This is a genomic window from Oceanospirillum sp. (genome assembly GCF_048265165.1).
In the GTDB taxonomy this organism is placed as follows: domain Bacteria; phylum Pseudomonadota; class Gammaproteobacteria; order Pseudomonadales; family Halomonadaceae; genus Oceanospirillum.
This window is the reverse complement of the sequence record NZ_JBLXCD010000011.1, coordinates 1-57,671: the sequence shown is the minus strand read 5'-3', so window position 1 is coordinate 57,671 and position 57,671 is coordinate 1. Positions and strand designations below refer to the sequence as shown.

46 protein-coding genes (1 of these 46 running past the window's edge) are annotated in these 57,671 nt (G+C 49.1%); 26 read left to right on the top strand and 20 right to left on the bottom strand.

Annotation, left to right across the window (positions count from 1 at the left end; translation table 11 throughout):
* The 6 genes from yrfG to gshA all read left to right on the top strand — a co-directional run.
* Positions 1-490, top strand: the 3' portion of a protein-coding gene (gene yrfG, locus ACN0R8_RS15675) for a GMP/IMP nucleotidase (protein ID WP_417599065.1). Its footprint begins 188 nt before the window's first position; 490 of the gene's 678 nt are visible here — the last part of the coding sequence; its start codon lies off the left edge, out of view; it ends in the stop codon at positions 488-490.
* 67 nt (positions 491-557) lie between these two features.
* Positions 558-959, top strand: a complete 402-nt coding sequence (gene hslR / locus ACN0R8_RS15670) for a ribosome-associated heat shock protein Hsp15 (protein ID WP_417599063.1) — start codon at positions 558-560, stop codon at positions 957-959.
* Between the two features lie 188 nt (positions 960-1,147).
* Complete coding sequence (hslO, locus tag ACN0R8_RS15665) at positions 1,148-2,020, top strand: Hsp33 family molecular chaperone HslO (protein WP_417599061.1); 873 nt, start codon at positions 1,148-1,150, stop codon at positions 2,018-2,020.
* Positions 2,021-2,683: 663 nt separating this feature from the next.
* Entirely contained in the window at positions 2,684-4,240 is a 1,557-nt protein-coding gene (locus ACN0R8_RS15660; RefSeq protein WP_417599060.1) for a phosphoenolpyruvate carboxykinase, read from the top strand.
* 274 nt (positions 4,241-4,514) lie between these two features.
* The gene (locus tag ACN0R8_RS15655; RefSeq protein WP_417599059.1) at positions 4,515-6,875 is read left to right on the top strand and encodes a Tex family protein; all 2,361 of its coding nucleotides are present in this window, start codon (positions 4,515-4,517) and stop codon (positions 6,873-6,875) included.
* A 252-nt stretch (positions 6,876-7,127) separates the two neighbouring features.
* Positions 7,128-8,717 carry a glutamate--cysteine ligase gene (gene gshA, locus ACN0R8_RS15650; RefSeq protein ID WP_417599057.1) on the top strand — a complete coding sequence of 530 codons (1,590 nt, stop codon included), beginning with the start codon at positions 7,128-7,130 and terminating at the stop codon, positions 8,715-8,717.
* A gap of 112 nt (positions 8,718-8,829) precedes the next feature.
* Here gshA and ACN0R8_RS15645 read toward each other — a convergent pair whose 3' ends face one another.
* Entirely contained in the window at positions 8,830-9,243 is a 414-nt protein-coding gene (locus ACN0R8_RS15645; protein ID WP_417599055.1) for a flagellar basal body-associated FliL family protein, read from the bottom strand.
* A gap of 250 nt (positions 9,244-9,493) precedes the next feature.
* Here ACN0R8_RS15645 and ACN0R8_RS15640 point away from each other — a divergent pair, with 250 nt between their 5' ends.
* The 3 genes from ACN0R8_RS15640 (at position 9,494) to ACN0R8_RS15630 (ending at position 11,599) form a co-directional block, all read left to right on the top strand.
* Positions 9,494-10,003 carry a disulfide bond formation protein B gene (locus tag ACN0R8_RS15640; protein ID WP_417599053.1) on the top strand — a complete coding sequence of 170 codons (510 nt, stop codon included), beginning with the start codon at positions 9,494-9,496 and terminating at the stop codon, positions 10,001-10,003.
* 130 nt (positions 10,004-10,133) lie between these two features.
* Entirely contained in the window at positions 10,134-10,610 is a 477-nt protein-coding gene (gene rsd / locus ACN0R8_RS15635; protein ID WP_417599051.1) for a sigma D regulator, read from the top strand.
* A gap of 44 nt (positions 10,611-10,654) precedes the next feature.
* Positions 10,655-11,599 carry a WD40 repeat domain-containing protein gene (locus ACN0R8_RS15630; RefSeq protein ID WP_417599049.1) on the top strand — a complete coding sequence of 315 codons (945 nt, stop codon included), beginning with the start codon at positions 10,655-10,657 and terminating at the stop codon, positions 11,597-11,599.
* Between the two features lie 86 nt (positions 11,600-11,685).
* Here the strand turns inward: ACN0R8_RS15630 and ftnA are convergent, their stop codons facing one another.
* Together ftnA and ACN0R8_RS15620 are read right to left on the bottom strand one after the other, a co-directional pair.
* On the bottom strand, positions 11,686-12,219 hold the full coding sequence (gene ftnA / locus ACN0R8_RS15625; protein ID WP_417599047.1) for a non-heme ferritin: 534 nt from the start codon (positions 12,217-12,219) through the stop codon (positions 11,686-11,688).
* Positions 12,220-12,679: 460 nt separating this feature from the next.
* Positions 12,680-13,810 (bottom strand): GGDEF domain-containing protein, encoded by a 1,131-nt coding sequence (locus ACN0R8_RS15620; protein ID WP_417599046.1) that lies wholly within the window; start codon positions 13,808-13,810, stop codon positions 12,680-12,682.
* A 272-nt stretch (positions 13,811-14,082) separates the two neighbouring features.
* Here ACN0R8_RS15620 and ACN0R8_RS15615 point away from each other — a divergent pair, with 272 nt between their 5' ends.
* The gene (locus ACN0R8_RS15615; RefSeq protein WP_417599044.1) at positions 14,083-15,009 is read left to right on the top strand and encodes a LysR family transcriptional regulator; all 927 of its coding nucleotides are present in this window, start codon (positions 14,083-14,085) and stop codon (positions 15,007-15,009) included.
* Positions 15,010-15,299: 290 nt separating this feature from the next.
* On the opposite strand, the gene ACN0R8_RS15610 is transcribed toward ACN0R8_RS15615, so the two are convergent.
* A complete protein-coding gene (locus ACN0R8_RS15610) occupies positions 15,300-16,931 on the bottom strand; it encodes an ATP-binding protein (RefSeq protein WP_417599042.1) in 1,632 nt (543 codons plus the stop codon).
* Between the two features lie 142 nt (positions 16,932-17,073).
* Positions 17,074-17,793, bottom strand: coding sequence for a response regulator (locus ACN0R8_RS15605; protein WP_417599040.1), 720 nt, complete (start codon positions 17,791-17,793; stop codon positions 17,074-17,076).
* Between the two features lie 706 nt (positions 17,794-18,499).
* On the opposite strand from ACN0R8_RS15605, the gene ACN0R8_RS15600 reads away from it, so the two are divergent.
* Positions 18,500-21,397, top strand: coding sequence for a ribonucleoside-diphosphate reductase subunit alpha (locus ACN0R8_RS15600; protein ID WP_417599038.1), 2,898 nt, complete (start codon positions 18,500-18,502; stop codon positions 21,395-21,397).
* Positions 21,398-21,653: 256 nt separating this feature from the next.
* On the top strand, positions 21,654-22,901 hold the full coding sequence (locus ACN0R8_RS15595) for a ribonucleotide-diphosphate reductase subunit beta (RefSeq protein ID WP_417599036.1): 1,248 nt from the start codon (positions 21,654-21,656) through the stop codon (positions 22,899-22,901).
* A 41-nt stretch (positions 22,902-22,942) separates the two neighbouring features.
* Here the strand turns inward: ACN0R8_RS15595 and ACN0R8_RS15590 are convergent, their stop codons facing one another.
* A complete protein-coding gene (locus ACN0R8_RS15590) occupies positions 22,943-23,572 on the bottom strand; it encodes a nucleoside deaminase (protein ID WP_417599034.1) in 630 nt (209 codons plus the stop codon).
* 337 nt (positions 23,573-23,909) lie between these two features.
* Between ACN0R8_RS15590 and ACN0R8_RS15585 the strand changes: the two genes are divergently transcribed.
* The 3 genes from ACN0R8_RS15585 to ACN0R8_RS15575 all read left to right on the top strand — a co-directional run bounded on the left by ACN0R8_RS15585 (position 23,910) and on the right by ACN0R8_RS15575 (position 27,189).
* The gene (locus ACN0R8_RS15585) at positions 23,910-25,532 is read left to right on the top strand and encodes a methyl-accepting chemotaxis protein (protein WP_417599032.1); all 1,623 of its coding nucleotides are present in this window, start codon (positions 23,910-23,912) and stop codon (positions 25,530-25,532) included.
* 176 nt (positions 25,533-25,708) lie between these two features.
* Positions 25,709-26,113 (top strand): hypothetical protein, encoded by a 405-nt coding sequence (locus ACN0R8_RS15580; protein WP_417599030.1) that lies wholly within the window; start codon positions 25,709-25,711, stop codon positions 26,111-26,113.
* Between the two features lie 113 nt (positions 26,114-26,226).
* On the top strand, positions 26,227-27,189 hold the full coding sequence (locus ACN0R8_RS15575) for a hypothetical protein (RefSeq protein WP_417599028.1): 963 nt from the start codon (positions 26,227-26,229) through the stop codon (positions 27,187-27,189).
* 16 nt (positions 27,190-27,205) lie between these two features.
* Here ACN0R8_RS15575 and ACN0R8_RS15570 read toward each other — a convergent pair whose 3' ends face one another.
* Complete coding sequence (locus tag ACN0R8_RS15570; protein ID WP_417599026.1) at positions 27,206-28,390, bottom strand: MalY/PatB family protein; 1,185 nt, start codon at positions 28,388-28,390, stop codon at positions 27,206-27,208.
* Between the two features lie 215 nt (positions 28,391-28,605).
* On the opposite strand from ACN0R8_RS15570, the gene ACN0R8_RS15565 reads away from it, so the two are divergent.
* Positions 28,606-29,049 (top strand): hypothetical protein, encoded by a 444-nt coding sequence (locus ACN0R8_RS15565; protein WP_417599025.1) that lies wholly within the window; start codon positions 28,606-28,608, stop codon positions 29,047-29,049.
* Here ACN0R8_RS15565 and nrtS read toward each other — a convergent pair whose 3' ends face one another.
* The 5 genes from nrtS to ACN0R8_RS15540 all read right to left on the bottom strand — a co-directional run bounded on the left by nrtS (position 29,050) and on the right by ACN0R8_RS15540 (position 39,136).
* Complete coding sequence (nrtS, locus tag ACN0R8_RS15560) at positions 29,050-30,147, bottom strand: nitrate/nitrite transporter NrtS (RefSeq protein ID WP_417599023.1); 1,098 nt, start codon at positions 30,145-30,147, stop codon at positions 29,050-29,052.
* A 205-nt stretch (positions 30,148-30,352) separates the two neighbouring features.
* Positions 30,353-31,090 (bottom strand): tRNA (guanosine(18)-2'-O)-methyltransferase TrmH, encoded by a 738-nt coding sequence (trmH, locus tag ACN0R8_RS15555; RefSeq protein ID WP_417599021.1) that lies wholly within the window; start codon positions 31,088-31,090, stop codon positions 30,353-30,355.
* A gap of 81 nt (positions 31,091-31,171) precedes the next feature.
* Entirely contained in the window at positions 31,172-31,618 is a 447-nt protein-coding gene (locus ACN0R8_RS15550; RefSeq protein WP_417599019.1) for a hypothetical protein, read from the bottom strand.
* Positions 31,619-31,761: 143 nt separating this feature from the next.
* Positions 31,762-34,218, bottom strand: a complete 2,457-nt coding sequence (pbpC, locus tag ACN0R8_RS15545) for a penicillin-binding protein 1C (RefSeq protein WP_417599017.1) — start codon at positions 34,216-34,218, stop codon at positions 31,762-31,764.
* A 34-nt stretch (positions 34,219-34,252) separates the two neighbouring features.
* Positions 34,253-39,136 (bottom strand): MG2 domain-containing protein, encoded by a 4,884-nt coding sequence (locus tag ACN0R8_RS15540; RefSeq protein WP_417599015.1) that lies wholly within the window; start codon positions 39,134-39,136, stop codon positions 34,253-34,255.
* A 445-nt stretch (positions 39,137-39,581) separates the two neighbouring features.
* On the opposite strand from ACN0R8_RS15540, the gene ACN0R8_RS15535 reads away from it, so the two are divergent.
* Positions 39,582-41,549 (top strand): methyl-accepting chemotaxis protein, encoded by a 1,968-nt coding sequence (locus ACN0R8_RS15535; RefSeq protein WP_417599013.1) that lies wholly within the window; start codon positions 39,582-39,584, stop codon positions 41,547-41,549.
* Positions 41,550-41,894: 345 nt separating this feature from the next.
* A complete protein-coding gene (locus tag ACN0R8_RS15530) occupies positions 41,895-43,082 on the top strand; it encodes an MFS transporter (RefSeq protein ID WP_417599011.1) in 1,188 nt (395 codons plus the stop codon).
* 110 nt (positions 43,083-43,192) lie between these two features.
* On the opposite strand, the gene ACN0R8_RS15525 is transcribed toward ACN0R8_RS15530, so the two are convergent.
* Both ACN0R8_RS15525 and ACN0R8_RS15520 read right to left on the bottom strand, forming a co-directional pair.
* Positions 43,193-44,827 (bottom strand): methyl-accepting chemotaxis protein, encoded by a 1,635-nt coding sequence (locus tag ACN0R8_RS15525; RefSeq protein ID WP_417599009.1) that lies wholly within the window; start codon positions 44,825-44,827, stop codon positions 43,193-43,195.
* Positions 44,828-45,070: 243 nt separating this feature from the next.
* Positions 45,071-46,654 (bottom strand): methyl-accepting chemotaxis protein, encoded by a 1,584-nt coding sequence (locus ACN0R8_RS15520; protein WP_417599007.1) that lies wholly within the window; start codon positions 46,652-46,654, stop codon positions 45,071-45,073.
* Positions 46,655-47,077: 423 nt separating this feature from the next.
* Here ACN0R8_RS15520 and ACN0R8_RS15515 point away from each other — a divergent pair, with 423 nt between their 5' ends.
* The 4 genes from ACN0R8_RS15515 (at position 47,078) to ybaK (ending at position 49,885) form a co-directional block, all read left to right on the top strand.
* The gene (locus tag ACN0R8_RS15515) at positions 47,078-48,064 is read left to right on the top strand and encodes a zinc-dependent alcohol dehydrogenase family protein (protein WP_417599005.1); all 987 of its coding nucleotides are present in this window, start codon (positions 47,078-47,080) and stop codon (positions 48,062-48,064) included.
* Positions 48,064-48,915: a hypothetical protein gene (locus ACN0R8_RS15510; protein WP_417599003.1), complete on the top strand. Its 852-nt coding sequence runs from the start codon at positions 48,064-48,066 to the stop codon at positions 48,913-48,915. The genes ACN0R8_RS15515 and ACN0R8_RS15510 overlap by 1 nt, the downstream gene beginning before the upstream one ends.
* A 66-nt stretch (positions 48,916-48,981) precedes the next feature.
* Positions 48,982-49,374: an acyl-CoA thioesterase gene (locus ACN0R8_RS15505; RefSeq protein ID WP_417599001.1), complete on the top strand. Its 393-nt coding sequence runs from the start codon at positions 48,982-48,984 to the stop codon at positions 49,372-49,374.
* A 37-nt stretch (positions 49,375-49,411) separates the two neighbouring features.
* Complete coding sequence (gene ybaK / locus ACN0R8_RS15500) at positions 49,412-49,885, top strand: Cys-tRNA(Pro) deacylase (RefSeq protein ID WP_417598999.1); 474 nt, start codon at positions 49,412-49,414, stop codon at positions 49,883-49,885.
* Positions 49,886-49,979: 94 nt separating this feature from the next.
* On the opposite strand, the gene ACN0R8_RS15495 is transcribed toward ybaK, so the two are convergent.
* A complete protein-coding gene (locus ACN0R8_RS15495) occupies positions 49,980-50,444 on the bottom strand; it encodes a hypothetical protein (protein ID WP_077243308.1) in 465 nt (154 codons plus the stop codon).
* A gap of 158 nt (positions 50,445-50,602) precedes the next feature.
* Between ACN0R8_RS15495 and ACN0R8_RS15490 the strand changes: the two genes are divergently transcribed.
* Positions 50,603-51,124 carry a DUF501 domain-containing protein gene (locus ACN0R8_RS15490; RefSeq protein WP_417598997.1) on the top strand — a complete coding sequence of 174 codons (522 nt, stop codon included), beginning with the start codon at positions 50,603-50,605 and terminating at the stop codon, positions 51,122-51,124.
* A gap of 51 nt (positions 51,125-51,175) precedes the next feature.
* Here ACN0R8_RS15490 and ACN0R8_RS15485 read toward each other — a convergent pair whose 3' ends face one another.
* The 3 genes from ACN0R8_RS15485 to ACN0R8_RS15475 form a co-directional block, all read right to left on the bottom strand.
* On the bottom strand, positions 51,176-51,526 hold the full coding sequence (locus tag ACN0R8_RS15485; protein ID WP_417598995.1) for a hypothetical protein: 351 nt from the start codon (positions 51,524-51,526) through the stop codon (positions 51,176-51,178).
* A 444-nt stretch (positions 51,527-51,970) separates the two neighbouring features.
* Complete coding sequence (locus tag ACN0R8_RS15480) at positions 51,971-52,450, bottom strand: hypothetical protein (protein WP_417598993.1); 480 nt, start codon at positions 52,448-52,450, stop codon at positions 51,971-51,973.
* Positions 52,451-52,596: 146 nt separating this feature from the next.
* Positions 52,597-53,103, bottom strand: a complete 507-nt coding sequence (locus tag ACN0R8_RS15475) for a tetratricopeptide repeat protein (RefSeq protein ID WP_417598991.1) — start codon at positions 53,101-53,103, stop codon at positions 52,597-52,599.
* A gap of 404 nt (positions 53,104-53,507) precedes the next feature.
* Here ACN0R8_RS15475 and ACN0R8_RS15470 point away from each other — a divergent pair, with 404 nt between their 5' ends.
* Positions 53,508-53,951, top strand: a complete 444-nt coding sequence (locus tag ACN0R8_RS15470; RefSeq protein WP_417598989.1) for a DMT family transporter — start codon at positions 53,508-53,510, stop codon at positions 53,949-53,951.
* 85 nt (positions 53,952-54,036) lie between these two features.
* Here the strand turns inward: ACN0R8_RS15470 and ACN0R8_RS15465 are convergent, their stop codons facing one another.
* Positions 54,037-54,945 (bottom strand): DMT family transporter, encoded by a 909-nt coding sequence (locus ACN0R8_RS15465; RefSeq protein ID WP_417598987.1) that lies wholly within the window; start codon positions 54,943-54,945, stop codon positions 54,037-54,039.
* A gap of 283 nt (positions 54,946-55,228) precedes the next feature.
* On the opposite strand from ACN0R8_RS15465, the gene yaaA reads away from it, so the two are divergent.
* Positions 55,229-56,005, top strand: a complete 777-nt coding sequence (gene yaaA, locus ACN0R8_RS15460; RefSeq protein WP_417598985.1) for a peroxide stress protein YaaA — start codon at positions 55,229-55,231, stop codon at positions 56,003-56,005.
* A 59-nt stretch (positions 56,006-56,064) separates the two neighbouring features.
* Here yaaA and ACN0R8_RS15455 read toward each other — a convergent pair whose 3' ends face one another.
* Positions 56,065-56,901, bottom strand: coding sequence for a Tim44 domain-containing protein (locus ACN0R8_RS15455; RefSeq protein ID WP_417598983.1), 837 nt, complete (start codon positions 56,899-56,901; stop codon positions 56,065-56,067).
* A gap of 100 nt (positions 56,902-57,001) precedes the next feature.
* Here ACN0R8_RS15455 and ACN0R8_RS15450 point away from each other — a divergent pair, with 100 nt between their 5' ends.
* A complete protein-coding gene (locus tag ACN0R8_RS15450) occupies positions 57,002-57,547 on the top strand; it encodes a hydrolase (RefSeq protein ID WP_417598981.1) in 546 nt (181 codons plus the stop codon).
* Positions 57,548-57,671: the final 124 nt, after the last annotated feature.

Here is a 57,671-nt window from a genome sequence, read left to right as displayed (position 1 = left end):
AATCACCAAGGAACAAGGCACGCTTAACTGGTATAGCCTCGATTATTGGGCCAATCACTTTAAAGTCGATATCGTTGCGCTTAAAAAAGAAGTTCAGCACCTTATTGGCTTTAGAAGTGACGCCATAGAGCTACTGAAGTTTCTCGAAACACATCAGGCACAGGTTATTCTCGCAACCAATGCTGACCATCATAGCCTTGAGATCAAACTTCCGGTGACAGGCCTTGACCAGTATGTAGACCACATTGTTAGTTCCGCTGAGCTTAAAATAGCGAAAGAAGATCCTGCATTCTGGAAAGCCTTATCAGAAAAGCTCCATTACGATCCTGCCAGCACTCTGTTGATTGATGACAACGAGGCAGTACTCGACTCCGCCCACGCATTTGGTATTCAGTACCTGTACACCATTATGCAGCCGGATATGCGCTCACCGGAGCGAACACTGACCCGCTATCCCGGTGTCAGCAAATTCTCAACCATTATCAGCTGATAGCAGCACTAAAAAGTTGCTGGCTCAAAACTTAATAGATCAGCACAAAATATTTGAAGGTAACGGCATGAATACACCCCATACCAAAGTGCGCCTGGATAAATGGCTCTGGGCTGCTCGTTTTTTTAAAACACGAGCCTTAGCCAAAAAAGCAATTGAAGGTGGTAAGGTTCATTACAACGGTGAACGCTGTAAAAGCAGTAAAATGGCTGAAATTGGAGCCATGCTGACACTGCCCCAGGGCTGGGATGAAAAGCGGATCGAGATTATCGAACTCTCAGATCAACGCCGAGGGGCTCCTGAAGCCGCCCTTCTCTATAAAGAAACCGACGCCAGTATCAAAAAACGTGAAGAGGAGGCCGAGAAACGTAAGCTTCTGAAAACCGCAATGGGCGCTCCGGAAAACCGCCCGAACAAGAAAGACCGCCGAATGATCCATCGCTTTAAACGGGTTGATAGTGAACTATAATAAAAGGACGTCTTATGGCATAGCCATATACAGGCACCATTGTTATACCGATGACCTATAAATAATGTGAGCCTTAGACTGTTTTAGGTCGCCCCATGAAAGCTACGCCCAAAATACCGTAATCAGCAGTACCACGATCAAAAATATCACGATCAAGAGTACTCAGACCGACAATACAGAAGAGATTTATGAGCCAATACGACTTGATTCAGCGCTTTGTGATTGCCAACACGCCCGTCCGAGGTGAGGTCGTTCGACTGAAAGATAGCTTCCGGGAAGTGCTGGATAAACACAGCTACCCACCTGCTATTGAAAAACAACTGGGTGAAATGCTCTCCGCAGCAGCTCTGCTGACAGCCATTGTTAAAGTAGACGGCATCCTGTCTCTCCAGGCAAGAGGCCCAGGCCCTTGCAGCCTGCTGATGGCCGAGTCCAACCCGGGAGGAGATCTGAGAGCGATTGCCCGCTGGGATGGAGAGCTAGGCGACGCCAACACACTGAGGGATTTAATGGGTAAGGGCCAACTTATCATCACGATTGAACCCACCAACGGCAAACGCTATCAGGGCATTATCTCTCTGGAGCGTGAAACTCTGGCCCACTGCCTGGAGCAGTACTTCGAACAATCCGAACAGTTACCAAGTCGCCTATGGCTCAATGTTACAGGTCAAGTCGCGTCTGGCTTTATGCTTCAGGCCCTGCCATCAGAACGGACAGAAGCAGACCTGAACGCATGGGAGCATGCGGTGAGCCTCGCAGAAACAATTAAAGATGAAGAGCTTGCCGAATTACCTTTTGAAGAGCTGCTGCATCGCCTCTATCACCAGGAAGAGGTACGCATTTTTGCAGCAAGTCCGTTACGCTTTAACTGCACCTGCTCCGAGGAGCGTGTTAAAAACGCACTGGTCAGCATGGGAAAAGAAGAGCTGAACGAGGTAATCAGAGAGCAAGGGGCAGTTGAGAGCAAGTGCCAGTTTTGCAACACACTTTATCGCTTCAGTGCAGCCGACATTGAAACCCTTTTTGATAACCCGGATGCGCCATCCCCGGTTCTTCACTGACCGGGCATATACTGATTAATCCTGGGTGTATAGCACCAATACTTCAGGTCACGACTATAACCCCAGGTACCTTTCTATAAAAAAGTATCGTTGCAGCCTGATTGAGTTGCAGCGATACCGACAAGCTCATCTCTTTATTTTGGTAAAATACCTCTTTTCCGTTAAATAATTCTTGTAGTAAAACTACAAAAAGAAAGTTATCACCTGATATTCCCCCTAAAAACAGTGAATATCCGGTCACGAAAAGTGAGCCTGATACCTTTTTTATAAATTTTTTCGCATTTCGTGAACGCCTATTACGCTTAGTAAGAACATCTATCATTTAGAGTGTAAACCATCTTTAACACTGAAATTTCAGCGAAATACTCTAAAAACCTCTGCTTTTTTGTGTGCAACTGCATCAAGATTTTTGTTTTGTAACTGTTTTTCAGAATTTTCTTCCTGTTGGGGCTTCGCACAGACCTGCTTTTTTTGACATAATACGCGCCTAAAAACTGCGTCTTAAGACAAGCTGTTTTGAGATTAATACTCGGAAACAGTCCCCCTAAAGAGTCGGTTTTTTTAGTACCCGCTTGGTAATTTGCCCGCTTTGGTAAGCTTGCCTCTTTTAAGCTTGCCCGGTTTGATAGTAGTTGATCGGCTGGAGCCGAAGGACACAAGTAAATGACGACATCGATTGACGATAGCTCTGTAATGACGTTCACCAACCTCAGCACCGCTGAATTGGTTCAAATGGCTGTTCAACGCAAAGAAGGCGAACTGGCCAGCAACGGAGCTTTGGTAGTTTCTACTGGCCACCGCACCGGCCGCTCTCCAATGGATCGCTTCATTGTTGAAGAGCCCAGTACTGCAGATCTGATCGAATGGGGCGCAATCAACCGTCCGTTTGACGCTGCCAAGTTTGATGCTCTTTGGGATCGCGTTGAAGAGTATCTGACTCAGAAAGATACGTTCGTTTCCGAACTGCACGTTGGTGCTGATCCGGAACACTACCTGCCGATTCGTGTTACCACCGAAACAGCATGGCACAACCTCTTTGGCCGCACCTTGTTTGTTCGTCCTGACGAGTTCAACCCGAAAAACAAGGGCGAGTGGCAGATTATTAATGCGCCTCAGTTTGTTTGCGAGCCTGAGCGCGATGGCACCAACTCTGACGGCACCGTCATTATCAACTTTGCCAAGCGCAAAGTGCTTCTGGCTGGTATGCAGTATGCCGGCGAGATGAAAAAAGCGATGTTCTCCGTACAGAACTTCCTGCTGCCAGAAAAAGACGTTCTGCCAATGCACTGCTCTGCAAACGTTGGCGAAGATGGCGAAACAACTCTGTTCTTCGGCCTGTCCGGTACAGGTAAGACCACTCTGTCTGCAGACCCTGAGCGTTATCTTATCGGCGATGACGAGCACGGCTGGGGCAAGGGCGTTGTCTTCAACATTGAAGGTGGCTGCTATGCAAAATGTATTGACCTGTCTCAGAAAAATGAGCCGGTTATCTGGGACGCGATCAAGTTTGGTTCCGTACTGGAGAATGTCGTTCTGGATGGCGAACGAGCGCCGGATTACACTGATGTAAGCCTGACCCAGAATACCCGGGCGGCATACCCGCTGGAGCACATCGAGAAGCGTGTTCTGGAAAACCGTGCCGGTGAGCCAAAAGCGATTGTTTTCCTGACCTGCGACCTGACTGGCGTACTGCCTCCTGTTTCTGTTCTGTCGAAAGAAGCCGCAGCGTACCACTTTCTGTCCGGCTACACGGCTCTTGTAGGTTCAACTGAAATGGGTTCCGGCGACGGCATCAAGTCCACCTTCTCAACCTGCTTTGGTGCACCTTTCTTCCCTCGCCCTGCCGCTGAGTATGCAGAGTTGCTGATCAAACGTATCGAGGAGTTCGGCTCTAAAGTTTACCTGGTTAACACAGGCTGGACTGGCGGCTCATACGGTGAAGGCCAGCGTTTCAGCATTCCAACGACCCGTGGCATCATCTCTGCAATCCAGAATGGTGCACTGGAAGATGTTGAAACCGTACATCTGGAAGGCATCAACCTGGCGGTACCTGCTGAAGTACCGGGTGTTGATACCAGCTTGTTACAACCTCGCAGCACCTGGGCCAACCCAGAGAACTACGATGCGACAGCGAAAGAGCTGGCAGCTAAATTCGTTGAAAACTTCAAGAAGTTCAATGATGTGGACGAAGCGATCATCGCGGCAGGTCCTCAGCTGTAAGATCCGGCAGCGGATTCAGAAAAAGGCGAACACCGAGGTGTTCGCCTTTTTTGATTCTGCCGATTAATTAGCTGCACCAACAAGCGCTAATCAGCATTTGCATTCGGTTACGGGGTTTCAACAAATTTCTGCCATAAAAATTTTGCCCCAAACCCACAGTTACTGTATAAAATCACAGCTTATTTAATTCAACCCATTAACGAAACACTTGAGTTGTCAGGCCGTTATCGCTTGTCCAGCTTATGCCTCAGCCAGAAAAAAGAGAGTCATCTTCATGGAACAGATCTCCCACCGTATTGCCGAAGAACTAAGCGTTAAACAGGCTCAGGTCAGTGCCGCTGTTACCCTGCTGGACGAAGGTGCGACCGTTCCTTTTATCGCGCGATACCGTAAGGAGATCACCGGAGGCCTGGATGATACTCAACTGCGTAATCTGGAAGAACGTCTGCGCTACCTGCGCGAGTTGGAAGATCGTCGCAACACTGTCCTAAAAAGTATTGATGATCAGGGCAAACTAACCGACGGACTAAAAGCTGATATTATGGGTGCTGAGACAAAAAACCGCCTAGAAGACCTGTACCTGCCCTATAAGCCAAAACGTCGCACCAAGGCACAGATCGCTCGAGAAGCTGGCCTGGAACCTTTGGCAGACCTGTTATTTAACTCACCCGAAACCGATCCACAAACCGCTGCTGAAGCCTATATCAATGCTGATACCGGTATTGCCGATACAAAAGCAGCACTGGATGGTGCCAAACAGATCCTGATGGAACGCTTCAGCGAAGATGCCAGCTTACTGGATATACTCCGTACCAGGCTCTGGCAGCAGGGTGAACTTCAGTCCCGGGTTGTTCCCGGTCAGGAGCAAGCAGGTGAGAAATTCAGTGATTACTTTGAGCACAATGAGCCGATCAATAAAACCCCGTCCCACCGGGCGCTGGCCATGTACCGCGGCCGCAATGAAGGCGCCTTACAGCTCGCCATCATTTTACCAGAGGCGGAAGAACTGAAAGTACATCCCTGCGAGGAGATGGTCACCCGTCATTTCGGTATTGAAGATCAAGGGCGCCCGGCAGACACCTGGTTAAAAGAAGTTGTACGCTGGACCTGGCGGGTTAAGCTGCTGACTCATATCGAAACTGAACTCATGACTCGCCTGCGTGAGTCCGCAGAGATGGAAGCAATAAAGGTCTTCGCTGGCAACCTGAAGGACCTGCTGCTGGCTGCTCCTGCTGGCCCCCGGGCCACACTGGGTCTCGACCCGGGCTTACGTACAGGTGTTAAAGTCGCCGTGGTTGACCACACAGGTAAGCTGCTCGATTATGCGACGATCTATCCCCACGTACCAAAAAACCAGTGGCGCGAGTCCCTAGCAGTTTTAGCGGCATTGGTTGAGAAACACAATGTCGATCTGATCAGTATCGGCAACGGCACAGCCTCCCGCGAAACGGACAAGCTGGCGGGCGACCTGGTAAAACTGATTAAGGGTCGCAAGGTCAGCAAAATCATGGTCAGTGAAGCAGGTGCATCTGTTTACTCAGCCTCAGAGCTGGCGGCAAAAGAGTTCCCGGACTTAGATGTCAGCATCCGGGGCGCTGTTTCTATCGCCCGTCGCCTGCAGGACCCTCTGGCAGAGCTGGTTAAAATTGACCCAAAATCCATTGGCGTTGGCCAGTATCAGCATGACGTTTCACAAACTCAACTGGCTCGCAGTCTGGAAGCGGTGGTGGAAGACTGCGTTAACGCCGTAGGTGTCGATGTTAATACCGCCTCCGTTGCCTTGCTGAACCGGGTATCCGGCCTGAACGCAACTCTGGCCCAGAACATCATCAGCTATCGTGACGAAAACGGCACATTTAACAGCCGAACCGACCTGAAAAAAGTCGCTCGCCTTGGGCCAAAAGCCTTTGAACAGTGTGCAGGTTTCCTACGTATTATGAATGGCAAAAACCCTTTGGACGGCTCCGCAGTTCACCCGGAAGCCTACCCTGTCGTGAAAAAAATTGCAGAAAACAATGGGCGCAAAGTAGATACTCTGATCGGTGACTCCAGCTTTCTGAAAGGCATTAATCCAATCGAGTACATCGACGATAATTTTGGCCTGCCCACAGTGACTGATATTTTACAGGAACTGGATAAACCCGGCCGCGACCCACGGCCTGAGTTTAAAGCTGCAGAGTTTATGGAAGGCGTTGAAGAGATCAGCGATCTTAAACCCGGAATGGTCCTTGAAGGTGCCGTTACAAACGTTACCAACTTCGGTGCGTTTGTTGATATAGGCGTGCATCAGGACGGTCTGGTACATATTTCTGCCCTATCCAACCGCTTTGTCGAAGATCCCCGCAGCGTCGTAAAAGCCGGTGATATTGTGCAGGTTAAAATTATGGATGTAGATCAGCAGCGCCGGCGTATCGCCCTGTCAATGCGCCTGAATGATGAGCCTGAAACAAAAAGCAATAGCTCAACAGGTAATGACAAAGGCCGGGGCAGAAACTACTCTTCGGAGAGTCGTGATCATGCCAAAGACAAGAGTCGCCGTGGACAGCAGAGCGGAAGCCATAAAAACGGTCAACCAGAAAACATGGGGACATTAGGAATGTTGCTTGCTCAAGCACAGAAAAAACAGCGAAAATAGCGACATCACCATATTCTGACCGAACCCATCGGAATTATTGTGGCTGAATAATTTAAGCAATCCAATTTTTGACAGCATAGCTTGAAGCCTGACACTGCGCCCCCATATTGCCAGATCAGGCTTTTTTCGACTGGCGTAGGCCGGTTTTTTTGTAGATAAATCCGCTGGGCGCAAGCACTCCTACCCGAGTGATACTCAGCGACTGAAACGCTATATGCGCCGGTAAAGCCGGTTGGTATTAGGGGAAGCACCTTGACCAAAACCATCAAAGATCGTATCGAGTTTTTACGCCCTGTCGCCCAACGCGGCCTATTCAATCAGATCAAGCGCGGACTCGAAAAAGAAGGTTTACGCACCACACCCACAAGCAACCTAGCCCAAACCGATCATCCAAAGGCTCTAGGTTCAACGCTGACTCACCCTTATATCACTACCGACTACTCAGAAGCTCTGCTGGAATTTATCACTCCAGTATCCAGCAAACTGACGGAAACACTGGGGTTTCTCAAAGACCTGCACGCTTTCAGCTATCGTCACTTGGGTGATGAGGTGATCTGGCCTGCCAGCATGCCCTGCAAACTTCAGGGTAATGAAAGCATCCCCATTGCTCAGTACGGCAGCTCAAACTCCGGCACCATGAAAACCGTTTATCGTCACGGCCTTTCCTGGCGTTATGGCCGCATCATGCAATCCATTGCGGGTCTGCACTATAATTTTTCACTGCCAGAGCAACTATGGCCCGCGCTGCTGCACCTGAAATACCCAGAGCGTGATGCAAAAGATCCACAGGTTCTGCAGGACTTTATTTCAGAGCAGTACTTCGCACTGATCCGGAATTTCCGCCGCTATAGCTGGTTACTGCTTTATTTATTTGGTGCCTCACCGGCGGTAGATAAAAGTTTTGTTGAGGATAAGCCTCATCAGCTGGACGAGCTGGATACCGACACCCTATTCCTGCCCTATGCTACGTCTCTGCGTATGAGCGACCTGGGCTATCAGAACAATGTGCAATCCAGCCTTAAGATCTGCTTTAACTCACTGGAAAACTATGTCAACACGCTGAATCATGCGATCAGAACACCTTACGCACCCTATGAGTCACTAGGCGTTAAAGTGGATGGCCTGTATCGCCAGTTGAATACTAATATTCTGCAAATTGAAAATGAGTATTACAGCGATATTCGCCCGAAACGCGTGACAGAGAGCGGCGAGCGCCCCTCAGAAGCACTGATCGAACGCGGTGTGGAATATATCGAAGTACGCTGTATCGACCTGAATCCCTTTGAAGCGATCGGCATCACGGAAACACAGGCACGCTTTGTCGATATATTTCTATTGTTCTGCCTACTGGAGAACAGCGCTCAGATATCTGATGATGAATGTAAAATGCTGGATGAAAATCACAGCGATATCGTTAACCGAGGTCGTCTTCCAGGGCTAATGCTACAAACGCCAAAAGGCACGATATCGCGTGAGGAATGGAGTCATCAGCTGTTTGACCGCCTGCAACCAATTGCCGAGTTACTGGATAGTGGTAATGATAATGCCATCCATCAAGCGGCGATGGATACTTTCCGCACCTTGATCGACCAGCCCGAGTTAACGCCGTCTGCACAGGTTCTGAAGGCTATTCGTAAGGCGGGTAGTTTCACTGCATTTGCTCAGCAACAAGCCCACCAACAAGCCGACCTGCTACGCACCACGCCTATTAACAAAGCAAGGGAAGCTCTGTTTACTCAGCTTTCTGAAAGCTCGATCCGCCAACAAGCGGATCAGGAAGAAGCCGACCAGGTCGATTTTGACACTTTTCTGGCCGACTATATGGCCAGACAGAGCGCCTGATGGTGATTACTGAAATTGCCCCTAGCAACGAGGGGAAGATTGGCCAGAACTGGCTGTGATACCCCTCCTTGTGGCTGGATCCAACCACAGGGAGGTGTTTCAACGCAGAAGCTTACTTTTGGTAGATAAAGTTCAACACAAGAAGGTCATCAATGACCGGGTGCCCAACCTCTTTCAGCATCAGATCTTTTACCGATTGAGTCGCCTCCATACGAATCTGCTCCTGACCCACAGGTGTCGTTACAGCTTCATCTGTTTGACGGCTCAGCAGTGACACTAACTCATTGCGGATCAGAGGCATGTGATGAGCAACCGTCTTTTCTGCCAGCGGAGAACTGGTAACCAGAGTAATATCCGCCTTGAGGTATTTCAGACGACCGGGGCCACCATAGTTAAGCACAAAAGAAGGTTTCATCTCGGTATATACAATCGGCGAACCACTTTCTTCCTCTGCAGCCCAGCCTTGCGCCACCATCCCAAACATAATCAGTACAGCTAACACGCTATGTTTCACTAATTTAATCACTCAGCATTCTCCAGTTTTATCATTGTCCGCTTTTATGGCGCCCTTCCGCAGTTATGGGGAACCTGCCGGAATGAAAACACTCTATGGCTGCAACCAGGTTACATTTTCAGTCACTCTGGCTATCACCTGAGTCAAAGATCTTTCTATTGTAGGGCTGCAACGGATTTTTTCCAATGAGCAAGCCACATATAATAGAATCCTGGCATCCACAAAACGATGCCTTGCCCTAACCGATTTATAAGGACAGAGAATGCCTCTTAATTACCGCACAATTAACCTGGCTGGCTTTATTGCCTGTTTTCTGCTGATTGCCAGCGCTCTGGTGATGCAGCATGCCTTTGAGCTGGAGCCATGCCCACTTTGTATTTTTCAGCGGGTCAGCTTTATGGCCGCAGGTGTTCTGTTTTTAGCTGGGGCTCTTTTTAACCCAGCGAGCTCAGGCTTACGTCGGTCCATCAGCGGACTGAACCTGATCGCTCTGGCAACAGGTGTCGGGCTAGCTCTTCGACATATTTGGCTACAAAATCTACCGCCGTCTGAAGTCCCTTCCTGTGGACCCGGCCTTGATTATATGCTGGAGGTACTGCCCTTTACATCAGTCATTAATCAGGTGCTCAGTGGCAGTGGTGAGTGTGCCGAAGTGTCATGGCTATTCCTTGGCTTATCAATCCCTTGGTGGACGATGTTCGCTTATTTAGGTCTTTCAGGCCTGATTTTTCTTGCTCACTATAAGATCAAAGACAAAAAAGGCATCCAGTAAATCTACTAATATGTTTGCTGATGAACACAGGTGACATTGCCGAATCGCTACCGTATGCTTGGATATGACTGCATACTTGATACGCGATTTTTGATGGCCTTTAGGCCCATACAAATGCTGGAGGTCTGCCATGCTTGAAGGTTGTAAAAATGCACGTGAACGCTGGAGCGGTGTTCACGAAATGATCGACAAATGGCTTCAGGAACGTCAGGAGCTGATCGTGAATTATACTGAGGTTGCTCATCAGATAAACAAGGACATTCCGGTGACGCACAGCCAGGTGCAGGCACTTTGTGATGTGATGGTTGACTACACCTCCGCAGGCCACTTTGAGATATTTGAACAGCTGTGTCGTGAGGCAGAAGCATTTTCGGACCAGGATGCCATTAACCTGAGTCACAAAATCTTCCCTCTGATCCAGAAAAGCACTGATGTTATCCTGGACTTTAATGAAGCCTATGGTGCTGAAATATCAACGGCAGATACTACAAGCTCACTTCCTGACAGGCTCTCTACCTTAGGAGAATATCTGGCAGATCGCTTCCAGCATGAAGATACTCTAATAGAAACATTACACACGGCACATCGGGAGCTTGTAGGTTCATGATCCATGCGGGCAAAGCAGTCACTGCTGCCATAGTGACGTCTTTCATGTTGGCTGTATCTGGCTGCTCGGATTTGACACCGCCAGAGCAAACATGGTCACTGGCGACTAAAGGGCACTACGATGCGGCTCTATCAGATAACGGCAGCTTAGCTATTGCAGCCTCAATCCATCACGGCGGCAGTCTATGGCAACTGCCCCAGCATGAGCGCATCTTTAACTGGAACCATAAAGCTGACACTTTCTCACTATTAGATCATGTGGCTATTGCAGGCAATGGCCGTTATGGCGCGACCTCAGAACAGAAAAAACTGACGCTCTGGGATGTGACATCCGGTAAGGCTATTAACTTCTGGGCGCTACCTGCAGATGTACGCAGCCTGGATATTTCTGCCGATGGTCAATTCCTTCTGGCTGGCCTAGATAATAGTACAGCTGTCTTAATCAGCACCTCCCAAGGTAAAGGAGTCAGAACCTTCATTACCGACGACCCGATTTCCGCCGTTCGTCTGAGCGATGATAACTCTCTGGCTATGGCCGGTACGCGAACCGGAGTGGTTTATCTGTGGAATACAGAAAATGGCGAGATCCGAGGTCAGTGGTCTCACGATAATCAAGTGCGTTCGATGGCAATCTCACCGGATAACCGCTTTGCTTTCAGTGGAGCTCAGGCTGGTTCAGGACTTATAGTCGACCTTATCAGCGGCAAGATTGCTATGAATATTGATATAAACCGAGGCGGAGAGATCGCTGCAGCAACTTATACTGCCGCCACGTTCAGCCAAAACCAATCGCTTTTGGCTACAGGAACCAGTACAGGTAAATTAAAACTCTGGGACCTGTCCAGTCAGCAAGCTATTGCCGACTGGGAAGCAAGCAAGCGCAATGCATGGAAGCCATCCGGTGTCGTTATTCAGGATATCGCTTTCGTCAGCAACAGCTCTATCAGAGCAATAGCCAGCAATGGGCTGGCCTATCAGTTTGCCCGTTAACTCTGGTTTCCGGGCAGAAAAAAACCGGTAAGGAGATAATGTTCCCCACCGGTTTTTTTATGTCCTGCCAAATCTTGCAGATAAAATCAGAATTCTGGCTCTGAAGAATCCATCACACTGCCGGCCTCTTTACCCACCAGCTTGCCAATCTCTTTATCAATAAAAAACAGCCCTTTGCCATCTTCACCGATAATCTCAATTTTATCCAGAATGCCCTTGAACAGCTTCTCTTCTTCATGCTGCTCGGCAACATACCATTGTAAAAAGCTGAATGTTGAATAATCCAGTTCCGTAAAAGCCGTATGAGCCAGTTCATTAATTTTCTGAGTAATCAGGCACTCATGCTCGAACACCTTCTCAAAAAGGTCCTTGATGGAAGAGAACTCCGTTGGCGGCGCATCAATCGCACCCAGCTTTGCCATCGCACCTGTCTCATTGACGTAAGTAAACAAGCGCTTCATGTGCTGCATCTCTTCATCTGCGTGCTTTTGCAGAAACCCGGCGCAGCCTTCAAAGCCTTTATCTTCAGCCCACGCACTCATCTGCAGATAGAGGTTGGAGGAATAAAACTCCAGGTTGATCTGTTCATTCAAACGATCAATCATCGCTTTCTTTAACATGGAAACTCCTAAATGAGGCGGGTAATAACAAGAGATATCATACTGTCGGAATACATTGGTGCAATGTTCAGGTTCTACGAAGAAAAAAGCTACATCTCTAAAGGTCGGCAAAGGCGCTTTTTATCTGATGCTGAGCGAGCGCATTTACCACAGAGAAAATTACTGGTTCGTGTTACCTGAGTCAACTCACGAAAATGCTTGCTGATGTCATCTTTACCTAACTTACATAAGCGGCCGGGTTTCAAAGTCTTTGCCATGATCAGAGCCTCAGAAAAGGGTCTTAAAACAGATGCGAAATCAATTAACTCGTTATAGAAATAATAAAAGCACCAGACTAAAAATGGTAACCATTATCATATAAGAGCTTTTCCTGAAAAGAAAGTCCGGTTCACCTCAATCAACCCTTCCTACAGAACCTCTGAGTTACACATCAACTGCCGCCATCATCACCAGAAAAGCCTCAGCATTGCTCTAGTTCATGATCAGATACCAGCTGATTCCGGCCACGATTTTTTGCAGAGTAGACGGCAATGTCTGCCCGATGCATGGTTTCTTCTATAGACTCTTTTGGCCGGTACTGAGTCACACCAATACTCGCTGTCACCCGGTGTCCCGGAGCCAGAATATCAAGTCGAGCCTGCTCCATAGATAACCGTAACCGCTCGGCTACCAAACATGCATCTTTAAGAGGTGTCTGCACCAGCACTAAAACAAATTCCTCTCCTCCCAATCGGGCAACAAAGTCCACCTCCCGCACACAATTACGGGCGATATCTGCAAAGGTCTGTAAGACCTCATCGCCCGCCTTGTGACCATACCTGTCATTAACCTGTTTAAAGTGATCCAGGTCGACAAAACAAAGACTGAATGCATAATCACCACGATAAGCAAGGGCCTGCTGGTGACGTAGGATTGCCATTAAATGCCGCCGATTATACAAGCCTGTCAGGTCATCCGTAATCGCCTGCTCTTTTGCTTGCTTCATTACCTCGTTCATCTCAGCATTACGCTTTTTCAGGGCCCAGCGCAAACTACTTATTTCAGTGCCAATAATACTGACACCAACCAGCATAAAAATGAAAAACAGAGAGATCAGGCCCTGTTCTTTTATCCCTGTACCAGTAGTACCGCTGAGCTGATGCACCAACATCACAGTGGTGTAGCAGAGAAAAATAAAGCCACCCACAATAAAGAAACCTCGCTTCTGCATTCGGAAAGCACCGAAAAGCACAACAAGCAGGTAATACATCAGAAATACACTCTGTAGCTCAGGAACAAGATAGATAGAAATAGTATTAGTAAAGGTGTGCCAGACCAGCTGGGGAATCGTAAGACTGGGATCTTTAAAAAGAAGGTTAATATCGTAGCTAATCATTAAAGGGAAGCAGAGATTCCCTAACCAAATCATAGTATACAGCAGGAAAAAATACGCCAGCGGCATCTGGACCAAGTCCAGTGTCATCGACAAAAGCACGACAGCCGTAAGCACCAGGCCGGAGCCTGTTGCCATTAACGTTCGTCTCATTCTCAGGCGTTGGTGCTGATCCTTCGGGACAAGCTGAGGGGCCAGTTTGGCGATTATCTTGATCATATGTCCCTCTGCTGCATTTTATTATTATTGGCCCGTATCCTTATGGGTTAAACGTTTGTACCAGAAAAAAACCGGACATTCCAATAAAGCGGTCTTCTCAAACGCCCCAATCAGCAGCAAATTGCACGATCTAGCACTAAACTTACACAGTGTAGGCACAGGCACGGTGAACCTCCGACCTAACCACCATCATCTCCAGGCTGGTAGCATGCTATAATGAAAGCGAGTAGATGAAGCAAGAATATTCATGAAATATATTCAAAGAGAAGGCCATGATTGAGATCCGTCACCTCAAAACCCTGATGGCACTAAAAGAAACCGGCAGCCTTGTAGAAGCCGCAGACCGTATACATCTGACTCAGTCTGCACTGTCACATCAGATTAAAGATCTTGAAGAGCGCCTAGGCTGCACGCTTTTTATACGCAAAAGTAAGCCCCTTCAGTTTACATCTGCCGGAATGCGCATTCTACAGCTTGCCGATGAAGTGATGCCTCTGATTCGCTCTGCTCAACGGGATATTGATCGTCTGGCTGGAGGAGAAGTAGGTCGCTTGCATATGGCGATTGAATGCCACAGCTGTTTTCAATGGCTGATGCCAACAATCGACAGCTTCCGTAACAATTGGCCGGAAGTAGAGATGGACTTTGCTTCCGGGTTTAACTTTGCACCTTTACCTGCTCTTGCCAGAGGTGAACTCGACCTCGTAATCACTTCGGACCCTCAACCTTTGGCCAGCGTAGAGTACGTGCCCTTATTCCGTTACGAAGGACTTCTTGCGGTTGCCAAACAACATTCTTTTGCAAAGAAAAACTTTGTGACCGAGCAGGAGCTGGCAAAGGAGACATTAATTATTTATCCGGTAGAACGGGATAGGCTCGATGTCTTCTCTAAGTTTCTGACCCCAGCCGGACTAGAACCATCGGATACCCGGTCAGCAGAACTGACCATAATGATGATGCAGTTAGTAGCCAGTGGCCGAGGTGTTTGCGCCCTGCCTAACTGGGCTGTTGCCGAATATCTGGAACGGGGTTATGTCAAAGGCATTCGTTTGGGAGAGAAGGGGCTCTGGAGTACACTCTTTGCAGCAATTCGCAAGGATACTCTGGATAGCGCCTATATGAAGGACTTTCTCAGAACAGCCCAGGATGTTTCTTTCCGAACACTTTCCGGCATCCAGCCCGCTGACCGATCTGACTAAACCTGCCTGAAGGATGCGGATATAGGTGCAGCAGACGAAAAAAAAGGGCCCACTGCATGGCCCTTTCTCAAAAGGAGAGATAAAAAGGATAGAACTCAAGTCTCAGCTACAAATCAACCTGCGTTCCAACTTACTGCAGGAGAAATAGTACTGAATGGGTCCTTTTTATTTCTTGATGTTTATCAACAAAGTTTTGCCGATCTTTTAACCTGCGTCAAAAAGCATGAGATTAGCTTTTTTACTCGTTTAGAACAGCCTTGTTTAACGGAAAAAGGCAGCTGCCCCAACAGCTATACAATCGGAGTTTCTTCCACACCGACCCTGTATCGTGGGAAAATCAGACTAAACCGGGCACCACCTAGCCCACTACTTCTGTCAACCAGTGCACTCCCCTGATGCCAATAGGTGATGCGCCGTACAATAGACAGGCCCAGACCATAACCGCCGGACGCCCTTGTACGACTGTCATCCAGACGAGAAAACGGAGTAAACACCCGTTCCCAGTCCTCCTCCGGCACCCCCGGACCATCATCTTCCACATCAATACGAATACTGTCAGAGTCCACATAACAACTGATCTGAACCTGGCTTTCCGCATAGCGGCAGGCATTGCTTACCAAGTTCTGCACCGCACGCTGAAAATAGCGGGTCTCAATATCAGCATCGTCCCCAGCGCCCGGATTACCGTGAACAACATTCAGTTCCAGCTCTGGTTTCAAAACCTTAAGTCCATTAACAACATCATGCACGAGCGGAGCAACATCTGCCCGCTCATAATGCAGGTGTAACGTTTCCTGACCTAAGCGAGCATAGGTCAAAATTTCATCTACCAGCTCATCCAGTTCCTGAATATCATTATCGATCCCTTTCAACTGTTTCCGGGCAAAAGGGTCATCTACGATATCCTCAATCATCTGCATGCCAAAGCGAATGCGGGCGACCGGCGTTCTCAATTCATGGGAAACAGCATGAATCATCTCCTGCTGAGTATGCAGCAGCTCCTGGACCTGTTTAGCCATAACATTAAAGGCACGGGCCAAACGGGCAACAAAGTCATCACCCTCAACCCTAACACGGGTACTCAGGTGTCCTGTCGCAATGCGGCTGGCAGCCTGCTCAACTTTATGTAGACGTTGCTCCAGCATACGCACGGATAGGTATATGCCACTACCCGATAAGAGTAGCGCTACCAGAGCGATAGCCACCATCAGCAACAGAGGGTAAGGATCAAACATCCTCACAGGCCCTATCTTTAACAGTCGATCTTCATCCAGTTGCGCATAAGCAACAATTGAACGACCGCTCTGCTGGAACGAAATAATTGACTCCCCTTGCTCCAGCTGCTGTCGCTCAATACGATCGAGAGAAGCATCGGATAGAGGGATCAAAGAAATAGGGTATGCAAAATAAGGATTTGCTTCCGACAGAACCTGAGCAGCTGGATAGTCATAATCCCCAACAACCTGACGTAACAACTCCACCGATGCTCTTGCATGCTGCTCTGTAAGGCGTGGGATATGGGCTTTCACCAGCAAGCGGCTATCAGGGTCAAGATAGCGATAAACGATCATCTCATGCTCAGAATTACAGTTAAGCAGCAGAATCCGGTTTTCTGTCAGACGCCTCAGTTGCCAGCGGTCCAGGGATTCATCATCAGCATGAGTTACCACCAGCTTGATATTTAACCGGGCTCCGATATCCATCAGCCAGCGGACACGATCAGCTGCTTTTTGCTGCTGCCAACCCTTACTTAACAGATAAAAAGTACCGGAAGCCAGCTCTTCCCGGTACTGCTCAACCCTCACATGATTAATCAGCGATGTTGCACCAACCGCCAGTGCAATAACCAAAAGCATCGCCAGCAACATATGCAAATAGACACGTATGAAGATACTGTTAATCCGAAGCATATTTAGAGGCATGGCTTGGTAGCGTCCCGGTTCGTTTTAAAAAGGTCGGGCAGGAAGAAGAACCCTTAGTTTCAGGCAGGTAGAAAAGAATGGCAGCTGAGTATCACTGCCATTCAAACAGTTAAGCCGGAGCGCATTGTCCCGGCTACCGCAATTAAACTTCTTTTACAAAAAGGTAACCCTTGCTTCTGACTGTTTTAATACGGCGGGGGTGCATAGGATCATCCCCAACCTTCGGACGAATACGGGACACCCGGACATCAATAGAACGGTCCTGTCCATCGTACTCAATTCCACGCAACGCCGTAAAAATCTCTTCACGGGTCAGAACACGTCCTGCATTAGAGGCCAGTAGCCACAGCAGATCAAACTCAGCACTGGTCAGATCAATACTTTCACCAGCCAGCCAGGCTTCACGCATCGCATTATCCACAACCAGATTTCCAAACTGAAGCCGACTATCATCACCGTCTTCCAGCTCAACCTGTTCATCAGAACCAGTGACACGACGCAGCAATGCACGCACACGCGCCAGTAACACACGAGGCCTAACCGGCTTAGAGATGTAATCATCTGCGCCCATCTCTAAACCCACTACCTGATCCATATCATCAGTACGTGCCGTCAGCATCAGGATAGGGCCATTATATTCAGGCCGAACCCGGCGACACACACCCAGGCCATCTTCACCGGGTAACATCACATCCAAAATCACTAAATCGGGCTTTTCACTAATAATGCGGTCAACGGCTCTGTTGCCATCGCCCTCAACATCAACATCAAAACCATTACCCTCAAGGTACTCTCGGGTGAGGGTGGCTAGTCGTTCGTCATCTTCAACGATCAGAATTCGGGAAGTTTCTTGTGTATCCACGTGATGCTCTCTACGTTATTGCGGAAGCCTGCGCAGGGCAACCAACTTATATCGTCACATTCTACGGACCAACAAAATGAAGGCCCGAGCAAGTTTCAACGCTTTTATAGCCTCTATAGCTATAGCGCCTATAACGGGTATTCTGTATGCCTTTTAAAGAAAGACAATACCCTTATTTTTTTATATATTTAAATCATAGCGTATCTATATACCGTGTTACTACGTCTATGTCGTAAGATAACTTAAATTACACCTAATAAATGTCTTCTCTTGCCTGCCTGGCAAACTTAAAAAAATTCTTATTTACCTCTTGAAATTTCTGTAGAGCCTCTGGGAAAAGACCTCTCACGTTAGTTGGTTTTCACCCCTAAAATAAACACAAGTTATCCACAAGATATCCACTTGCAGACTTCGGAAAACAACATTATCTTGTGCCCAGACTAAAAAGCACCCCCATATATAGGGTGTCGGCACAGATTCAAACACAATTCAACCTAAGCCTTTGTTATTAACGATTTTTCCGGATTTGATCCGGTTTTTTTGTTTTTAATACTCCATCCCATACAGGAAAAAGGGTTAATAGTTTGCAATCAACATCAGTCACAAGATTCATTTTTCATGCCACCGGCGGCATGAAAGCTAATACAGAATATGATCCCTCCTGATTTACGGGATCAAAGATTAACTACAGGCAGGCATTATCAGCATGGCACAGGACACCACTCCAAACGCAGCTCTCAGCAATCTGCAGGTGATGAAACGTAACGGCGACTTGGTCGCATGCGACCCAAGTAAAATTTCTGTCGCGATGAGCAAAGCCTTTATCGCCGTTGAAGGTGATAGCGCGCAAAACTCGAGCCGCATTCACGAGCTGGTTCAATCGTTTACTCAGAATATTATTGAAACCTTCCAGCGCCGTATGCCTGCAGGCGGTGTGATCCATATTGAAGATATTCAGGATCAGGTTGAACTGGTACTGATGCGTTCCGGTGAGCAAAAAGTTGCCCGTGCCTATGTCCTTTATCGTGACAAGCACTCCCGTCGTCGAGCAGCCCAGGAAAAAGGCATTACCAACCCACACCCATCTATCAATGTAACGCACCTTGATGGAAGTAAATTGCCTCTTGATCTCGGCCGTATCGACACCATCGTCAGTGAAGCCTGTGAAGGTCTGGAAGAAGTTGATAAAAAACTGATTATCGATGACACCCTGAAAAACCTATACGACGGCGTGCCGGTTGATGGCGTATCAACAGCCCTGATGATGGCCGCCCGAACGCTGGTCGAGAAAGAACCTAACTACACCTATGTTACCGCTCGCCTGCTGATGGATAGCCTACGCCGTGAAGCGCTGAATTTCCTGAATGTGGCACCTGAAGCAACTCATAAAGAGATGATGGCGCTTTACCCAAAAGCACTGATCGCTTATGTGAAAAAAGGCATTGAGCTTGAGCAGTTGAACCCAGCGTTAGCCGAGTTTGATTTAGAAGCACTGGGTGCTGCTATTGAGCATGAGAACGACAAAAACTTCAGTTACCTGGGTCTGCAAACCCTTTACGATCGCTATTTCCTGCATTGCGATGATGTTCGCTATGAACTACCTCAGGTGATGTTCATGCGGGTCGCGATGGGCCTGTCTCTTAACGAGGCAAAGCCGACTGAGCGTGCCATCGAGTTCTACAAGCTACTATCCAGCTTTGATTACATGGCGTCTACGCCAACACTGTTCAACTCAGGTACCCGTCGTCCACAACTGTCATCCTGTTACCTGACTCATGTACCGGACGACCTGGAAGGCATCTACGGCGCTATCAAGGATAACGCTCTACTGTCCAAATGGGCCGGAGGTCTGGGTAATGACTGGACTCAGGTTCGTGCACTGGGCTCCTACATCAAAGGAACCAACGGCAAGTCACAGGGTGTTGTACCTTTCCTGAAAGTAGTTAACGACACCGCTGTAGCGGTCAACCAGGGTGGTAAGCGTAAGGGCGCCGTTTGCGCCTACCTGGAAAGCTGGCACCTGGACGTAGAAGAGTTTCTGGATCTGCGTAAAAATACTGGTGATGATCGTCGCCGCACCCATGATATGAATACGGCAAACTGGGTGCCAGATCTGCTGATGAAGCGTGTATTCGAAGATAAAGAGTGGACGCTGTTCTCCCCGTCCGACACTCCGGATCTGCACGACCTGTACGGCAAAGCCTTTGAAGCCCGCTATGAAGAATATGAGCGCATGGCTGATGCCGGTCAGGTGCGCTTATTCAAACGCATCAAGGCGAAAGACCTGTGGCGTAAGATGCTCTCCATGCTGTTTGAAACAGGTCACCCATGGATCACATTTAAAGATCCGTGCAACCTGCGTTCACCGCAACAACATGCTGGTGTCGTGCACTCCTCCAATCTGTGCACCGAAATTACGCTGAATACCAATGAAGACGAGATCGCAGTTTGTAATCTTGGCTCTGTTAATCTCGCCCAGCACGTTACCGATAGTGGCGAGCTGGATGTGGATAAAATCCGCAACACCGTAACCACCGCCGTGCGCATGCTGGATAATGTCATCGACATTAACTACTACGCGGTCCCTCAGGCGCGTAACTCTAACCTGAAGCACCGCCCTGTCGGCATGGGCATCATGGGCTTCCAGGACGCACTGTATAAAGCAAAAACTGCTTACGCTTCTGATGCTGCGGTTACGTTTGCCGACCGCTCTATGGAAGTGATCAGTTACTTTGCCATTAAAGCATCCAGCGATCTGGCTGATGAGCGTGGCCGTTACGAGAGCTACGAAGGCTCTCTGTGGAGTCAGGGTATTCTGCCAATTGATTCCCTGGACAACCTGATCGAAGCTCGTGGCGCACAGTTTATCGAAGTCGATACCAGTAGCACCCTGAACTGGGATGAGCTACGCACCCTGGTACGCAAGCAGGGCATGCGTAACTCTAATGTGATGGCAATCGCCCCAACGGCCACCATCTCTAACATCTGTGGTGTCTCTCAGTCTATCGAGCCGACGTATCAGAACCTCTACGTGAAATCGAACCTCTCCGGCGAATTCACCGTAGTAAACCCTTATATGGTTCGTGATCTTAAAGAGCGCGGCCTATGGGATGAGGTGATGGTTAATGATCTGAAATACTACGACGGTTCTGTTCAGCCCATCGACCGTATTCCGGATGATCTGAAAGCACTGTACGCTAACGCCTTCGAAGTTGAGCCTAAATGGCTGGTAGACGCTGCAAGCCGTCGTCAGAAGTGGATCGATCAGGCACAGTCCCTGAACCTATACATCTCTGGTGTGAACGGTAAGAAATTGGATATCACCTACCGTATGGCATGGTTCCGTGGTCTGAAAACCACCTATTACCTCCGTGCCATGGGTGCATCATCTGTTGAGAAATCAACCGTTGATCGCGGTACTCATAATGCAGTTTCCAGCGGCAGCGCACCAACAACTGTTGCTCCGGCACCGGTTGCCCCTGCAGCGGTACCAACCCCTGCACCGGCAGCTGTAGCCAAGGATGATTTTGAACTATCCGGCTCAGCGGCAGAAGTACCTCAGGCCTGCTCCATCGACAATCCGGATTGTGAAGCCTGCCAGTAATTCTGAACAAGGGAATTCATTGAAAGGCACTGCAGCCTTTCACTAACCGCAAGGATGCGGTTGCCTTTCGGTACTATGCCGAAAAGCCAAATGGCATCGGCTTGCCACAGCGCTTATATAAATAAGCCTCCATTAAAACGGGGCTCCCGATAAAAAGCGGATTTACTGCAAGCCCTGTGGCAAGTCAATGTTCAAACTTGACGATACTGTATAAATTATCAGTATGACTGATTAAGACATTTAAGAGGATTTCACCATGCTTAGCTGGGACGAATTTGAAAACGAGGAAACCGCAGTCGCCGAAAAGCCTCAGGCAGCCCCACAGCCTGCCCCGGCTCAGCCAGCGCCTCAGGCGGTTTCTGCCCCTGTAACAACAGCACCTGTCTCTGAAAGCCAGCCTGCGGACAAGAGCGCTCAGGAACGTGCCCGGGAAGCGGTAAACAATATCGATATCGCTCCCGGTCTGGAAGATCTTGAAATGGGTGCCGCCCGCATCGAAGTTGATGACAAACGCATGATCAACTGCCGCGCGGATCTGAATCAACTGGTTCCGTTCAAGTATGACTGGGCATGGCAGAAGTATCTGGATGGCACCGCAAACCACTGGATGCCGCAGGAAGTGAACATGAATGCGGATATCGCTCTGTGGAAAAGCCAAGATGGCCTGACAGACGATGAGCGTATGATTGTTATGCGCTCTCTGGGATATTTCTCCTCAGCAGACTCTCTGGTTGCCAACAATCTGGTACTGGCCGTTTATCGCCTGATCACCAACCCTGAGTGCCGCCAGTATCTGCTGCGTCAGGCATTTGAAGAAGCGATCCACACCCACGCCTACCAGTATTGTGTCGAATCTCTGGGCATGGATGAAGGCGAAGTATTCAATATGTACCGCGAGATTCCATCCATCGCGAAGAAAGCGAGCTGGAGTCTTAGCCACACCCACTCACTATCCAGTCCGAACTTCCAGACCGGCACACCGGAAACCGATCAGGAGCTGCTGCGTAACCTCGTTGCCTTCTACTGTGTTACCGAGGGCATCTTCTTCTACTGTGGGTTCAGCCAGATCCTGTCCATGGGCCGCCGTAACAAGATGACGGGCGTAGCGGAACAGTTCCAGTACATTCTGCGTGACGAATCCATGCACCTGAACTTTGGTGTCGATGTGATCAACCAGATCAAAATTGAAAACCCGCATTTGTGGACACCTGAGTTCCAGGAAGAAGTGGTTCAGATGATTCTGGAAGGTACCGAGCTTGAGATCGAATACGCACGGGACACCATGCCACGGGGTGTACTGGGTATGAACGCGGGTATTATGGAAGAGTACCTGAAGTTCATCTGTAACCGTCGCCTGCAGCAGCTGGGACTGAAAGAACAGTTCCCGGGCGCAACAAATCCCTTCCCGTGGATGTCGGAGATTATCGACCTGCGTAAAGAGAAGAACTTCTTTGAAACCCGCGTCACCGAGTATCAGGTTGGCGGTGCACTGAGCTGGGATTAATCCCGGCTTCACTTGAGCATCAACCGCATAAAAAGGGAGGCTTAATCGCCTCCCTTTTCTGTTCCCTTCCAGGCCTGCACCACCTTTCCCCGCATCTGAGCGGTACTCTTCTCAATACAGCTTCGGGCAAAATCCCGCCAGTAATCCTGAGTCTGCGCCTCTTCAACCGCTACTGCGGAGGCCAGGTTTCTCCATGCAGGAGGCAAAGGCGAATGGAAAGCACTATGAAGGCAGGCAGCAAAACCACCCTCACGATCAGCCACCAGATAGCGAACCCGGCCAATACCGGATAATAAGATGCGGCCTGTACACATAAGGCAGGGTTCAAGGCTGACATATAGGGTTAACTCCCGACGATTCAGGTGAGCAAACTCCATTTCCAGCCGATCCAGCAACTGCATCTCTGCATGACGCTGGCTCTGGTAGCCTGTTGTCGGTTCAGCCCCTTCATTGATATCCCGAACAAAAACCTGATTCCGCGCGTCACACACCAACTCATTGTCAGCATTAACCAACACAGCACCGACACCATAATTGCCGCCAGAGTAAGCCAGAAAAGCCTGCTCACAGCACAGGTGCGCCCACATATCATCCCGCAGGACATTAGCAGGCCGAAAACTCAGAGCTTGCTGCAACATATCAAACCGTTGTGACTCTTGGTTCTGATCCATGATAAAGCGCCCTGCTGATAACGTATCAGCCCAGAGACTAGCAGCGAAGCCTTTAAATAAAGAGGCTACAGGCTATATCTTTAGTCTAATAACCGCTTATCTTCCAAGACAAAAATAAAATAAATACATATAGAAAACAGAAAGTTATAAAAAAACAACACTATAAAAAAGCCTTCTAATATTAAAAAACGCAGTACAGGATCAACGTTCTCGGTGCTTTCCTCCTATACAATGCAATCGTTACGCTTTAATCACATAAAAATAACAAAAAAGCACACAAAAACCCTACGTTATAAAAACAGTATTCTCAAATGACTTGTTAAGGACGTGAAAGCTCATGGAAATTCGTCACTGGCCAGTGGCCCGTAAACTCGCACTGCTAATCGGGTTGCTCTTTGCCACACTCACTCTGGTAGAACTGAACTCTCTCTATCGTTTGTATGATGAACTCCTCACCGCCCGCAAGGTTCAGGTGCAGGAACAGGTGCAGTCCGCTGCCAGCCTGATAGAGCATTATCAGAAACAAAGTACCCAACTGGGCGAAGCAGAAGCCAGAAGGCAAGCATTAGCAGCTGTCGCATCCCTTCGCTACGGTAAGAATGGGTATTTCTGGATTAACGACATGCAACATAAGCTTGTCATGCACCCCATTAAAGCGGATCTCATTGGCAAAGACATGACAGATGTTCGGGATCCTTCAGGCAAGCTCCACTGGCAGGAAATGATACGTGTCGCTAAAAACCAAGGCGAAGGCTTTGTCAATTACACCTATCTGGGGCCTCAGTTTGATACGCCTGAAGATAAGGTTTCCTATGTAAAAGGTATACCGGATTGGGGCTGGGTAATCGGCAGCGGTGTTTACCTGAGCGATGTAGCAGAAATTTTCTGGGCTGCACTTACCGAAACGCTCCTCTTTCAGATCATTCTGTTTAGCCTGGCAATCTGGGGCAGCATCGTCATGGTGCGCAACATTACCCGGCCACTGAATCGTATGCTGGGAATCGTCCGCTTTATCGCCGCCGGAGATATGACTCACACCATCGGCCTGAAACGCCGTGATGAGATCGGACAACTTGCTGATGAGGTCGATACAATGACTCATTCCCTGAGAACCGTACTGACCGATGTCGAGCTCGCAGCGGAGCAGCTTCACTCCCATACCGGGGCGATGAGCCAAAACAGTGAAGAAACCCGCCATGGAATGGATCGCCAGTTTAGTGAAGTCGATAAGCTGGCTTCAGCGATGACAGAGATGTCATCGACTATTCAGGAAGTCGCCCGCAACGCAACCGATACAGCAGAGTCGACCCGTGAAGCCAGCCAGCAAGCGGAAACAGGCCAAAATGAGGTTAAGGAGACGGTCAATGCCATTGAGCTTTTATCCCAACACGTTTCCGAAGCCGGAGATGTAATGGGCAAGTTAAGTGAGCAGACCGACAAGATTGGAGAGGTGATCACTGTTATCCGGGAGATTTCCGATCAGACCAACCTGCTGGCACTAAACGCAGCAATTGAAGCAGCCCGGGCCGGTGAAGCTGGTCGAGGCTTTGCTGTAGTCGCTGACGAGGTACGCAATCTGGCCAGCCGCACACAGGGCTCTACCGGCGAAATTCAACATATCATTGAGCAGCTTCAGCTTCAGGCCTCTAACGCCAACCGCACCATGGGGCAAAGCAGCCATGAAGCCCAAAGCAGTGTCGGGCAGATGGTACGTGCCGGTGCGGATCTGGACGCGATTGTCGAACATATCCGCCATGTCAGCGATATGAGCACTCAGATCGCATCTGCAGCAGAACAGCAAAGCTCTGTTGCTGAAGAAATTAATCATAACTTATTCGATATTCGCACGATCTCTCAGGATGTACTGGATCGTGCGGCAACAATAGCCAGAAGCAGCCAGGATATTGCCGGCATGGCAGACAGCCTGAGACAGAGGCTAAGCCAATTCCGCCTGAATTAAGTATTTTTAATAATGCAACGGGCCTCATAAGAGGCTTACGCCTGAGGGAACCTGAAACGGTGACGCTTTGTCACCGTTTTTTCGTTAAAGCGCATCAGAAAGTCAGGTATCATAACGCCTGAAACTCCATCCAGAGGATGGCTGATTATTGATATCAAGTGCCGAGTAACAGGGATATGCAGATCTATCGTGTTTATCAACACCCCCAGCGTGGTTATGCCGCCATCATGTCCGGATTTAACTGGACTGCAGCTCTATTCTCTCTGATCTGGACGCTGTCAAATAACCTGTGGGGCCCAAGCTTCCTGCTCTTCCTCGGGTGGAGTACATCCATTGCTGGGATATTTATCGCCGGCGCAATGGGTCTGTCAATGGTTTCAATGACATTTGTCGGATTAGCTGTACTCATGCCTCTGTGGGCAGGTATGAATGCTATGAAGTGGCTCGACCAGGGACTTCAGAAACAAGGCTACAATCTGGTGAATAAAGTCCGTGCGCAGACTTCTCAAGGTGCCATTATGACCACCCAGCGTAAGATAGATCCAACCGCAGGCCGGAAGCGCAGCGCCAGCCGGAGATAACTTTGTCCAGGCCGCAATTTAAAATCCCTCTTAAAACCTTCTTACATTTTCTCTTACGTTCTTTACTGATAAGCCTGCTCTGCATGCAGGCTCACGCCCAATGGGGGCTGATTGTGCCTGAAACAAGCAGCCCCACCTCTGACAGGGATACATCTGAAAAACAAACAACATGGGATGAATTTGAACTGATCAGGAAAGGGGTAGCCCAAAGCCGTAACCTCTTGGGCCAAACCGCATCGACCATTGGTTTTGGTTTGGATTCTCTGTTCGGTTCCCCCAACAAAAATCAGCCTAACGAAAGTGCTATTACACTCCGCTCCGGACTTGAGGTTCAGGACTCAGGCCTACTAACCCAAATAAACACCCTGAGCTTCCAGGCTGACCTGCCTACAGCCAGTAGCAAATTACAACTTTTGGCCAGACTTGGGGATGAACATGAGCTGGAGAACCGAAGCACTAACGTCCAAACAGAACAAACACCTGAACCCTTTGAATCCCGGATATTGAAAGCCGATAAAGCCGGAGTTTTTCTCCGGTATATTTACCAGCATCCTGAGTCACTATGGCAAACCACGTTTGATAACGGTTTTCAATTTACCCCTCATTCCTTCGCTCTGGAACCTGTCAGTTATTTACGTATCGGACAAACATTTCTGTCCGGGTCATGGCAGATCAGGCCTGTACCTGTGATCTATTGGGCTGAAAGTTCAGGCGTAGGAACGGGTATTGCCCTTCATACCCTGAAGCCGATTAATGCGATCACCAGCCTGCAGCACACAACAGGGATTAACTATCTATTCGATGAGCAGATAGCCTACTACCAGCACGGCTGGCAGTTGATCCAGGCTTTTACTCAGGATCTGCGCGCCACCAGCAACATCACTTTCTACACGACCAATCGTGCCGGACACCTGATTGATAAAGCAAAAATCAGTGCAACCCTAAGGCGAAGAATCGACAGTGACTGGCTGTTTTTCAGCGTGACACCAGCCGATACGCTATCATCTGAAAACAATTATAAAAGTAACCTTAGTATTACATTTCAGCTGGAAGCCAAGTTTGGTATCCAGTACTGAATATGCACATCTGGATTCAATTTAGCATCTGATCCAGCCGCTCCAACGCCCGGTCAAGTTGACCCAGTGAGCAACCAAAGTTGAGCCGCACAAAACCCGGCAAACCAAAGTCAGCCCCCTCTGACAGAGCAACGCCGGTTTCTTTCAGCAGCCATTGCGCGGGCTTCTCCTGCCCGGTTGCTCTAAGATCCAGCCAGGCGAGATAGGTTGCCTCTGGAAACTTAAGGTCGACCTGCTGCTTGCCTTCGGCCCAGCGCATAAGATGGTTTCTGTTTTGCGCCAGATAACTTACCAACTGCTCTCGCCAAACCCCGCCATTCCGATAAGCCGCCTCAGCCGCCACAAAGCCCAACAGGTTCACCTCCGGCATAAAGCCCTGAATAGAGCGCTTAAAATCAAGACGTAGCTTATGATCCGGAATAACAGCGGCAGAACAGGCAAGGCCTGCAATATTAAACGTTTTACTGGGTGCCAGAAGTGTAATAGTACGAGCGGCAATTTCAGGGTTCAGGCTGGCAAGCGGAATATGCCGACGGCTCTTATCCAGCACCAGGTCGCAATGAATTTCATCAGAACAGACCACAAGGTCATTTTTAACAATAAAGTTCGATAACTGCTGTAGCTCTTCTTTGGAAAATACCCGCCCTGTTGGATTATGGGGGTTACAAAGCATAAACAATCGGGTATTAGATTTAAGCTGAGCCTGCATCGTCTCCAGATCCAGAGACCATCTTGGCCCTTCACGCATGGGCACAGCCTGAAGCTGTTTGTGATTGCGTTCTGCCACCTTCAGAAACGGCGGATAAACCGGTGTATGGGTCATCACCGTCGAACCTGCTTCGCCAAAAGTTCGCGCCACCGCATGCAAGCCGCCCACCAGGCCCGGTAACCAAACGATCCACTTTGGATCAATCTGCCAATTATGCTGGGCTGCATACCAATGACAGAAAGCGTCTGTCATGCCTTCAGAAACCTTTCCGTAGCCAAAAACGCCATGTTCCACCCGCTCCTTCAGTGCATCCAGTACCGCCGGAGGTGAAACAAAATCCATATCAGCCACCCACATGGGAATAATGTCTCGCCCCTGACGTTCCGCTTCCTGCTGGTAACGCTGCCACTTATCACTATCTGTACTTTCGCGTGCCACAGGCTGATCAAAATTAAATAGCGGCTCATGGGGTTCAGTCTGTTTTGCTGTCATATCAGCTCCGAAATAGTAAATAGCAGGACAGGTTTAAGGTTGACCAGATTGAACAGCAGGCTTAACAGCCTAGTTTTACAGGCAACAGTTGCTATACTCACCGTCCATTGAGGCTGTAACAGGCTAACTCTGAGAGCATAAAAAGGTAAAGCCTGACATTCTGCAATCGAGACATGCCTGATCATAATGCCAGATAACTTGGACAAGGGTTCACTATGAGCACAGTAAAAATCACTTATCCGCAAATTGAAGATTTTTATGGGTTATCCACTTGGTTTGAGCTGGCCCAGGGCGATGAAGCTTTATTGGTAAGAATCTTAGCGGATACTGCAGGCCTGAAAGGCTGGCTCAGTCGGCCACAACATGACCAACTAAGTAGCGCACTACTGATCGATGTGGAGCATGCCGGTGAGTTACAGAGTTTTGATCGAGCTGCCGTTTATCTGCTCAGCCAGATGCCTCAGTTCATAGGCCCCAAAGATGAAACAAGCTGGCAGCAATGGCTGAAGCAGTGGCAGGTTGTTCATAAAGATAAAACCCCGGCTGAGCAACTGGATGCACTACCCGACCGGTTTGACCTGCATCGTGCGGAACCTGTGATGGCTCAGTTACTGACAAACCAGAAAGAGAAGGTGATCCCTCTGACCATAAAAGACTGATCAGGCTGTTTTTAGCTGAGAAAGCCCTTTGTTCAGCCCTTCGATCATACCGCCGCTGAGTTGAATATTCGTGGCGGAACCGGCCACTGCCGCTTCGGCATCTGACGCCATCTGCTCCACCTGTTCAACAACAGAACGGACCTGATCGAGCTGAAGTTCTGCCCGCTGGGTAACGGAGTCCATCGCTGTTTTTATCTGCTCAATAGAGGCATTAACCTGTGTAATGCGCTCATCATTGCGCTGCGCCAGAAGCTCTTCCATCGATTCAGAAAAGTGCAGCACCTTGAGCGACAGACTTTGGCTTTCCTGGCTCAACTGCGCCATCAGACTGTTGATATCCCCGGCATATTCACCAGACTTATTCGCCAGTGATTTCACCTCATCCGCTACAACAGCAAAGCCGCGACCGGCTTCACCTGCACGAGCCGCCTCAATAGAAGCATTCAGTGCCAAAAGGTTTGTCTGATCGGCAATACTGGTAATGGTAGAGGCGATATTCTCTACCTTATCGAACTGCTCTTTAAACTGCTGAGTATCTGACAGCAACTCTTTTGCCCAGCGGGCAGCCTGCTCAAACTCATGGGTAAACGACTGGTTTTGCTGATCTAGTTCCGTCAACTGACCGTCCAGATGCTCCACCTGCTGATAAGCCGACATCACATCACTCAGCACCTCGCTGGAGCTATCAGAGACCGAACGCACATGTTCCAGTGTCTGAGCCGCAAAAGCGACCCGTGCTTTAGAACGCTGATTCACATGCCTCGCATTATCAGAGACCTGATTCGTCGTTGAAAGAATCTCACCAAGAGTGCCTTCAAGGCTGCTCAACCAGGCCTGTGTACGGCTTTTTGAGGCACTCTGCTGCGCCCGAAAGCGCGCATAGGCCTGCTTCAGCCCGGAGTATGCACTGAATAGAGATACGCAAAACGGGACCACATAGGTCAGAACCAGTTTCAGCCACTCAACCGGAGCACCGCTCAAGGCAGCGCTCTGATTAATCAGGTTGAGGAGTGTCCCGACAATCAGAGACACTTTCAGGGCTTTTACAACCGAGGTGGGTTCAAACAAAACGGGATCGTGATCAAATTGCTCAGGCATATCCGGGTTTCCTTTATGAAGCACGCTTTCTGAACCGTTTCAGAATTGTTGTCAGCTTAATTAAGATACGCAGCAAATATAACTTAAGATGCACCTGACATAAAAAAAGATACCCCGATCTTACCGGCGGTATAAAAAAACCGCGCTCATCTCTGAGTGCGGTTCTTTTGTAAAGACCGAATCAACGTGCTACAGACGGTGAACGCTAACCCTTATCGACCAAAGCAGCTTTAACTGCTTGCCGCTTTTCACGGGCTTCATCACGGATCACTTTCACTGACTGATACCATTCAGAGGGATTTTCGATATCACCCTCGTCAGTCAATGGCGGGTAATCCAGACTACGTTCTTTGCAAAACTGAGCAATTTTCGGCTGCGCCCACTCAAACAGCGTTGTCTCATATTCATCAGGTGGCATACGGGAGGAGTCATACAAGCCCGCTTGCTCACGCTGCCGCTGGGCTTCTGACAAAATAATGGCTGCGGCCACCGAGACATTATAAGACTCCACCATCCCCATCATGGGAATCATAATATGCTCATCCGCCAGTTCCGCAGCAGTATCACTGACGCCATACTTCTCTGCGCCCATTAAAATGGCGCAAGGCTTGGTGTAATCCAACTGCCGGTAATCCACGACTCGATCAGTAAAAGTCGCCGCATAAACCTTGAAACCTTCAGACTGCAGCTTTTTTATCGGTTTATCCACACCATCATAGAGGTGAACTTTGACCCAGCTGTGGCTGCCCTTCGCAGTACCATGATAAGTACCATAACCGCCATCCGGGTCAGCAGAATGTACATGGTGAACACCAACTGCATCACAGGTTCGCACAATGGCTGACAGGTTACGGGGTTTATGTACGTTATCGGTAATCACGGTCAGATCCGGCTGGCGACGATTCAGTACCGCTTTAATTTTGGCGAAACGCTCAGGACTCACGCATTTTTCCTCTAATCAGGTCATCTCAGTAGTGCTTGATGATACTTTCACTTAGGTCAGCAGCAACAAAGCCAGCAAACATTACGCTGACTGCAAACTCCCTGCCCATTCCACTCCTGTCAGTATAATCAGAGCCCCCAATAACATCTGTATCACCAGCAATACCTGAATCTGACTGTTGCGTTTTTTTGCACCAGCCCAATTAACACTACGGGTAGCTTGACGTAAATCCACCATACGCAGCCAGAAAAGCGGAACCTGAAGCAGCCAAAGCCCGGCTACCAGTAGCCAGTACGCGACGGTGGGCTGTGTGGAAAAAGTCAGCAAAAAAGGCGACAGCACCAAAATCAGCAACCCTGGCAAAGACAGCGCCTGCTGAATCGTTAATGCCGAAATTCTCTGACTATAGCCTGCTTCAGGGTAGCGGACAGCCGGTGCCAGCAACTCAGAGAAAAAAGCATAAATTGCAGGCAATAAAACCAAGGCCAACGCCAAAACAAACAGCGAAGTATTTAACATGAGTTCCAATGGAAATCCTTAAGACAGATCTGGAAATAAAAGAGCTGGTAACATCAGCAAGCAGCCAACTGGAAGGTTGGCAATATTTGATTATAAATCAGAGCATTGAACAGATGGGGGTATTTTTTTAGAGTTCAATCACAGTTTATACCTTAACGTCGGGAAGATGACTCCAGCCGGACTCTCACCCGCTTAGTATGTCCCTGCTGATCCAACACTACCAACTCATAATCTCCCGTCTGGTCAAAGCTCAGCATAACAGGTACACCAGTGTCAGTTCGCCCCTGGTGACGCCCATTAAGAAACCAATCCCGTTCTCCCTGACCGCCAACAGAAAATACTTCCAGCCGCAGCTGTTCTTTTGTCTCACCTTTCGGCTGCAACAGGCGTTCACCACTTTTAAGACCGACGATATGCAAAGGTGCCGACATTAAGGCATCCGGTTTACAGCCCTTAGCCAGCGGTGGTAGCTGTCCACTCAATCGCCAGCGACGAGGAATCCAGGCTTCTGTCGACTGAGGCCAAAGCGCCAGCTTCTGCGTTGAAACCTGACCTGTTTGCGGCAAGCAGTCACTACTGAGTCTCTCTCCCTGAGCGTTAACCCGGATCGTCACCGGGTTAGGTTGCAGGCCGTCTGTTAACTCATCCCTCAAAGTTGGCGGCACCTGCTTACGGATCACCCAGGCCTGATGAGCTACATGGCAATGTTCCGGGGGCGTCTCTTCTGCTAACTGCCCCAAGGGCCAGCAGATATTCTGCAGGCGCACCCGGTCCGGCATCTCCGGCCACTGAGGATAAGGATCAAGAAAATCCTGAAGCCGAAACAGAATCGGCAGCGCCGTAATCGCACCGAAATAGCCCGGTGAAGGCGTGCCATCCGGGCGCCCCACCCAAACGCCAATGGTCAGTTTGGGCGTCACGCCTACCGCCCAGGCGTCGCGGAAACCATAGCTGGTGCCGGTTTTCCAGGCGATACCAGGTGCATGATCGCGAATTGAGGGATTGCGGGTCTGGTCCGGACGGGCATTGCGTAGCAGGCGGGCAACCACCCAGCTGGTCTCCTCCGACATCAGCCAGCGGCTGTCGGTACTTACCTGTTCCTGGCTTGGCTGAAGTAAGGCTGTAAGCGGTTTAACCTGCCCTTTGTTTGCCAGACCACCATAAAGCGTCACCAGATCCCAAAGGTTAAAACCACCACCACCCAGTGCCATCGCCAGATTGGGCGCACTGCCTCCGGGCATGCGGTAGGGTGAACGTACATTGGCCAAAGCGGCAGCAAAGCGCTCCGGAGTCAGCGCTTCCAGTACCTGTACCACCGGCAGATTCAACGACTGCTTTAAGGCGGTATGGGTATCCACAGCCCCCGAGAATGCGCGAGCGAAATTTTCCGGCTGGTACTCTTTCTGATAGCGCGGTGTATCCCGTAGCAGGCTGGCGGAATGGATCAAACCTTCTTCCAGTGCCAAGCCATAGATAAAGGGCTTAAGAGTGGAACCCGGCGAGCGGATCGCCTGTACCATGTCCACATGGCCAAAGCGTTTCAGATTCAGAAAGTCCGCAGATCCGACATAGGCGATCACTTCACCGGAAGCGTTATCCGCCACCAGAATCGCCGCCGAATGACCGTTGGGATAGACCTGAATCTCTTCCTGCAACAGGGTTTGCAGCTCGGCCTGAATATCAGCGTCCAATGTCGTTTGAATCACCGCCTGATTCGGATATTGCTGATGTAGCTCCCGCGCCAGCAGTGGGGCCAATAAAGGCATATCCGGTTGCCAGGCGACCACAGCTTCAAGCTGCGCACGCTCAAAAGCCTTCTGATCAATCACACCAAAATCGTAAAGTCGCTGCAGCACTTTGTCCCGGGCGGCTCTTGCCCGCTTCGGATAACGATCCGGTCTCAGACGCGAGGGTGCCTGCGGCAATACTGCCAGCAAAGCACTCTGAGCGAGCGAAAGCTCAGAGGCTGACCGATCCAGATAGAGTCGACTGGCCGCTTCAACCCCCTCAATGACACCGCCCATGGGGACATAATTGAGATAAAGCGTCAGGATCTCTTCTTTCGTCAGATACCACTCAAGCTGTATCGCCCGCAGAATCTGATGCAACTTACCGAAAATATTGCGCTGATGGGGATCCAACCGGCGAGCCACTTGCATGGTGATGGTCGAACCACCGGACACAACACAGCCGCAGCGCCAGTTCTGCCAGGCCGCCCGGGCAATCGCGAAGGGGTTAAAACCAGGGTGCTGATAAAACCAGCGGTCTTCGTAGTTAAGTACCGCTTTGAGGTAATCCGGTGCAACATCACCCAGCCCGACCTGGTAACGCCAAAGGCCCTTATGGTCGGGGAAGGTTCTCAGGGGCTTTTTGTAGCGGTCGACAACCGTTTGCGCAAAACCAAGACTCTGAGAGACATTCTCAGTTTCCGCACCGGGCAATGCTCCTCTGCCAGACAACGCACCGCTACCGGGCAAGACCCCATCAAGGGGATAAACCCGGTCCAATACGGCAAGAGCGAGTACAACCAAAAAACCAAAGAAAAGCAGCAGGCCTGAAAGGCCTGCTGTTATCGGGTATCGGCTTCTGAATTGATCAAGCTTATTCAAGGCTACTCATGACCTTTAAGCATTTGTATGACCGTTAATCGTTCTGAGAAGACACACCGGGTTGCGATATCATCAGAAGACCCGGGGAGTCACTGATCGCACGCACTTCCGGATCATACATATCCTCCACCAGAGAGTTCGGAATCCGGTAAGTACCCGGTGTTACCGCCCGCGCCAGATAGAAGATACGGGTATCTTTATATTCACCCCAGCGAGAATCCTTACCCGCAGCGAGGGCTGTCACAAAACGATCATCGCGATACTCCTGATGACGGATATCAGCCTGTTTCATCCACAGGTCCAGCGATTTGCCTTCCACATTAATCTCACTAAGCTTCAGACTATCACCCAGATTCTGGTTTTCCAGCTCAAGGCCGGCAGGTAGCAGATCAACCAGCAGCAGATCCGGGCGGAAGGTATCGCTGCGAACATAGAGGCTGACCAGAACCTGGTCACCGGTCTGCAGCTGAATCTTACCATCACGAATAGTCAGAGGGTTTCCAGAGACATCCATAAAACGTCTGGTAAGGCTTACATCACCTTGGCTGAAAGCCTCAGGAGCTGTTTCTGGCGTATTTTGAACCGCAAAATCCACATACAGCGTCGACTCACTCAGATTGGTAATTTTCGCCCCTTTCATCAGGTCTTCGCCCACAGCGCTCTGGTAAAAACCTTTATCGTAAGTGTAACGGGAACGCTTACTGCCCAAACGCACTTCTGCCTGCCATGGCTTACCGCCCACAGCGTTCAGCGCCTGCGATAACTGCAGTACAGAGATCTGTTCCTGAGTGCTCAGGTAACGACGCTCTCTCAGTTTACCGCTCACCGAGCGGGTCAGGTTCTGAACCCGGCCATCATCCATATCATGCTCAACCAGCAGACGAGCCTGCTGCGCCTTATCACGAATCAGAGAGCCATAGTGCCCGATATAACGCCAGCCGCCATCTGATGTCATCAGATCCTGATCTGTGGTACGAGCGATAAGTGTGTTCGCCAGCTCCCGGTCACCCTGAAGTTTTGCTGCTGCCGCCAGCTGAATAATACTCAGAGATGGCGTCTCACTATCGACATCCTTAGCCAGTTTTCGTATATCCGCCAGGGTTGCACGGTTATTCCGGGCCAATACATAGTGTGCATAAGCCTTATAGGAGAAACGATACTGATCCGGCTCCGGCGACCAACGCTCGCGCATATTGCCCCGTCCCCGGGCGTAGTCCTGCAGGCGCTTCAGGGTACGCTCCATCATGGCGGAATCAACGCTAATACCGGCATTAACGGAATCAGTCATAAAGTGCCCCGCATAGGCAGTCAGCCAGTGCTGCTCATACTCATCGGTGGCTGACCACATACCAAAGCCACCGTTGCTCTTCTGCTTTTTAGCCAGACGTTCCAACCCTGCTTCCAAAGCAGACTGCCGGTAGGCCGGAGAATACTGAGCACCACCGATGGCCTCAAGCTCACTATCCAGGCTATACAGCCACGGATAAGTACTACTCACCGTCTGTTCCAGACAGCCATAAGGATAATGCAGCAGACTATTCAGATGAGTATGCACATCCAAAGGAACCCTATTATCAACACCAACCGCTATTTTTAGGGTTTCCGGATTGATCGTGGATGGATCTGCAGCAAATTCATGGGACTCCAGAACCATACTCTTACCCGGAGCCAAAGAGCCACGCTTAGTATATGTTGTTACCGGATACGGTTGACGACTGATCAGCCCCCAGCGGCGATCCACCGGGTACTCGTCAATTCCGGTAACCTTCGCGTTGAACTCAATCCGGCCACTGCGACCATCTGCCGTGAAAGGATAGTTCAGGGTGCGCTTCTCTTTATCAGCCAGGGTCAGTGTTTGTGTCAGAGCCGAAGGGGCTGCAAATTTTGCCGGACCCGTGACCCGCATCTGTACCTGAATTTCCTGCGGCTCACCACTTAGGTTTGTGACATCCAGAGCCACCAGAGACTCATCACCGGCAGCAATAAATCTCGGCAGAGACAGCTGGGTAACCAGAGGCGCTGCGACAATGATCTCCTCTTCCAGATGGCCGAAGCGGTTGTCATCAAACGCCACTGCCATCAGACGCAGACGTCCGTTGAAATCCGGCAGATCAAGCGGAATAACCGCTTCACCGTTGACCACATCGACCCGACCGGAATAGAGGGAAACGATCTGTACTTCAGAGCGTGCCAGATCACCGCCTCGGGTCAGACCACCATCACCACCAAAGGCAATACCCGCGCTCTTGTCATCGTTCAGCTCAATCAGATCCGCATACATATCATGATGTTTCACCTGATAGCTACGCTTGGCAAAGAAGAAGTCTGCCGGCTGCGGTGTCTCAAACCGGGTGATGGAAAGAATGCCCACATCCACGGCGGCCAGTGTTACCCAAGCCTTCTTGACCGGTTGCCCTGTGCTGTCAGAGATTTTCAGGCGAGCTTCCACTGTCTGATTCGGCAGCCATTTCTCCGGCAGTTCGGTGCTTACCTGTAATGTACGATCCGTTCGATCCAGAGGCAGGTGAGCGAGGCCGATTGCGCGGGTTGGCGTGATACGACCGTTTTTATCACTCGGCTGCAGATGCAGGGCGGTAATGTAGATATCGTGCCGGTTCCACTCAGGATCAATCGGAATCGCAACAACAGCGCCTTCTTTTGGCGTTGTTATCCGTTTCGACCAAAGCAGACGATCACTTTCCACCAGAATCAGAGTTTCACCCGCTGAAGGCGGTGTCAGCGTCAACTGAACCTTATCACCCGCGTTATAGGCCGGTTTATCCAGCGTCAGTGCAACCTGATCCGGAAAGGAGGTATTTTGCGGCTGATCGCCCCACCAGTAATCCGTCTCAAAGGGCAGTTTTGTGACCAGTCCTGTGCTGTTATCCGTCACTTCAAGGCGATATTGCCCCCAGTTCACCGGTACCTGAACCTTCGTCATCTCTCCGGCAGCAAAGGAAACCGGCAGGGTCAGCTCAGTGATATCCTGATCGGTATGGGTCGCATACCAGCCCCGGCTATCACTAAAGCGCCAGTAAGTTTTTCGGGTCTGATTGACCACTTTTACCGTCAGGTCCTTTTTGGCGAGCAGCTCACCGTCAATATTGGTATAGATCAGCTCAAATTCCGCCAGACTGTTACTGGGCACCTTGTCATCAAACAGTGGCCGGATACCCACAAGCTGGTCTGCGGGTAACAGGTGCTGGGTATAACGACGCACAACGGGACGACCACCGCTCTCAAACAGACTGCCGGTGATCTGTGCCTGCAGCGGAATTTTGGTTTCCTTCCAAGTCGGTTGCTCATTCAGCACCAGCACACCCTCAGCATTCAGCTGCTGATTAGTACGGGAGAAAGCCTGATTCCAGTCACGGTTTTTTGGCTGACCAAAGAAAAAATCCGGGAAGGCGGCAATCGGATGTACCGACGGCGAGATCTTAAACTCAGCATCAAAACGGTTATTCGCGGCCGGGGCACCGTACAGATACTCCCCCAGCACCTTAACGCTCAGAGGCTGTGTCGCCATCTGAGCCAGTGGTTGGTTATCCGGGTTCCAGCTAATTTTCAGCCGCTCCGGCATAAAGTCCTCAACCTTAAAGCTGTAGCGCCAAACCTGATTTTCCGGGCCTTTTACCTGCACCTGCCAGCTACCGGTTTTAGCATCAGCTGCCAGCGGGTAGTCAAAGGTGTAGAAGCCGTTGCCCGTGCTATCCCAACTCAGATTTTTCACTTTCTGGCCGTCCGGGCGCACCAATGTCAGCATAAGCTTTGTATCCGGCAGACGCTGACCATCCTCATCGCGCAGCAGAGCGTTAAGGGTCACCGTATCACCACCGCGATACAGGTCACGGGGGGAATAAATAAAGAGTTCACGCTGCAGGTATTGTCGGGAACCAGTTCCCATACGAGACAGGTCCAGCGGGGGGTGATTCAACGGCATCAGGGTAATAGAGTCACCTTCCGTCACCATCAGCGCTTTCTGACGGTAAGGCTCAACTTGGTACGGGATATGGGTCTTACCCATACCCGTTGTGGTGTACCAGCGGTTGTTCTCCCCGTTATAGGTCAACAATTCAACTTTAGCACCCACCACGGGTTTAGCGTCGGACAGGCGATGTACGTATACATCCATTGCATCCCGGTAGCGACGAACATGCACACCCAGATCGGTCACACTAAACCAGTTCACAGAAAGCGTGTTTTCAAAACGGGTCGGATCCCGCATCACCGCCAGATAAACACCGGGCTCTTTTAATGCCGGAATATTCTGCACCGGCAGATTTACAGTTTTCAGCTTATTAGCTTCAGCATTCAACTCAAAGCGGGCTTCATAAATCAGGTCCAGCAGCTCATTAATATCACTCAGGCGATAGTAGCCTTCAGTGGCACTGTTTCGTTTCCAGCGCAGCAAGGTACGCAAAGCTTCTTCTTCATTTTTTATCCGGAAGAAACTGACATTGGCCTGAGGTACATTCTGGCTCTGTACCGGCAGACCACCGGAACCGTTCAAAGGCAGGTAATGCCCTTCACTTAAGAAACGCACAATTTTAGGGGCCGGACTCAGGGTCACGGTTTCGGAGCTTGGTTTTGTCAGTGTTTCGCCATTCGCCGCCTGCAGACCTTCAGAAACCTGGACCTCATATTTACTCTCAGGCTCCGGATTCAGCAAATAGAGAAAGAGCCCGTCGTCCGAAAGCACCCAGTTGGAATGGCGACTAGCAACCTGAACATAGGACTGAAACGGCTTACTGCCATCCAACGGCACTGAAAAGCGTATACCGACCGTATTGCCATCGTCATAACTGACTTCACCGATATGAGTCACCTCCAGTGGCAAACCGGCATATATATCTTTCGAAGTATTCGCATAAGCGCCCGAAGCCAAAGCAACAAGCAGCACCATACCGAGTATTTGCAATCGCAGCACCCCGGCGGAAATGGAAGATAAAAACGCAAAACCTGTTTGAGAGCACCTGTCAGATATCACGATATGAGGCATACAAATATTCCCTGTGGGGTAGCCACTGTCAAAGTAACGGGGAAAACTCCAATAATAAGGAGTAAGCCAACAGTAAAAATAAATAAAACTACTCGGCAGCAGAAAGAAGGATCTGCCTGCAGAGTTTTGCAAAGTATAACCGATTACCTTGGCCAGAATAGGCTTGAGAAATGGAAAAACCGATATCAGCTCAAACTCCTGAACGGCTCCATTTTCATCATAAAAATACTGTTTTTCCTGATTTAACCCACTAAAAAGCACTATAAATTACAAATTATTACAGTTTTAGAAAAGTTTATAGGTACTATTATCCACCTTCTTTTCTACGACCTTCGTCAACCCTACATCCTAGACGGCATGCCTTATGCGGACGCTAAGATTTAATCAATTATCGATTACCAGTCGCGTATTGATCTCCCCAATTACTATTTTATTCCTGCTCGCTACAGTAAGCGCTATTGCTCTGTTTTCTCTGAAACAGATCGACCGTGACGTAGCTGCGGCCACGACGCAAATTGCGCCTATGACAGAACAGGCACAGGCGATCAGTGAATACCTGTCCCAACAGCGGATTCTGGTGCTTAATTACCAGCAGAACCCTCAACCAATGATGCTGGATGAATTTGCTACCCGGGAACAGGCATTCAGCGCTGACCTGGAAAAACTGTCCCCCTACATGAGTTCAGCTCAGCAGCAGCAGGTGCTCACCCAGGTACAGCAGTTGAACCAACAGTACTCTGATCTGTTCCGAGACCAGTTGGTAGGCTTTATGGGCCAGCAGCAGAGCCTACGGGAAAACCTGGAATCAGCCTCCCGGGGCACAGACCGCGCTATCAAAAAGCTAGTGATTCTGGCTAATGACAGTAACCAGGGAGAGCTAACAGTTCTGGTCAGCGAGCTACAGGCAAACTTCCAGCAAGCCCGTATCTTCCTGCACCAATATTTGACTCAACGGGATGACAGCCTTCTGGCAGAGGCTGAGTTTTATCTGGGGGAAGCCCGTGCTTTTCAGCAACAGTTAAATCAACCAGGGTTAAGCGATAAACTGAACTATCGTATCAATCAGCTGGAGCGTTCCCTGGATGGCATCGGGCTTATTATTAATGAAAGTCGCCAATTAACTCAAAAGCGCCAAAAGATTCAGGTAGACCTGGATAATATCAGTGCAGCAATTTCTATAGCCGCATCTGAACTCAACCAAAGTATTCTGACCCTCCTGAGTGACACCAGCGAAACAGTAAAAACTCTAACCCAAAAGACCCGCTCCGGTCTGATCACGGCCAGTGCTGCTGCAGCGGTTATTGGATTACTGTTGGCGATTCTCATCAGCCGGAATGTACGCCGTATCCTGCTACAGCTAAACCGCCGCCTAACGGATATTTCATCGGGAGATGGTGACCTGACGGCACGCCTGCCGGAGCAGGGTGGCCAGGAACTAAGCCTGATAGCCCGTAGCTTCAATCAGTTTATGCTCAAGTTGCAGAAACTGATTCAACAGCTGGTAAATAGCACTGACAGTCTGGCATCTGCCAGCGGCCAGCTGGCAACAAATGCCCAGCAAAGTGTGGCGAATGCTCAGCAACAGCAGGTGAGTGTTCACACGATTAATCAGGCGATCAGTGAGTTGGTGGACCAGATTGCAGCCATCGACCATAACGCACGGCAAGCAAGCCAGGTCAGCCAGGACACAGAAGGCTCGGCCCTGGCCGGTCAGGATGATATTGAGCAAACACACTCAGCCCTGAAAAACCTGTCGGCGCAACTCAACAGCTGCTCCCAGCGTGTGATGGGGCTAAGTGAGCGCACTGATAATATTTCTGAAATCACTGATGATATTCAGGGTATTGCTGACCAGACCAGCTTACTGGCACTAAACGCAGCAATTGAAGCCGCCCGTGCCGGAGAGCACGGCCGTGGATTCGCCGTCGTAGCAGATGAGGTGCGTCACCTGGCCAGCCGGACTCACCAGATGACCGAGCAGATCGTATCTATCATTCGGGATATCAGCGATGAGGTTCAGCAGGCCTGCTCTGATATGAAACTCCTGCAGCATCAGTCTGATGAAACACTGCAGCTGGCAGGTAAAACACATCAGACACTGCAGAATATCAGCCAGTGTGCTCTGAAAACCCGGGAGCAGATCGCCTCAATCGCTGACTCATCCGAACAACAAACCGGTCAGGTTCGGGCACTACAACAGCAGAGCAGCTCACTGCAGCAAACCTTGGACGAAGCAACACAGGCCAGTGAAGAGCGGGCGGAGGCCAGCCGGATTCTGGATTCTCTCAGCCAGGATCTGCAGCGTATGGCGCGACAATTCCGTACTGAATAATCTGATAACAGAATAACTCTTGTCGTCTATACAGCTAAAAGATATTTTCCGGTATCTGATCACTCATTTCCTGATCAGGTACTGGAGCTTTGCTCCTCGCAGAGGTACCTTAGCTTCTATCTGAAAAGCACCTTCAACAATAATAAAAACTGCCTATATCAGAGGCAGCCTCCTTGCAAAAGTCAAAATCAAATTCGGTTGCCCCAGTAAAAATCACAAGCTCAGATACATATCCCAACCCTGATCATTTTACGGGATAAAACAGCATCTGAGGTTGTTTGTATATGCCATGTATTTTACTCCGGCCTTTATGGTAGAAATCAGTTAGTGCCGGTGGAGTTATCTATGTCTCAAGCCACTGAAACTGCTATCCAGCGCGATCAACCTGACTTCTGGAAAGCAAGCCTTGCGCTATTTTCAGGTGCCTTCGTCACCTTTGCTAACCTGTACAGCACCCAGCCGCTGCTCCCTCTGCTCGCCCGTGAGTTTAATATTTCTCCGACGGCTGCCAGTCTAAGCCTTTCTGTCGCAACAGCTTCCTTGGCGCTGGCCCTGCTGTTTACGCCAGGCCTTTCCGACAGGCTCGGGCGAAAAAGCGTAATGGTGACGGCTTTGCTGCTGGCTTCAGTGCTGGGCTTTGTGGTTACCGTTGTTCAGCACTACAGTTTGCTGCTGATTATTCGAGGTCTGCAGGGCTTTGCACTAGCGGGTTTGGCATCCATTGCAATGACCTATGTGAATGAGGAGTTCAGCCAAGAGTGTCGAGGGCTCGCCATGGGGCTCTATGTCAGCGGAACAACCGTCGGCGGCATGTCCGGCCGTATCATCACCGGATCACTGACAGAGCTCTATGACTGGCACTTAGCTCTACAGGTATTGGCTGTTATCAGCCTGACCTGCAGCCTGATTTTTGCCTTTGCCCTACCTATATCGAAGCACTTCTCACCGCAGAGTCTCTCATTAAAAGTAATGGCAAAAGGCTTTGCTCATCATCTTCGGCACTGGCCTCAACTGGGACGCTTTCTGCATGGCTTTTTGCTGATGGGAGGGCTGGTGACACTGTATAACTATGTCAGCTTTCGCTTACAAGAAGAGCCGTATCAGTTGACTGAAGCAGCGATCGGCTGGCTGTTTGTTATCTACCTGCTGGGTACGTTCAGCTCCACCTGGATGGGGGCTAAAGCAGATAAGTTTGGCCCTCGTCCGATTCTGCTGACCTGTATGCTACTGATGTTGGTGGGACTCTTGCTCACGATGCTGGATGGACTCTGGGTTATCATTGCCTCCATGGGCATCTTCACTTTTGGTTTCTTTGGCGCTCACTCTATTGTCAGTAGCTGGGTTGGGCAGGCCAGCCATAAGTACAAGGCTCAGGCATCAGCTCTGTATCTGCTGTTTTATTATGCCGGCTCAAGCCTGATCGGTTCGGTGGGAGGCTATTTCTGGAGTCACTGGCAATGGTTAGGCATTACAGGTTTAGTGCTTACATTGGTATGCGCCAGCGGTCTGATTGCACTGACTTCAAAAGACTAAAAGCAGTGTTCAACCTGACACTGTCACAATGAAAAAGGCCGCGGAGGAATAACCTCAGCGGCCTTTTTTACAGCTTATTTCGCTATTTATTAAGCTTAGTAAAACTATTATCAGACCTTAAACTGACGAACAAGGTTGTGCAATGTATCTGCCTGTCCCGCCAATTCGTCACTGGCGATATTAACCTGATCGGTAGATTCCGATGTGGTCTGAGACAGGTCAACAATGTTCACCACATTGCGATTAATCTCTTCAGCTACCAATGATTGCTCTTCTGCGGCGCTGGCAATCATATCGTTCATATCCCGGATAGATTCAACCGCTGCCAGAATAGTGTCCAGTGAACCACCCGCTTCTGTTGCAGTCGCTTCAGTCGCTTCAGTATATTTCAGACTCTCATCGATCACCGTTACGGCTTTCATTGCTGCACTTTGCAACTGCTCGATCATGCCCTGAATCTCATCTGTACTTTGCTGCGTTCGCTGAGCCAGTGTCCGTACTTCATCGGCCACGACAGCAAACCCCCGACCATGCTCTCCGGCACGGGCGGCCTCAATGGCTGCATTCAATGCCAGAAGATTCGTTTGTTCCGCTACGTTGCGGATAACATCTAATACGCCGCCTATGTTTTCACTGTCGGAACGCAGTGTCTGAATCACATCTGCGGAGTTTTTCACCTGCCCATTCAGATCATGAATCGCCCGGATCGCATCTTCCACCTGAGCCTTACCCTGTCGGGCTTGCTCATCCGCACGATTTGCAGCAGCAGCCGCTTCACCGGCATTCTGTGCAACCTCATGCACTGTAGTGGACATTTCATGAATTGCTGTCGCAACCTGATCGGTTTCTTTAGCCTGCTGCGTAATGGTACGACTGCTTTCCCGGGTAATCGAAGACAACTCTTCTGCGGCAGCCGATACCGCCTCTGAAGACTGACTCGCCTGAATAATGACCTGATGAATCCGTTCCACAAAGGTATTGAAATGGAACGTCAGCTGAGTAATCTCATCATTGCCCCGAACACGCAAACGGGAAGTCAGATCACCTTCTCCCTGACCGATGTCCTGCATCGCCGCCACCGTCATTTTCAATGGGTGGGTAATACTCCGTGCGATCAAGCTAGCAACGACGACCATAATACCGATAATCACAACAGCAACGGACAACACCGAAACCATCTGGCGATTAAACTGCGCATCAATATCATCAATGTATGCACCGGTACCAATAGCCCAACCCCAGGGTTTATAAGCCAGAACGTAGGAAATTTTAGGTACAGGTTTATCTGAATCAGCACGGTTCCAACTGTACTCTGTGATAAAATCACCGGAATCTGCCAAGGCACGATCCATACCACTAAAGAAATACTTACCATGTACATCTTTAATGGTTTTAAGATCTTTGCCGATCAGCTTGTCGCTGACATGCATCAGTGTGATGCCCTGCAAATCCTGAATCCAGAAATAATCATTCTGACCAAAGCGTATTGGCCCAATTAATTTCATGGCCTGACTTTGCGCTTCAGCCAAGCTTAATGCCCCGGACTGAACCTGTGAATTCAGCCCATCCAGCATACTGATGATAGATTCATTCAGATTACGAAGCTCACCTGTCTTCTGCTCAGTATAACCATCACGGGAGTACTGGAGAGAGACGAACAAAAGGATACTGATAGAGGCGAAGGCCAAAATCAGCAACAGCCAAATGCGCAGCTGTATCGGGATACGACGTAGGGTTGTTTCCATTAAAAATTCCTCAGATCTTGCATAGAAGCGAAGTGGCTGTGTACACCCTGTTATTGCTTTTTTAGTTTCAGGATACCAACCTAACGTACGCTTGATTTTTTGTTATGCCGTCATACGACGACATAACCCTTCTCAAATCAATTTATTAATGTTACTTAGTATTTCAGTATGTAACAACTGTTAAACAAAAAAAAGCGGAGTCGCTAATAGCGACTCCACTTTCTGAGCATTTATTGCGCTCAGTCAGACTCGGAACTGTCTCACCAGACTGTGCAAGCTGTCCGCCTGCTTTGCCAGCTCTTCACTGGCCCGATTAACCTGATCAGTCGATTCAGAGGTTGTCTGTGATATGTTTACAATATTAACGACACTACGATTAATCTCTTCAGCGACTAAAGACTGCTCTTCTGCCGCACTGGCAATCATATCGTTCATATCCCGAATAGACTCCACAGCAGAGAAAATACGGTCAAGTGAACCTCCCGCTTCTTTTGCAGTAGCCTCTGTTGATTCGGTGTATTTAAGGCTTTCATCCATAGCCTCAACCGCCTTTAAAGCCGCACCCTGCAGCTGCTCAATAATCCCTTGAATCTCATCCGTGCTTTCTTGGGTTCGCTGAGCTAACGTCCGTACCTCATCTGCCACAACGGCAAAGCCACGGCCATGTTCACCGGCGCGAGCTGCTTCAATTGCAGCATTTAATGCCAGAAGATTCGTCTGCTCTGCCACGTTGCGGATAACATCCAGTACGCCACCAATATTTTCACTATCGGAGCGCAGACTACGAACCACCTCTGCAGAGGCTTGCACTTGTCGAGACAGGTCATGGATCGCCTGAATAGTACTCTCAACTTGCTGTTTACCTTGAATCGCGTCATGGTCCGCGCTACTAGCAACACCTGCTGCTTGACCTGCATTCTGAGCCACCTCATGAACCGTTGTCGACATCTCTTCGATAGCGGTGGCCACTTGATCCGTCTCTTTTGCTTGCTGGATAATCGTTGTACTACTCTCATTGGTAATGGAAGATAGTTCCTCTGCTGCTGCCGACACCGCCTCTGAGGATTTACCGGTCTGAATGACAACCTGATGGATACGCTCTACAAAGCTATTAAAGTAATGAGTCAGTTGCGAAACCTCATCATTTCCCTCCACTTTAAGACGAGCAGTCAGGTCACCGTCACCATGGCTAATATCCTTCATTGCGTTTGCTGCTGCGGTCAAAGGATGAGTAATACTTCTGGCTATGAAGAGAGCAATAATTGCAATTGAACCTATTATCAATATAGATACAACAATCACTGAGTTGGTACGTGCCCAAAAGGCCTCCTCAATATCATCAACATAAATCCCTGTCGCTACGGCCCAATTCCAGGGCTTATAAGCTAGGGTATAACTGATTTTAGGGACAGCTTTTTTGTTATCTGCGCGAGTCCATTGATACTCTGCAAAACTCTGCCCTTTGCTGGCTAGTTCGCTAGGCCAGTGGGACATAAAGTACTTACCGTTAATATCTTTGACCTCTTCAGCTTTAGCCCCCTCCAGGGAAGCATTAACCGGATGCATCAGATAAGTACCTCTGATATCCATGATCCAGAAGTAATCATTACTTCCAAAGCGGGTTTCACGAATCTGATCCTGTGCTAACTTCTGCGCTTCAGCAAGGGTCATCTCCCCCGCTTTAACTTTTAGATTAAGACTGTCAAACATATGCGTTACAGATTGAGTCAAGTGACGCAACTCAGTAACCTTTAATTCATTAAAGCTCTCGCGTTCCTGCCTTAAGGTAAAAAAGATCAGTAAAGCCATACAAGTAAAAGTCAGCAATAATATAAACCATATACGATGCTGGATCTGAAAACGGCGAAAAACTACTTCCATTAGAGCTGCCCTCTTGAATTAGGGGAAGAATAAACAGTCCTTGCTTTTTTTATTTTCAGACTAAGGGGTTAATAAAAAGTTAATATTATTTTTTTTAGTTGTAACTGTATTACACCTTATTAACTGGCTAGCATCAACTAACAGTCTGTGACATTCCAGTTGCAAAATGTAATCTATCAATGAATTCATCGCTCAAAATTCTTCTATTCAACTGACATTTAGCATGTTTCAGCAACAAAAGAGAGATGATCAAGATTCATCAGTCTGATCATTTTGTTTTATTGAAAGCATTCAGCATAAAAGCCAGAATAAACCCGCGTTGAAAGACGACTTTCTGCAACATAAAAATAACCACCTCGAGGCCTAACTATGCAAGCGATGGTAATCCGTCAGTACGGAAACTCTAATGTATTTGAATCCACCGAAATGCCTGCACCCACCCTTGAACCGGGGCATGTCATCATTAAGGTCGCTGCAAGCAGTGTGAATCCTTTGGATACCAAGATACGAGCTGGTGCGGTTCCGGCAAACCCCGAGTTCCCTGCGATTCTACATGGCGATGTTTCCGGTATTGTCACTGAGGTGGGAGAAGGCGTAGACCGCTTTAAAGTGGGTGATGAAGTCTTTGGTTTTGCTGGCGGTATCAAGCGTTACCAGGGAGCTCTGGCGGACTATATGCTGGCAGATGCCAGATTAATTGCGAAAAAACCGGATAATATCGCTTTTGCAGAAGCTGCCGCTCTGCCGGTGGTTTTTATTACCGCCTGGAAGGCTCTGGTAGAGCGCGCTCAGATTCAACCGCAGGATAAGGTGCTGATTCACGCAGGCACAGGTGGCGTAGGCCATGTTGCAATTCAGATTGCAAAGTGGGCCGGTGCGAAAGTTTATGCCACCGTATCAACGCCGGAAAAAGCAGAGATCGCACGGAGCCTGGGTGCCGATGAAGTGATCTTCTACCGCGATGAATCCGTGGAAAAGTATGTGACCCGCTGCACGGATGGCAAAGGCTTTGACGTGGTGTTTGATACCGTAGGTGCTGACAACATGGATCGCTCCTTCCAGGCGGCAAAAGTCAGTGGCACGGTAGTCACGATTGCTGCTCGTTCAACCCATGACCTGTCTCCCCTGCACGGTAAGAACCTGACGCTGCATGTTGTCTTTATCGCGACACCTCTGGTTCATGGCGTAGACTTTGATGCTCAGGCAGAAGTAGTGGACGCTATGAGCAGCCTGGTCGGAGATGGCTATATTAAGCCCCTGCTGGATGAAGATATGTTCAGCTTTGAAGAAGTTGCCAAAGCCCATGACAAGGTTGAGGCGGGAACTGCCATCGGTAAAGTGGTGTTGCTGCGCTAATGACGACCTTGCTTCTGATTAAAATAGCGGTTTCCATCGCCACCGTTATTAGTCTGTCGCTGATCGCAGAACATGTAAACCCGCGTATTGCGGGTTTACTTTCCGGTTATCCACTGGGTACTGCCATCGCGCTTTTCTTTATCGGCTATGAGATCAGCCCTGAGTTTGCGGCTGAGGGCGCGGTGTACACCCTTGCAGGTTTTGCCAGCACCCTGATGTTAACCACGGGCTATCTTTTCGGTCTGAACCGCCTGACAACGGCCCAGGAACAACAGCAACAGGAAACCGGGAGCTGGATAGCTATCGCTCTGGCGGGTACATCCGGTATTGCGCTCTTTCTGATTTCAGGTCTGGCTATAGATCAACTGCAACTGAATCTGATCACCGCCGCCTGTCTGCCAACGCTGGCGATTCTGGCTTGCCTTTGGCTCTACCGGCATATCCCGGAAACCCAGGTCACAAAGCGGGTTACAATGTCAGTCTCAGTACTGCTGTTCCGAGCTGTTACAGCTGCGCTGATCGTGGTGCTGATTACCGGAGCGGCGCATCTGGTACCTTCTTCCACAGCCGGTATTTTGGCCGCATTCCCGATCTCCATGTTTCCATTTTTGATCCTAATGCATCGGACCTACGGCCCCGGCAAGGCACTGACAGTGATCAAGCACTACCCAACAGGATTAGGCTCCCTGATGGTCTATGCTACAGGGGTTGCCTGGTTCTACCCATCCCTTGGCCTTCTGTGGGGGACATTACTCTCATTGGGACTGGCAACTGTTTATCTGGCTATAGCGCCACCTTACATGGACAGACTAAGGCAGCTACTGATCAGCAAAGCCCCCATTGAGTCGTAATGCCTCAGACGCGTTATGGGCCTACTGACCGGTCAACGATGATGAAAACAATAAATAAGGATACCTATGTACACACAAGTCATTAAACCTGCATTTTGTGATACCGATGCTCTGGGTCATATTAATAACACCAAGCTTCCGATCTGGTTTGAACAGGCTCGCAATGACCTGTTCCATATCTTTACTCCGGACCTTGATCCGCAAAAGTGGCAACTGATTCTGGCTAAAATCGAAGTGGAATACACCGGAGAACTTTTCTATGGCCGGGACGTCACCATTAAGACCTATGCTGGTCATATTGGTAACTCCTCATTTCAGGTCTGTCAGGAAGCTTGGCAGGATGGAAAAATGGGCTCTAAGGGCATCGCAACTATGGTGCATTACAGCTTTGCTGATAAAAAAAGCCAGCCTTTAACAGCTCACCACCGCCAGGAGCTGGAACAGCTGCAGCAAGCTTAATTAACTCTTGGCCAAAAACATTATCAGGAATTCAGTTATGACCCCGGGGATCCGTCAGGCGAAAAAAGCCGGTATTCAGTACGAAATAAAAGAATACACTCACGATGCGGGTGCAGAGTCTTTCGGAGGCGAAGCGGCCACTGCACTGGGTTTATCAGAAGATCTGGTTTTTAAAACCCTGATGGCGAAAAGTAACGACGGCAAACTGGCTATCGCCGTAGTACCTGTATCCGGCACTCTGGACCTTAAAGCCTTGGCGAAAGCCGTCGGTTGCAAGAAGATGGAGATGGCGGAGCCGGCACTGGCGGAGAAAACCTCCGGCTATGTGGTGGGCGGTATCAGCCCGCTAGGACAAAAAAAGCGCCTGCCGACCTTTATCGACGCCAGTGCTCAAACGCTTGAGGTTATGCATGTCAGTGCCGGTAAACGTGGCCTTGAAATCGCACTCAAACCGGACGACCTTCTGGCCCTGACAAATGGCAAGTGGGCCAGTATAGGCAAAGCAGATTAAACCCCGTCGTCACTCCCGGTGACAGGTGTACAACTACCAGCTATCACCTTAAAAGGAATTCTCGACGGGAGTTTTTCATATCTGATAGAGAGAATCAGAAGGCATACATCACACGCAAGCGAGGCACAAACCAAGGCTCTTCTTTACCTGTCGATGGATTCCGTGGGCCATATAGCATCTGTACATCACCGGAAACAACCCAGTTTGTGGATGGTGTAAACTCATACCCCATAGCCCCTTCGATGTAGAGGCGGGTACTGTTATCAATATCCAGCAGTGCCCCAACCTGCATAAAAGAGCCGTAGTAGTAACGCTGGTTATAGACTTTATAATCCACGCCTACCAGATATCGGTCGTCTTTCTTAGCCAGGTCCACAAACAGAGCATCCTCACGGCCTAGGGCTTTCTGGAATGTCAGGCTGGCCATGCCGCCATCCTGCACCGGATCAAACCAGCGAATCAGATCAGTCCCTATGGCATAATCCGTTGCGGCGGCGGTGGCTGTACCGGAAGTAATAAACGCAGCGACCAGCGTACAGGCACGCAACAAGTTCTTCATTATTCGCTTTCCTATATTTTCTGAGTCAAAATAAATCGTCTCTGGGTTATAACCAGATAACTTTGAGTCAAGAGAGTTCTTTTTGGTTCAAATTTGCCAGCTATTATACTGGAAAGCGACCTCCAAACGCAGTAAAGACTGAGTGGATAAACAGATAGATGTACCAGAAAACAGATATAGCACCAACCCCAGCATTAATTGACAAGATTGAGCAGCAGATAGGTCGGGCGCCCCGGGGCATTCAGGCAATAAGTGCCACCGATAGCCTAGGCACGCCGCTGGTCGTTCGCATGCACTCCATCGTAGACAAAAAACCATTCCCAACACTTTATTGGATGACATCAGAGCTGCTGAAAAAGGAAATCAGCCATATTGAGGCCCGAGGTGAAATTAAAGCATTGGAGGAGCGACTAATCGAAGATCCTGAGTTTCTGGCTCAGTATCATGCCAGCCATCAGGACTATATTGACCAGCGGTGGCATTATATGTCACCTGAAGAACAGGTATTTGCTGAACAGGCAGGCTTCGTTAAGCTGCTGAAAGAAAAAGGGGTCGGTGGTATCGCCAACCGGGATACCGTTCGCTGCCTTCACACCCAATACGCCCATCATCTCTGCGGCTACAATGTTGTTGGCCAATGGATGGATGAGACCTTTGGTATAGCGGATCTGATCCCCTAAACGGGAGCTCAGCAGCAAACGAAAAAGGCAGCAGAGCTGCCTTGCTATATATTAATGGGCACCAATCAAGCTCTCACGCGCTCTGATATAGTCGTCAATAAACGCCTGATCCGCCTCACTGGTCGCCTCAATCTTCACATCCAGCCCATAAGAGTAGCCACTTGAAAGCAAAACTGAGCTGCGTACCGAGCCAACAACAACTAAAACTTTTTTAACACCCTCATGCAAAGCCAACACTTCAGCTTTTACTTTCTCACCTGCCTTCAGATTATATTCACTCTCGATATGCAGGTGCTTAGCAGAAAGACTTAGCGTCCGCGCCAGAAACTGTTTATGGCCTTTCCGTGTGAGGCGCACCTTCCAGTGAACACTGAAAGGTTTCTTCGGTTGTTTTTTCTGCATGTCGCCTACCAGTAACTAAAAACTAACCGCTATTATGCTCAAGCAGGATGAAAACTCAAAACAGAAATCATGCATTAAGCCTTATTCTAAATAATTCTAAGCAATCCTCTGCTAAAAGATGCTTTCTGGTAACAAAAATATTAAATTGCCGTCTGAAATTAAAACGATAACGAGGTTCTATTATGTATTTTGACGCTGCAGTATTCGCTGGCCTGGCCGTTGTTGGTGGCTGCCTGGTAATTTCATATTTTGGTATTCGCTTTATCCGCAGTAATATCCTGAAAGATGCCGAATAAGCAAAAGTATCTAAGGGCTTGATTTATCAGGCCCTTTTTTTAGCACTACAACGCACGCTCCAACAAACTGCCTTTACCGAACCCTGCCACATAATAACCTCAGTAAAATGACCGAATAAAGAACAAAATTAAAAAAAGGGCTGAAGTTTCAGGCCATTGCAGTTAATTCAAAAGTGCGCTGCAACATTCGGGCATCCGGGCCTGCTCTGTGGCGATCAATGTTCAAATCTAGTGCAACCTGCTGCTTAACCTGCCCCCAAATAGTGGTTTGCTTCTCGGTTAATAGCTTGCTCAGTGTTTCCAACCGAAACAACTGTGACAAACCAGCATGGTAAAAAAGTAACGACAACCAGGTGCTGTCAAAACCCCAGCTGTCGGTATAAACCACTTCACCACGTAATTCATCGTTGAGTTTCTCGGCAACTTCACGTGCCGACTGCCCGTCTTCCAGCAGTTTAGCCCTTGGAATACCATGAACGAGCTCGGCACTGTCATCCCAATGCTCCCACTCGGGCTCAGGGCGGATCAGGCATGAGAATACGCTGCCATCAGGGCGAGCAAAACCCACTTCAATCGGGTAACTTCCCCGACCGAACCCTGAAGCTTCAACGTCAATAATATATGGCATCTGATTCTGCTTATCGTTTGTTGTCAAAATTCACTCGTCCCAGTTTGCGGACCCAACCACTTGGACAACCAGTACACGTCCGCTGTGCACTTCGCACACGGCATCTGAATTACATATAGATAGCAAGCCGTGTGCCAATAGGCAGATTATAGATTCAAAGAGAGGTTCATGCCATTTGCCTTTTCTAGGCTATGCCGGGTCTTTCTCTCCCAGTATTCAGACTGATCAGGGTTAATAGCTAAGCCTAATTCACCTTCAGTGCAAGCCTTTGCCATACGACGACAAGCCAAGGGGTGGCCTTGCTCGGCAGCCCGGACAAACCAGCGAACAGCCTGCTCAGAGCTTCTTTGCAGATGGCCATAGCCTTTCTCATAGATACAGCCCATCTGGTATTGGGCCTTCACATCTCCCTGCCGGGCAGCGTCCAGCAGGTAGTTAACACCCCGTCCTTTATCTAACGGGGAGATACCACGGAAATAAAGAAGGTGGCCATAAACGGAAAGAGCCTTAAGGTGGCCCTCGTTGGCCGATGCTTTAAACAGCCGCATCACCCATTGATGCCTCAGCCTTGAGTGACGCAGCACTGAAGAGTGAAACAGTTTCTCAGCCAGCAAAAACTTCAGCCGGGTTATAACGCCAATTTGTTCAGACATAAGCAACCACAAAATACTTTGGTTTATTTTCAACTGAGCAGTCAATTTTCGAGCCGGCATTCTAACACTGTGCTGTTAAGTAACAAGGCTACAAAATATGTTTATCGATACAAAACGAGTAAAATGCTCACACCATGGCAAAAAACCGTTACACCTCATTATTTTCTTGCCACTCATAAACATAAGCGATGGCTCTCTGGCAAGGACAAACCACCACACTATCAAATCTGAATAGCGGGCTATATTTCAGAGGCTAATGGCCTGCCCTATCATCAGCCCGATTAAAATGCAGCAAGCATCCGGATATATTTATTGATAGCATTGCCATGCTTAAGACCCAACGCCTCTTTAGGCCGTATGATACAACCATCACCTACCCCCCACTCTGATATACAGGAGGCCTTTTGCTTACTTTCTGGATTGCTTTGGCATTGACCGCCGGTGCTTTTATGCCAGTTCAATCAGGCGTAAACAGTACATTGGCACTTCATAGCTCAGGTGCTATATGGGCATCACTAATCTCATTTGTTGTTGGTACTGTGGCACTTTTCATCGTTGTTATCGCTGCGCGTCAACAGTGGCCTGAAGTATCGGGCCTGAAAGAAGCTCCCTGGTGGGCTTGGACCGGAGGTTTAATGGGAGCCCTTTTTGTCGCCACATCAGCGTTCCTTGCTCCACGGCTTGGGGCAGCCACCATGATTGCCTTATTTGTTGCGGGACAGCTCATTATGTCTCTAATTTTGGATCATTTTGGCTGGGCAACCTTTCCGGAGCACAATATCAATCTTTGGCGTGTATTGGGCGTACTGATGTTATTTGGTGGCGTGATTCTGATCCGCTTCAGTTAGCCTACAAAGAAGTAAAAGTCGCTATAAAGTACAAAAAAGGGCGCCGCTTAAGCACCCTTTTTTGTGTCCGTCATATTTTTCGTTTTCAGGCTCTTGCACGGGCAATCACAGTTGCCAGCCAAATCCCTCCCAGAATCAGCAGAAAACCGCTGACATGGAACCCCTGCAGAGGCTCCCCCAGAAACAGGATCGCCATGATAATACCAAATGCAGGCACCAGATGAATAAACTGTCCGGCTCGTGCCGGGCCTAGTTCCGCAATCGCTTTATTCCAGAACAAATAAGCCAGAATTGATGGAAAGATACTGAGATATAACACACTGCTCACTGAGACCAGGTTAAAGGGCATCCCTCTGCCAGAAAGCGTTTCATACAGATAAAACGGGAGCAACACCACAACCCCCACCGTGACGGTCAGCGCAAAAAAACCAAAAGGGCTTAAGCCGTCTGGGCGAAGACGCAGCAAACTGGAGTAAATAGCCCAGCAAAGCACCCCTAGAAGAATCCAGGCCGTACCGGCATTCAGAAAGCTCATGTTCACAATTGAGGAAGGACTACCTTCGGTGACAACAACCACGACCCCTAAGAGAGAGATTAACATCCCGACTCCTTGCAGCAAGGTAACTTTCTCGCGGAAGAAGAGCCAGGAGATGATCAGAATCAGAATCGGGCAGGCAGACTGCAGCAGAATACTGTTACTGGCGGGTGCAGTCTGCAACCCAAGGTAAATCATGGTATTAAAACAGCCAACACTGAAGACCGACAGCACCAAAAGGATAAACCAGTTTTCCCGGATCACCTGTCGGGAGGCTTTCCAGTGCGGTATCGCAAAGGGCAGAATAATGACTAAAGCTGTCAACCAGCGCCAGAAACTCAGCCCTAATGGCGGCACATCCAGGTGCACAGCACGACCCAGTACAAAGTTACCAGCCCAGAAGAGTGTTGTCAGAACCAGCAGCCCATAGGGAGAAATATTTAATACACGCTGAAACATTGTTGATCCCTTATATCAAATCAGTTCCCGATGGTAACTGATCATAAGGAATACGCCTATGCGGCGAATTAATCAGGGTTCTGCAGCAGCAAACCAGTACCGAGATAATGAAGCCCATTATACTTTTGATCGCAACACTGATGCTGTTTTAGAGTGAGTCAGTCCTGACTACAGTGCGATGAAGCCCACTTGCAGCACCCATAAAACATGCTCTGGTTTTTTAATCACCCATCCGCTAGTGTAACCGCTGACTTCCCTATGATTCCGGCTTCAGGTAGAACCTATGAAACTCGTTATATCACCTGCTAAAACACTGGACTTTGAATCTGCTCCAGTTACTGATATTCACTCCCAGCCAGAGTATCTCGAGCAAAGCCAACAGCTTATCGATCAACTAAGAGTCCTTTCTCAGGCAGAAGTAGCCAGTCTGATGAAGCTGAGTGACAAATTGGCTGCACTAAATGTAGCCCGATTCGGCAGCTGGGAGTCTCCATTTACACCTGCTAATGCCAAGCAAGCTATCCTGGCCTTTAAAGGGGATGTTTACACAGGATTAAATGCAGAGTGCTTTTCAGAGAAAGACTTTCAGTTCGCACAGAACCATCTGAGAATCTTGTCCGGCCTCTATGGGCTATTGAGGCCGCTGGATCTTATTCAGCCATACCGCCTGGAGATGGGCACCAAGTTTGCCAATAACAGTGGCAAGAATCTTTATGAGTTTTGGGGTACGCAATTAACAGATGCTTTGAATAACGAGTTTTCTAAAGACCCCAACCCAGTGTTGATCAACCTGGCCTCAAATGAATACTTCAAAGCTGTCAAAGCGCAACAGTTGCATGCAGAGACTATCACTCCGGTTTTCAAAGACTGGAAAAATGGTCAATACAAGATGATCAGCTTCTATGCGAAGAAGGCACGGGGGCTAATGACAGCCTATATCATTACGAAGCAACTGACAGAACCTGAGCAAATCAAAGCATTTGATGTGGACGGTTATTACTTCAGCGAAGAGCAAAGCAAGGGGAACGAGTGGGTATTCCTAAGAGACCATGACGAATAAATAAACAAAGAAAGGCCGCTTTGAGCGGCCTTTCTGATTGGTGTGCAAAAAAGAAATTATCAGTTTTGCTGAATTCCCTGCAGATACCAATTAGCATTTTCTTGGCGCATATCGCGTACCAAATGCCAGGTCTCACTGAACTCCGTTGGCACAGAGCTGTTCTCACGGATTTGACCAGAGAACACAACACTTGCTTCCGCCAAAGACCCTTGCTGGCTGACACCACCCAAGCGAGCTTCAAGGCTAACTACCTCAGTATTCGGGGGCTCAGCTTGTGCTTTACGCTCCTCAGAGAGCAGATTATACAGCTCAGGGGTTACGAAATCCTGAATCTCTGCCAAATCATTACTGTCCCAAGCCTGTTGCAGATGAACAAAGTGTCCTTTAGCTCGCTCCACAAAGCTTTCAGCATTAAACCAGTCCGGAACCTGAGGTGTAACCTGAGCACCGCCCCCCATCAGGTTTGTATCAAAAGTACGCTCCTGCTGTTTAAAGGCCTCTTTCTGGTAGCCTGCAGAAGATGCACCAGCAGGGGAAGCTTGTCGCTTACGGGCCATTAGCTTGAAGATGATAAACACTACCAGAGCAATCAGAATAAAATCGAACATCTGAAAGCCTTCAAACCCGTCGCCAAAGAACATTGAAGCTAACAATCCACCCGCCGCTAAACCTGCTAGAGGCCCCAAAAAGCCCATTTTGCTGCTACGGGCTCCTGTAGAGGTAGCTGCATTTGTCTTGGATGGCTGAGTGTAGCTATTACTGCCTGTCGATTTTGTTGTACTCTTCGAGAAAGAACCAAACGTCTTACCGCCACCCAAACGTTTTGCCTCAGCATGATCCAGGCCTGTACCCACAACCATAAAGAAAGCAAAAAACCATACTGCTATACGCTGCATAAAGTTACCTGTTAGTTTACTTATTATCCGTTATGCTTGAGTAATGGGGGCGCAGGAAGCGCATTCCAACCATAACAACAAACTCTTTACGGAGCTTTATATGTTAATCAGCCCTACCAACTCAACACTATTAGTCATCGACATTCAGGAAAAGTTGCTTCCTGCTCTGCATAATGCCGAACAATTGATGCTCAACAGCCAGTGGCTGATTGAAGTTGCTGATAATTTAGCCATCCCCACCATTGTAACGGAGCAATACCCGCAAGGTCTGGGACATACCAGCGACCAGCTAGTACCTTACCTGTCATCTGCGGTGTTTCTGGAAAAAGAACATTTCTCTGCTGCGGAAGAACTCCATATTGTGGAGTCTGTTAATAAACTGAACAAAGAGCAGTTAATTCTTATAGGGGCTGAAAGTCATGTCTGCCTTCTGCAGACCGCCCTCGGCTTTTCAGAGCTAGGGTACGACGTTTATGTTGTTACCGATGCAATAGCATCCCGCAAGGCGTCTGATTACAACACCGCCCTGATCCGTATGCAACAAAATGGTATTCAGCTGGTTACTAAAGAGATGGTTGCTTTTGAATGGCTGCATAAATGTAACACTGACTCCTTCCGCAAAATTAGCAAAAACTATCTTCGCTGACAGTTCTTGGACTGCCTGCTTTCATACGGTGTATTACTCTGTACTATCTTCTTTAAACTTTGATAACCTTTTGTACGTCTTACAACCATAAATCCCAGGCATAAAAAAACCCCGCTTCTTGGAA

What these genes read in the sequence shown, in the direction of transcription:
- hslR (WP_417599063.1), top strand. Translation starts at nt 558, where the DNA reads ATGAATACACCCCATACCAAAGTGCGCCTGGATAAATGGCTCTGGGCT.
- hslO (WP_417599061.1), top strand. Translation starts at nt 1,148, where the DNA reads ATGAGCCAATACGACTTGATTCAGCGCTTTGTGATTGCCAACACGCCC.
- ACN0R8_RS15660 (WP_417599060.1), top strand. Translation starts at nt 2,684, where the DNA reads ATGACGACATCGATTGACGATAGCTCTGTAATGACGTTCACCAACCTC.
- ACN0R8_RS15655 (WP_417599059.1), top strand. Translation starts at nt 4,515, where the DNA reads ATGGAACAGATCTCCCACCGTATTGCCGAAGAACTAAGCGTTAAACAG.
- ACN0R8_RS15640 (WP_417599053.1), top strand. Translation starts at nt 9,494, where the DNA reads ATGCCTCTTAATTACCGCACAATTAACCTGGCTGGCTTTATTGCCTGT.
- rsd (WP_417599051.1), top strand. Translation starts at nt 10,134, where the DNA reads ATGCTTGAAGGTTGTAAAAATGCACGTGAACGCTGGAGCGGTGTTCAC.
- ACN0R8_RS15630 (WP_417599049.1), top strand. Translation starts at nt 10,655, where the DNA reads ATGTTGGCTGTATCTGGCTGCTCGGATTTGACACCGCCAGAGCAAACA.
- ftnA (WP_417599047.1), bottom strand. Translation starts at nt 12,219, where the DNA reads ATGTTAAAGAAAGCGATGATTGATCGTTTGAATGAACAGATCAACCTG.
- ACN0R8_RS15620 (WP_417599046.1), bottom strand. Translation starts at nt 13,810, where the DNA reads ATGATCAAGATAATCGCCAAACTGGCCCCTCAGCTTGTCCCGAAGGAT.
- ACN0R8_RS15615 (WP_417599044.1), top strand. Translation starts at nt 14,083, where the DNA reads ATGATTGAGATCCGTCACCTCAAAACCCTGATGGCACTAAAAGAAACC.
- ACN0R8_RS15610 (WP_417599042.1), bottom strand. Translation starts at nt 16,931, where the DNA reads ATGCCTCTAAATATGCTTCGGATTAACAGTATCTTCATACGTGTCTAT.
- ACN0R8_RS15600 (WP_417599038.1), top strand. Translation starts at nt 18,500, where the DNA reads ATGGCACAGGACACCACTCCAAACGCAGCTCTCAGCAATCTGCAGGTG.
- ACN0R8_RS15595 (WP_417599036.1), top strand. Translation starts at nt 21,654, where the DNA reads ATGCTTAGCTGGGACGAATTTGAAAACGAGGAAACCGCAGTCGCCGAA.
- ACN0R8_RS15590 (WP_417599034.1), bottom strand. Translation starts at nt 23,572, where the DNA reads ATGGATCAGAACCAAGAGTCACAACGGTTTGATATGTTGCAGCAAGCT.
- ACN0R8_RS15585 (WP_417599032.1), top strand. Translation starts at nt 23,910, where the DNA reads ATGGAAATTCGTCACTGGCCAGTGGCCCGTAAACTCGCACTGCTAATC.
- ACN0R8_RS15580 (WP_417599030.1), top strand. Translation starts at nt 25,709, where the DNA reads ATGCAGATCTATCGTGTTTATCAACACCCCCAGCGTGGTTATGCCGCC.
- ACN0R8_RS15570 (WP_417599026.1), bottom strand. Translation starts at nt 28,390, where the DNA reads ATGACAGCAAAACAGACTGAACCCCATGAGCCGCTATTTAATTTTGAT.
- ACN0R8_RS15565 (WP_417599025.1), top strand. Translation starts at nt 28,606, where the DNA reads ATGAGCACAGTAAAAATCACTTATCCGCAAATTGAAGATTTTTATGGG.
- nrtS (WP_417599023.1), bottom strand. Translation starts at nt 30,147, where the DNA reads ATGCCTGAGCAATTTGATCACGATCCCGTTTTGTTTGAACCCACCTCG.
- ACN0R8_RS15535 (WP_417599013.1), top strand. Translation starts at nt 39,582, where the DNA reads ATGCGGACGCTAAGATTTAATCAATTATCGATTACCAGTCGCGTATTG.
- ACN0R8_RS15530 (WP_417599011.1), top strand. Translation starts at nt 41,895, where the DNA reads ATGTCTCAAGCCACTGAAACTGCTATCCAGCGCGATCAACCTGACTTC.
- ACN0R8_RS15525 (WP_417599009.1), bottom strand. Translation starts at nt 44,827, where the DNA reads ATGGAAACAACCCTACGTCGTATCCCGATACAGCTGCGCATTTGGCTG.
- ACN0R8_RS15515 (WP_417599005.1), top strand. Translation starts at nt 47,078, where the DNA reads ATGCAAGCGATGGTAATCCGTCAGTACGGAAACTCTAATGTATTTGAA.
- ACN0R8_RS15510 (WP_417599003.1), top strand. Translation starts at nt 48,064, where the DNA reads ATGACGACCTTGCTTCTGATTAAAATAGCGGTTTCCATCGCCACCGTT.
- ACN0R8_RS15505 (WP_417599001.1), top strand. Translation starts at nt 48,982, where the DNA reads ATGTACACACAAGTCATTAAACCTGCATTTTGTGATACCGATGCTCTG.
- ybaK (WP_417598999.1), top strand. Translation starts at nt 49,412, where the DNA reads ATGACCCCGGGGATCCGTCAGGCGAAAAAAGCCGGTATTCAGTACGAA.
- ACN0R8_RS15495 (WP_077243308.1), bottom strand. Translation starts at nt 50,444, where the DNA reads ATGAAGAACTTGTTGCGTGCCTGTACGCTGGTCGCTGCGTTTATTACT.
- ACN0R8_RS15490 (WP_417598997.1), top strand. Translation starts at nt 50,603, where the DNA reads ATGTACCAGAAAACAGATATAGCACCAACCCCAGCATTAATTGACAAG.
- ACN0R8_RS15485 (WP_417598995.1), bottom strand. Translation starts at nt 51,526, where the DNA reads ATGCAGAAAAAACAACCGAAGAAACCTTTCAGTGTTCACTGGAAGGTG.
- ACN0R8_RS15480 (WP_417598993.1), bottom strand. Translation starts at nt 52,450, where the DNA reads ATGCCATATATTATTGACGTTGAAGCTTCAGGGTTCGGTCGGGGAAGT.
- ACN0R8_RS15475 (WP_417598991.1), bottom strand. Translation starts at nt 53,103, where the DNA reads ATGTCTGAACAAATTGGCGTTATAACCCGGCTGAAGTTTTTGCTGGCT.
- ACN0R8_RS15465 (WP_417598987.1), bottom strand. Translation starts at nt 54,945, where the DNA reads ATGTTTCAGCGTGTATTAAATATTTCTCCCTATGGGCTGCTGGTTCTG.
- yaaA (WP_417598985.1), top strand. Translation starts at nt 55,229, where the DNA reads ATGAAACTCGTTATATCACCTGCTAAAACACTGGACTTTGAATCTGCT.
- ACN0R8_RS15455 (WP_417598983.1), bottom strand. Translation starts at nt 56,901, where the DNA reads ATGCAGCGTATAGCAGTATGGTTTTTTGCTTTCTTTATGGTTGTGGGT.
- ACN0R8_RS15450 (WP_417598981.1), top strand. Translation starts at nt 57,002, where the DNA reads ATGTTAATCAGCCCTACCAACTCAACACTATTAGTCATCGACATTCAG.